This is a genomic window from Dietzia papillomatosis NBRC 105045 (assembly GCF_001570845.1).
Taxonomy (GTDB): domain Bacteria; phylum Actinomycetota; class Actinomycetes; order Mycobacteriales; family Mycobacteriaceae; genus Dietzia; species Dietzia cinnamea.
Genome location: NZ_BCSL01000007.1, coordinates 54,985 through 109,018, shown reverse-complemented (window position 1 = coordinate 109,018; position 54,034 = coordinate 54,985). Strand labels below are relative to the sequence as shown.

The window sequence follows — 54,034 nt, the reverse complement described above, 5'->3', positions numbered from 1 at the left end:
CCGGTTAACTTGGGGCCAAGCGTCGCACAGGAATGTGTGAAGCTTTGTGATTCTTTTGTGAAAGCCCTGGCAATTTCCATGGCCGACGAGTGGCAAATGAGCCAGGTTCCCAGCCCCGGCGCTTTCGACACGGCGCGACAGATCGGAACCGTCTACTCGCTCTTCGTTGAAGAGGACTTGCGGACGCTCTTGAACGGCTTCGTAGATCAGGCGCGGGCGATGTCGATGTTGTTCGCCGCTGCGGGAGGTCTGATCGAGGCGCAGGACGAGGCCGTCGCCGCCGCGCTGGGTAAGGCCGCCGAAGAGCCGGTCGGGCTTCAGAGCCTCGGGTTGATGGGATCGCTCGGGTCGACCACCGCGCTGCTCGACGCGGCCGACGGCACCACCACGCTCGGGGGCTACGGCCGCGTCGGCCCCGAGGACGTGTCGACCTCGCCGCTGGAGCGGATGGCCGAAGCCGCGCAAGCCCTGGAGCCCCAGCAGTTCGCGACCATCGCCGCGCGGATGACCCAGGCGGCGACCGTGCTCGACGACGCCGCGACCACCCTGCGGTCCGGACTCGGCAACCTCCTCGGCCACGCCTGGCAGGGCGAGTTCGCCGACCAGGCGACCTTCTCCACCCACCGACTGGCAGACTCCGCGGCGGCCCTCGCCGGCCAGCTCACCGCAGTCGCCGAAAAAGCCGACGGGGCACAGCGCGGGTTCGCCACCACCCGCCAGCGGATCGCGTCGGAGGCCGCCGACGTCGCCCTCGCCGAGAACCGCACCCCGGGATTCGGCCGGCTCGCGGGCCCGGTGGCGCCGTCGGTCAAGGCGGACGTCGAGGCCGCCCGGCACGCCGCCGAGGAGCAGGCGCGGGCGATCGTCAACACCGAATACAGCCCCGCGGTGATGGACGCCAACCTCGACGACCTGGACTTCACCGCGGCGTACCGAGTGGTGTCGACCTCCGCACTGGGCGGTCCCGGCGGGATCGACATGGCGCGGATCTGGAACACCGAGGGCATCACGCGCCCGGCGCAGCCGGCCGCGCCCGACCCGGCCACGCTCGCCGCCCTCACCGGCGCAACCGGCGCCGAGCCGAGCGGCCCGACGGGCGGGGCCGCCGATGGCGCGGGGGCGACGACGAGCCTGCCGGGCCCGGCGCGCGATGCCGCCACCGACCAGGCGTTGCTGGCCGCCCGCTCGGGCGCCGCGGACGGCGGTGGGCCAGCCGCCGCGGTCGCCGGACAGCCCGGCGCGGGTCAGGCAGGCACGGGCGGTGGGATCAACGCGGCCACGACCGCGGCGGCGGCGCCCATGGCCCCGGTGACCGGCACGGCCGGCCAGCCCGCCGGGGGCGCGGGGGCCGGCGGGATCCGGGGCCTGCGCGGCGGGACCGAGAACCGGGGCCGCGATCGCGGGTTCGGCTCCACCGCCGGGCTGGTGGGCGGCGGTGGCGCCGCAGCCGCGGGTGCGGGGGCCTCGCGGATGGGCGGCGCCGGCACGCTGGCGGGATACGCAGCCGGCGGGCCAGCCGGACCCGGGACGGGCGGCCCGACCGCCGGGGTGCCCGGCACCGGTTCCGCCCCCGGAGGGACGGCGGGAACGGGCCCGGGGACGATGGGCTCGTCGTCGTCGACCAGTACGGCCAACGGTCCGCGAGCAGGGGCGATGCCGATGGGCGCGATGATGGGCGCGGCCGGGGCCGGACAGAATTCGGACCGTCGCGGCCACACCCCCGCCGGCTACCTGACCAACGCCACCAACACCACCGCCATCATCGGCGACCCCGTCAAGGTCGCACCGGCGGTGCTGGGGCGGACCGTGGACGAGCCGGCACAGGAGGGTGGCCGGGACGGCGCCGCGCCGTACCGCGGCCGCACCCTCGGACGCGACTACACCGGCGGCGGCGCCAAAGGACCGTAGCGCAGGGACCGTGGCCGGGAGACCGATTCGGCTCAGCTCAGACCGCGCAACGTCGCCGGCGCCGGGAACGGCACCACGATCTCGCGGCCGACCTCCTCGATCGCGTCGGTGAGCGCGGTGGAGAGCACGATGCGGTCCTCGTAGACATGCGCGATGCGGACCACCGTCTCGCGGTCGCCCTCGTCGATGACATACCGGTCCATGAGGAACCGCAGGCCCACTCCCTCGAGGACCTGCTCGGCCTCGTGCCAGTCGTCGACCGGGTCCAGCGGCCGGCCCAGTCTGTCGATCGGCACGACCAGCGGCTCGGCGACCGCCATGTCGATCCAGCCGACCACCTCGCCGTCGTCACGCCGGTGCGGCACCCACGACGCGGGGATCACAACGACCCCACCGCACCCACCACCCCGGTCATGCGGTGACCACCGCCTCCATCGCCAGGAACGCCACCACTGACACGACCGGGGTCGCCCCTGTCGGCTCAGAACTTGCGGAACGTGTGCCCGAGCAGCTTCTTCCCGCCCTCGGCGAGCTTGCCTGCCTTCGCGGCGGTCGGCAGCAGCGACAGTGCGTTGAGCCGCGACGTGACGTGCAGCCGCGCCGCGCGCTCTGCACTCTTCCACCCGCGGGCGGCGAAGGCGTCGGCCTCGCCGCCGAAGAAGCGGGCCTCCTCGTCGAACCGGCGCCCGTCCAACGCGCGCACCGACGAGTCGGACGCGGAGTGACGCCGGTAGAGGAACGCCAGCGTCGGGTCGTAGATCATGTGGCCGCCGCCGGTGATGACGTCCACCAGCAGGGCGAGATCCTGCACCACGTCCAGTCCCTCGCGGAAACCGATCCGCTTGACCCACTCGGAGTTCCACGCCAGGGACGGGAAGTATGTCCAGTTCCCGTGCATGAGCGAGGTCATGAGCTTCTCGCCGTGCAGCACCGTGCGGCCCTGCGTCTTGGGCTGCGTGAACGCCTTGACCGAGTCGGACAGGCCGCGCACGGGCGCACCGTTCTCGTCGATCACGCTGACGCCGACCTCCATCACGGCGGCGTCGGGCACGGCGGCGAACCCGTCGGCCACCACCTGGAGGTAGTTGGGCAGCATGACGTCGTCGGCACCCATGATCACCACGATCGGCGCGGTGACCATCTCCACGCACTTGCGGTAGTTGCCGTTCGCGCCGAGGTTGACCTCGTTCTTCTCGTACGAGACCCGCTCGTCGCGCGCGGTGATCTCGCCCATGTAGCGGGCCGGCTCGGGATCCGGGTAGCCGTCGTCCACCACGACGAGGCGGAAATCCCGGTAGGTCTGGGCGAGGACACTGTCCACGGCCTTCTTGAAGTGGTCGACGTCCCCGTAGTACGGGAGCATCACGTCAATGGCCATCAGGGGAACCGCCGTCCTTCTCATCACCGGGTTGTCCGACTGATCGCATAGTATCGACCCGCGATGACGGGTGACAGAGTGCGGGACAGCGAGCCGGGAGCGGCGGACCGACCGGCGGGCGGCCACGGCCCCGTCGGCAACCGCGATGTGTGGCTCATCGTGCCCTGTTTCAACGAGGGCACCGTGATCGAGGACGTGCTGCGCAGTGCGCGCGAGACGTTCCCCAACATCGTGGCGGTGGACGACGGGTCGGCGGACGACTCGGCCTCGGCGATCCACCGCGCCGGCGCGCACCTGGTGCGGCACCCGGTCAACCTCGGCCAGGGGGCGGCCATCCAGACCGGTGTGGAGTACGCCCGCGCCCAGCCCGGCGCCCGCTACTTCGTCACGTTCGACGCCGACGGTCAGCACCAGGTCAAGGACGTGCAGGCGATGGTCGAGCGGCTGCGCAGCGAGCCGGTGGACATCATCGTGGGCACCCGCTTCGGCCGCCCGCGCGGTGAGGACGACCAGGTGCCGCTCATCAAACGCCTGGTCCTGCGCACGGTGGTGCTGCTCAGCCCCCGCACCCGACGGCTCGGCCTGACCGACGCCCACAACGGGCTGCGCGTGTTCAACCGCCGCGTCGCCGAGGACCTCAACCTGCGCATGAACGGCATGAGCCACGCCAGCGAGTTCGTGGAGCTCATGGACTCGCACGACTGGCGGGTCGCCGAGCAGCCGGTGGACATCCTCTACACCGAATACTCCATGTCCAAGGGGCAGTCGCTGCTCAACGGCATCAACATCCTCTCCGACGGCTTCGTGGGACGGAGGCTGCCCCGATGATCAAGGTCCTGCTCCTGCTGGCCGGCGCCGCACTGGTGCTGTTCTTCCTCGCCAACCGCCGGAAGGCGCGGGCCAAGGCGGGCGTGAAGATCGGGTTCGTCCTCTTCGTGGTGTTCATGGTGTACGCCGTGATCCGCCCCGACGACCTCACGGTGATCGCCAACGCCCTCGGCGTGCAGCGCGGCACCGACCTGGTGTTGTACGCGCTGGTCATGGGCTTCGCTTTTGTCACCGTCTCCACCTACGTGCGGTTCCGCGAGCAGGAGCTGCGCTACTCGCGCCTGGCGCGCACCCTCGCCCTGCAGAACGCCGTGCGTCCCGACGACACGGTCGACGTCCGCGCGATGAAGCCGGCGGCGGACGACGACCCGCTGCGGCCCTGACCCCGCCCGTGGACGACGCCGTGCGTGGCGAAGCCGCACGCCTGCTGCGGCGCCTCGAGGTGGCGGGCGCTCGCCTCGACCGCGCCCGAGGCGGGCACGCGTCCGACACGGCGGGGGCCGAGAGGGGCGACGACGACGAGGTCCGCGCCCTCCTGAGCCCCGCCGCCGACAGGATCGCGCGACTGACCGAAATCGCGGGCGCCCTGGCGGACGGCACGCTGTCCGAAGCGTCGGCCGGCGAGGCGGCCCGCGCGGTGGCCGCGTCCCAACCGCACCGAGGCATCCGATGACCGGGGCACTGCCCGAGAACCCGCCGCCGGCCCGGGTCGTCGCGCTGCTCGAGCTGGCCGCCGCCCTCCTGGCGACGCGAGACGCCCTCGCGACCGCCCGCGACGCCCTGCTCACCGCACCGACCCGATCCCCCGCGCTCGACGCCCTCGCCGACGCGATCGACGGCGAGGCCCGCGGCCTCGACGAACAGCTTGCCGGCGTCTACCGGCTGGTCGAACTCGCCGAGGACTCCGTCGACGACCTCGACGGCCCGGATCCCCTGCCCGCGCCGCAGCGCGCCCGGCAGCGCGAGCGGCTGGACCGGGCCCGGCACAACGCGCTCGCCGACCTGGCCAGGCTCGCGGGGCCCGCCGGGCCCGCGGAAGATGGGCGCGCCGACCCGAGCGCCGAGGGCAGCGGGGCCACCGGGATAGCGCCCGGCGGCATCGACACGGCCGCGACCGTGGCCGGGTGGGCGACGGCCGAGCCCGAGGAGGTCTACTCGCGGATCGAGCACCTGCCGGTCGCCGACAGGCGCGTGCTCGCCCTCGCCGAGCCCGAGGCCGTCGGCGGGACGTACGGCGTGCCCTGGCCGATGCGGGCCCGCGCCAACGCGGTGGCCGTGCGCAGGGCCCTCCACCGTGAGCAGCTGGCGGGCACCCCGTGGTCCCCGCGCATAGGGAGACTGGAGACCATGGCGCGGCGGGACGCTCGTCGTCGTCGTCGTTCCTTCCCCGCCTTCTCCCCGCGGCGCGGTGGCCGGATGATCGAGGTCGTGGGCGACCTCGGGCCGCGCACCGAGGCGGTCGCGGTGTACGTCCCCGGCACCGGCACCAACCTCGACATGTCGCACGTCAACACCGACGTCGCCGTGGACCTCGTCGACGCCGCCGACGGCCGACTGGCGGTGATCGCGTTCCTCGACGGCGAGTTCCCGCAGGACATCATGGCCGACGCCGGCAACCCGCGGTACGCCGAGACGATGGCGCCGCGGCTGGTCCGGTTCTGCCGCGAGGTCGACCGGGTGATCGAGATCGAGTGCCCCGGCGCCGCTCTGACCGTGGTGGGTCATTCCTACGGCGGGCGGATCGTCGGCACCGCCGAGCGCCTGGGCCTGCGCGCCGACCGGGTCATCTACGCCGAATCCCCCGACCTCGGCGTGGGGGTGACGGGGCCGTCGGACTGGCGCGCCCCCGGCCCGGTGCGCCGCTACACCCTCACCGCACCGGGCGATCCCGTCGAGCTGCTCCAGGTCCGCTTCGGGCTGCGGCGGCAGTGGTCGCACTCCGACCTCGGCGACGGCGGCGCGCGCCTCGACACCGGCTACTTCGCCGACGGCACGCCCGTCTACGGCACCCGCGGGCACGGCGGGGTGTTCGACCGCGACTGCGACGCGTTCCGCGCGATGCTCACCGTGATGCTCGGCGGTCCGGTACCCCTGTGGCGCGAACGCGAGATCCGCGCCCGCCACACCTCCGTCCGACGCGGCGACGACGGCCAACTGCTGCCCGTCCTCCGGCGGCATGTCGCCGGCCTCTGGCTGCACCGCGACCGCGAACCCTACGGCGACGCCGAGGTCACCTGGGAAGCGCCCGAACGACTGACGGTCGTCCCGCCGGCTACGCGCGCGGCGGGGGAAGGTGTTGGCGTTCGCACGGAGGCTGTCTGATACTGGGGCCTATGGCATCGCTCGACACCAGGTTCACCCGCCCGTCCCTCACCGCCGTGGGGATGAGCGCACTGGGGGTCCTGTCCGTCAGCCTCATCACGACCGGTCTCTGGTACGACTCCCACCGCAGCGCCCAGGCCGTCGAGCGCGCCCGCGCCCAGGTGGAGGCCGCCCAGACCGGCGGCCCCACCGCCGAGCCGATCGCGAGCACCACTTCCGAGACGACCACCGAGACCACCTCGGAGGAGACCGGCGAGCCGCCCACCGAGACGGCCTCGGAGGAGGCGACCTCCACGCCCGTCGCGACGCAGGCGCCCTCGACGACCGTGCCGACCGCGGCCCCCGCGCGGCAGGACGCCACCGTCCAGCCGGTCCGTCAGGCACCGGTCGCGCCCGTTGCGCCCGCCGTCCCCGTCGCGCCGGCGGCGCCCGCGCCGGACCCCGGCGGGGGCGCCGGGACCGAGGGCGCCCCGGGGGACGCCCCCGGCGCGGGCCCCGGCACCGGCGAGACAGGCGGCGGAGAGGCCGACCAGGGTGAGGGTGGCGCGCAGGGTGGTCAGGGCGGCCTCGAGGTGCGGCAGCCCGACGGTGCCCGGCCCGCGCCCGGTTTCCCGGACCTGCTGCGGCCGTTCCTCCCCCGCCCGAACGTACTCCCCCAGCCCAACACCGTCGGAGCCGCCGCGCTCGACGCTAACGCGGCCGAGGCTCGGACCACAGAGGAGGCGGGGGCGGCCGAGCCGGCCGACGAGGCCGACGGCGACGAGCGGGGCGAGTAAACCCGCTTGGATCAGTCGCGGAAGTAGTCGACCGTGCGGGCCACGCCCTCACGGATCGTCACCTGAGGGACCCAGCCCAGCACCTCGGCCGCGCGGCCGGCGTCCAGCGCCGAGCGGGCGACATCGCCCAGGCGGGCGGGCGCGTACTCGGGATCGTCGGCCGCGCCCGCGGCCTCGGCGACCAGCGAGTGCAGTCCACGGTCGGTGGTCTCCACCCCGGTGCCGACGTTGAACCGCAGACCGGCGGCGGCCGGCACCTCGGCGGCGCGCACGAAGGCGTCCACCACGTCGTCGACGAACACGTAGTCACGGGTGTTGCCACCGTCGCCGAACACCCGGGTGGGCTGCCCGGCGAGCAGACGCTGCGAGAAGATCGCCACGACGCCGGCCTCGCCGTGCGGGTCCTGACGCGGCCCGTACACGTTCGCCGGCGCCACGCCCGCCCACTCGATGCCGTACAGCCGCGAGAACATCTCCAGGTAGATCTCACCGGCGACCTTGCCCGCCGCGTAGGGGCTCAGCGGATCGACCGGGCGGGTCTCCGCGACCGGAAGCTCGGTGACGGGTCCGTAGATCGACCCGCCGGAGGACGTGAAGACGACCCGCCGCACACCGGCCTTGCGCGCGGCCTCCGCGAGGCGGACAGTGCCGACCACGTTGACCTCGGCGTCGTGCACCGGGTCCTCGACCGACAGGCGCACGTCGATCTGCGCGGCCAGGTGGAAGATCACCTCCGGCCGGGCCTCCGCGACGACGTCCTCGATCGCCGGGTCGGTGAGATCCAACTGGTGGAAGACGAAGCGGTCACCCGCCTCGCGCGCGGCCGCGAGGTTCTCCAACCGCCCCCGCGACAGGTTGTCCACCACCGTCACGTCGTGGCCCTCGCCCAACAGTCTGTCCACCAGGGTTGAGCCGATGAACCCGGCCCCGCCCGTCACCAGTGCACGCATACGTTCCCCTCCCTCGTGCGACGGGCCCCGCCGCCGCTCCCCCCTGTCGGAGGACAGTGTTCACGATACGACCGCGGGGTTCCCCGCGAGCTCACTCCGGCCCGTAGAGTTCCGTCGCCCTGGTGAGCGGGGTCCGCCGCTCCGGCGGGAACGGCGAGTCCTCCAGGATCTGCGCGAGCTCGGCGTCGGTGAACGCGGCGCGCACGGCGTGGATGCGTACCTGAGAATCCGCGTACACGGTGACCAGGCCGGGCGTGGTCGTCAGGTCGAGCAGGTGCTTGTTGGGCCCCTGGAACCCCCAGTAGTTCGGCGGGCTGACGTACACGTAGGTGACGCCCAGGTCGGCGAGCGCCTGATCGACCCGCGGGTCCTCGCCGGCCCGGTCCATCCGGGAGAACAGGTAGGTCGTCAGCGGGGCTGTGGAACCGGGCTGCAGGTAGTGCCGCGCCGTCGAGGGCAGGCCATGGGTGGCGTACATCCACCCGGAGCCCTCGTCGGGGTTCGTGTAGATCAGTCCTGAGTAGGCCTGCGGTTGCTCGGACAACCACTGGAAAGCACGCAGGTCGTGCTGGTCGACCATGCGGCCCCAGCGCTGGCTGGTGCCGGCCGCGGAGGCGTACTCGGGCGAGGCCTGGACGACCCACGAGCCCACGCCGACCAGGGCGGCCAGCGCCACGGCCACCCGCGCCAGCTCCACGCCGCGGCCCTCGGGATCGGTGACGGGGTCCATGAGCCGGCCCAGCCAACCCGCCAGGCCCTGTACGGTGGCGGCCACGCCCACGCCGACGGCGGCGGCCACCACCACGGCGAGCACCACCCCGATCCGGCGGGGGTCGTTGTAGTAGATGCTGCCGATCCCTCGGAGCACGCCGCCGGTCCAGTTGCCGAAGACGCTCATGGCGTTCACGCACACCACGAGCAGACCGCCCCACAGCAGGAGCGGCCACACCACGCGGCGGCGCAGCATGACGAGCAGCCCCAGCACCGCGAGAGACAGGAGCACCCAGCGCACGCCCCAGTCCTCGACGTGCCGGACCTGCAGGGCGACCGCCTTGCCCCACGTCGCGGCGCGATCGGCGCCGATCTCGAACTCGAACGCCGAGATGTCGTCGGCCTCCTCCGAGACGGTGAGGACCTGCGGCAGCAGCGTCAGCACCCCCGCCAGGCCGATGCCGGCCAGCACCACGAAGTCGCGCACCCGCCCGCGCACCGGCCGCCACAGCCCGTCGAAGAGCCACCAGAACAGCACGAACGCCCCGGCGGTGACCATCGCCGAGGGGTGGACGCCGCCGATGCCGACCAGGCCGAGTGCCGCGGCGGGGATGAGCCGCCGGTCCGCCAGCGCCGCCACCACGACCGCGGCGCCGAGACCGGCCATCCCGTTGGCCACGGCGGACGGGGTAGCGGCCACCATCACCTCGACGAACGGCAATCCGGGGAACAGCGGGGTGGCCATCGCGGCGACGGCCGCAGACGTGGCCACGACCGGCCGAGAGAAAGACCGGTGCGTGATGAGCCACGCCAGCGCCGCCACGCCGAGCGGGAAGACCAGCGCGACGCTGCCGATCTGGACGAGGTTGTACGTCTCGACCGCCCCGATGCCGCACAACCCCATTACGAGCGCGGCGATCGCGTGCCACGTGCTCGGGTAGTACAGCGTCGCGCCGTTCTCCGGGTACCGCAGCGCACCGGCCTGATCAGGCGAGGCCAGGCCCACGTCGTGGATGAAGCGGATGTAGTTGACGTGCCAGTGGGCGTCCCACCCCTGGAAGATGTTCGCGGTGCCGCCCGGCATCGCCGACAGCTCCGTGATGATCATCTGCCCGATCAGCCAGGCGCTGACCAGCACCGCCGCACCCGGCAGCAGCCACCACCGCGCGCGCCGACGACCGCCACGCCCCTCCGCCGGCCGGGATCGGCGCGCTCGTCGTCGTCTCGCCATCCACAACACCCCGGTGATGGCCAACCCCACCGCACCCACGACGGCGGCGGTGGCGGCCGTGGCGACCACATATCCACCCAACGACCACGGCACGCCGATCCGGCCGTAGACGTAACCGGCGATCGCGGCGATACCGAAGGAGACGGGGATCGACGTGGCCACCGACAGCCGCAGGGGCAGCTGCGCGGCGGTGCCGACGATCACGCCGGGCACCACCAGGAGCGCGGTGAGGGTCATCATGACCATCGCGATGTCGATGACCTGCCTCCGTTCCCCGCCCTGTCAGCGTCTCGTCCCGGCCCGCGGGCTCGTCTCGTGTCCCGCCTTGCCGACCCGCCCATTATGGGCCACCGCGTCGGGAGACCTCAGCGCGGCACGAGCACCCCGACCGGTCCGCTGCCCAGACACAGCCCCGACAGCCCCGCGAGCGGGGAGACGGTGAGTCCGCTCCCCCCGCCGACGAGACGCACGTAGACCGTGCCCAGGCCCGCCTCGACGGGCACGACCGCGGGCTCGCCGTCGTCTAGGCGCACGGACACGTGACCGTCGGCCTCCGCGAACACGTGCAACCGCACCACCCAGTCGCGCCCGATCAGCGGCCCGTCCAGCTCGATCCGGGCGCCGTCCGCGTCGATCCGGTGGCCGCAGCCCGGGTCGGGGCCCTGTGGGAGCGAGCGGCCGGGCACCACGTCGGCCGGCCGGAGGATACCGCCCGTATCGATCACCACCGGCTCACGGGTCCACGCCCCCACCTCCGGCACACCGGACACACCGACGAGCAGCCAGGACAGCCGGTGCGCGGGGGCCGCGACGGGCAGTAGCACCTCGGGCGGGACGTCCTTGTCCAGCAGCGGTTCGGTGCGGTCGTGCAGCGCGGCGAGCAGCGGCTGGAGGTAGTCGCGGGCGGGCTGCTCGGCCCAGGTCTGCCGGTAGGTGACGGTCGAGACCGCGGTCGAGGCGAGCAGCGCCACGAGGCCGAGCGCGCCCGCGACCGGCCACCCGCCGCGCGTCGGTGCGATGTGCGTGCGGTGCGGCCCGCCTCGGGTCGCCGGCCCGGTTCCACGCCGCGGGGCCGCCAGGGCGAGGGCTGCCGCCGCGGCCAGTACGACGGGATATTCGGAGTGGTAGCGCAGCGTCTGGACGATCTCCGCGGCGGTGTCCGGACCGGCGCGGCCGACCGCCACGAGGACCACCGGGACCAGCGGGTACAGCGCCGCGCCCGCCCAGATCGCGCCGGTGCGGCGTCGGGTGGTCAGCGACCACGCCAGCACGGCCACGCACGCGGCCGCTCCGGCGATCACCGCGGCGAGGGGCGGGTCGGCCATCGGCGGACCGGGGTGCCAGCGATCCCACCGCCACGGCCCTCCGCCGAGCGTCGGCGCGACTGCCAGCCGGTAGGCGTGGTCGACCAGAGCCGCGAACCGCAGTGGTGCGCCGTCGCCTCCCGCCCCGTCTGCCGGGCCTACAGAGCCGGTCGCGCCACTCGCCGCGCCACTCGCCGCCCCGTTCGGGTCCGGGTCGAGCGTGCCCCCGCCGAGACGGCCGACGACGACGAGGAAGACCGCCGCCCACACCGCCACGATCACGGCCTGAGCGAGCCAGGCGGCGCGGGTCCGCCGCCACAGTGCGAGCAGGTCGGCGCGCGTTCCGCTCGTCGTCCACCACCCGCCCAGCAGCACGACGGCCGCGACCGCCGGGACGATGAGGGCCTTCTCCACGAACAGCAGCCCCAGCGCGGTGGCCATCGCCGCACCCACCGCGTGCCGCGTCCTGCCCGTGCGCGCGAGGAGGGCCATCGACGCGACGGCCAACGCCATCGCGGCGGTGAGCGGGAGCGCGTTGAGCGCCGCCGCCCACCATGTCGCGGCGGGCAGGCCCAGCGGGATCGCCAATGCCGCCGTCAGCGGGACGAGCAGGGCCGTCCGCCCCGACAGCAGCACCCACAGCATGCGGGCCAGCGCCGCGCCGGAGACCAGCTGGAGCAGTGCGATCTGCAGCAGCGGCATCCGGAAGTCCAGCGGCGCCAGATGGGCGGACAGCCAGACCAGGGCCATCCCGCCGGGCATGAGGTGACCGTCGTGGTCGGTGAACAGCAGGTCCGGATCCGGCCACGCGTGCCGGGCGGCCAGGCCGTGGAGGATGAGGTCGTCCCAGTAAAACCAGCCCGCCGCCGCGACCCACAGCCGCACCCCCGTGGCCGCCAGCACCACGAACGCGCAGGACACGAGCAATGCGCGGCGGCCGAGCACGGGGCGGGAGGGCGCGGGCGCGGACTCGGTGCACGGACCGGTCTCGGCGGCAGGATCCGTCTCGGCGGGTGCGGGGCTGCGGTCGGGGGTCGCGGGCGGCATCGCGGGCAAGGCTAGCCGGATCCCGGGCCCCGGAGTCTTCGGTGTCCGCGCGCGTCGGCCGGGAAAGTCCGCACACGCCGCCTCGGCCACAGCCGCGCGCGGCCATGGCGTCTCGCCCGTCCCCCTGCGCAGGCCAGACGCCATGGCGAGGAGCGACGATGGATATCCCGCGCATCCACGGGAGCGAGACGCCAGCGCCGGGAGCGAGACGCCAGGGAGGAGAGCGGCTGTGGGCCGGGCCGCGTGCATGCGCTCCCGCTGATGCGCAGCCGCGTCTGCTGATGCCCTGCCGCGGGCGGGGATGTCCGAGGCCGTCGCTAGGGTGCCCCGCATGAGTTCCGGAACCCCTCGTGCAGTCGGTGCAGTCGTTCTCGGTGTGGCCATGCTGGCGGGGATCGGGTGGTGCGCGGAAGCCGAGGACGGCGCTCCCGGCACGACCGGAACTCCCCAGAGCTCGCAGGTCGATCCGGGCGGGCCCGTCTCGTCGTCGTCGCCGATCCCACCGGCCTCGCCCGCGCCGGACGCGGGCAAAACGGCCGACCCCGCGCCGCCGGCCGACCCCGCGCCGCCAGCGGACCTGTCGGGCGACCCGCAGGTCATCGCCGCGAAGGTGGCGCTACCGCAACTCGAGGTTAAGGGCCGTGCGCCCAGGACGGGCTACGACCGCGACCTGTTCGGCCAGTCCTGGACCGACGACGTGTCCGTCGAATTCGGGCGCAACGGCTGCGACACCCGCAACGACATCCTCAAGCGGGACCTCACGGACCTCACCTTCCGGCCGGGAACCCGCGACTGCGTGGTCCTCACCGGCGTCCTCGAGGGCCCGTACACCGGGGAGCGCATCGAGTTCACGCGCGGACAGGACACCTCCTCGGAGGTGCAGATCGACCACGTGGTGGCGCTGTCGGACGCGTGGCAGAAGGGCGCCCAGCAGCTCACCGAGGAACAGCGGCGCGATTTCGCCAACGACCCACTGAACCTCATGGCCGTGGCGGGGTGGGCCAATCAGCAGAAGGGCGACGGCGACACCGCCACATGGCTACCGCCGCGTCGCGAGTTCCGCTGCTCTTACGTGTCACGGCAGGTGCTGGTCAAGGAGCGCTACGGGCTGTGGGTGACGGCCGCCGAGCGCGACGCGATGGACCGGATCCTGGCGAGCTGCTGACGCCCGGGGGCCCGGCGGGCCGGGCGGGCCGGGCGGGCCGGGCGGACTGTTGAGCGGCGCACCCGGGCTGGTCGACCTGCCCGGGCTGATCGATCCGGCCGCTCAGAAGTCGAAGAAGCCGCCGCCGTCGCCGCCGAACAGACCCCCGTCGAAGAACCCGCCGCCGCCGTCTCCCCCTCCGCCATCGCCGCCGAAGAGCCCGCCGTCGAAGAAACCACCGCCGTCACCACCGGCGTCTCCGCCCTCGCCACCGTCGCCGCCGAACAGGCCGCCGTCGAAGAAGCCCTCGCCGTCGCCGCCGTCAGCGCCGCCCATGTCACCGACGTCGGCGCCGCCCTCGCCGACCCCGGCCGCGAAATCCTCACCGGAGTAGCCGACGCCCGCCATTCCGGCGAACAGCATGTTGAACATCATCATCGAGCCCATCGTCCAGACGCCGGTGGCCAGCGCGGACGCCCACCAGGGCTCCGAGTACCAGCCCGCGGGCACCGGGCGGCCCGCCACGACACCACCCGGGTAGTAGTGCGGGGTTTCGTCGCTCGGGTCGGTGGCGGCCTTCAACTTGCGGCCCTCGACCTCGACCTCGCGGTCCTCGGTCACCCGGCCGGCGCGATCCTGGCCGGGGGTCGGCGGCAGCTCAGGGCCGGGGTCGAGGCCCATCGCCGAACGGGCGGCGCGCACGTAGTACAGGCCCTCCAGCGCGGTGTCCTTGGCCAGCTGGGCCTGCACGGGCGTGCGCGCCTTCTCCAGCTCCGCCACGGCGGCGGTGTAGCGCTCGGAGGCGTCGGCCATCGCCTGCTTCGACGCCTCGTCCGTGCCGTCGAGATTGAAGACCTGCCCGCCGAGCCGCTCGATCCAGCGGGACGCCTCGGCGCGGTAGTCCTCGAGATGACGGTTGTGGTGCGCCTCCAGCTGCGTCTGGCCCTTGTTCTGGCTGCGGGAGATCACAGCGACGGCCACCGCGATCACTGCGGCGATGAGGAGGAATTCCACGACACGACCTTTCTCGGTACTGGTTCCGAGGGTACCGAGAACGCTGGTTCAGGTGCGCCGTCCGCCGGGGTCAGGGGCGCCGTCAGGGGCGGCCGTCCCCGCCGCTCACCACGCCCGCCTCGCGCAGGCGGGCCACCTCCGCCCGGCCGATCCCGAACCCGGTGAGCACCTCGTCGGTATCCGCCCCGCGAGGGCGTGGGCCGAAACGGACGGACCCGGGCGTCTCGGACATCTTCACCGGAATCCCGACGCTGCGGTACCCCTCCCGCTCGACCACCATCTCGCGGTGCAGGACGTGCGGCATCTCGAGTGCCTCGCCGACCTGGTTGACCGCCCCGGAGGGCACTCCCGCGGCGCGGAGCCGAGCCGCGAGGTCTTCACGGCCGATCGAGCCGACGAGATCCCCGAGGATCACCCGGAGCTCCTCCGCGTGCGCGAGCCGGTCGGAGTTGGTGCGGAAACGGGGGTCGTCGGCGAGGTCGGGCGCGCCCAGCGCAGCCGCGAGGGAACGGAACTGGCGGTCGTTGCCGGCCCCGATGAAGAAGTGACCGTCCACGCACGTGAAGGTCTCGTAGGGGCAGATCGTCGGGTGGGCGACCCCGGTCCTGACAGGCTGTTCGCCGCTCGCGAACCACTTCCCGGCGTGCGGGTGCAGGATCGACACGGCATTGTCGAGCAGCGCGAGATCGATCAACTGCCCGCGCCCGGTCGACTCGCGGGCGTGCAGCGCCAGCAGGATCCCGTTCATCGCGTTGAGGCTGGTGACGATGTCGACCAGCGGGATGCCGATCCGCATCGCCGGGCCCTCGGGTTCTCCGTTGATGCTCATCAGGCCGGACAGCGCCTGCAGGACCGCGTCGTAGCCCGGCGCCCCGCCCAGGGGGCCGTCGACGCCGTACCCGGTGATGCGGCAGTGGATCAGTCGCGGGAACCGCTCGGCGATCACCTCGTCCGCCAGCCCCCACCGTTCGAGGGTCCCGGCCTTGAAGTTCTCGATCACCACGTCCGCGCCCTCGAGCATCCGCCGCAGCAGAGCCTGCCCGTCCTCGGTGCGCAGGTCGATGCTCACGTTGCGCTTGTTGCGGTTGAGCCCGTCGAAGTAGGCACTGTGGTCGGCCCGCACGAACGGCGGCCCCCACCCGCGGGTCTCGTCCCCGTCCGGGGGCTCGACCTTGATGACGTCGGCACCGTGGTCGGCGAGCATCTGCCCGCACAGGGGACCGGCGAGGACGCGGGACAGGTCCACCACCCGGATGTCGGTGAGCGCGCCGGTGCGCGGCATGTCGGTCACGGCTCAGGCTCCCGTCACGCGGTCGAGCCACGCGGCGGCGGGGCTCTCCACCGGGGCGCCCTCGACGATCAGGGGCCACGCACCGTCCATGCCGTCGCGGACCGCCGCGTCGGCGAGCAGCGACTCCCAGTAGGCGGCCGAGCCGAACTCCCCACGCCACTGCAGGGCGGGCAGGGTCACGCGGTGCAGGGTGTGCTCGTGGGTCGTCCCGATCGCGCCGTGGACCTGGTGTGCGTTGCGGACGGCCACGGCGAGCGCCTGCGAGACGACGCTTCGCGCTACGGCCACCCGGAATCCGGACAGCGGACCGGCGAGGTCGGTGGCCAGTGCATCGGCGACGGCCTGATCGGCCGCCGCCCGGGCGAGGACGGTTTCCGCGGCGATGTCGACGACGAGGTTCTGCACCGACTGGAATCGGGCCAGTGGCCGGCCGAACTGGGTCCGCTCGGTGGTGTGCGCGACGGCCGAGTCGAGCATCCCCTCGGCGGCGCCCAGGCACTGCACCGCTCGCGCCAACGCTCCCCGCAGGACTGCGACCTCGACCGGGCCCGGCTCGACGGCGGTCCACTCGACGTCCTCGGGCGGCGTCACGTCGGCCAGCGGGACCGCGGAGACCCCTCGGGCCGCCGCGACGCCGGTCCGGCCGGTCCGCACTTCGGCCACCTCGTACCCGCCGGCCGGGCGGCCGCCCACCTCGTCGTCGTCCCCTCCTGCCGGTCGCACGAACAGGACGGTGTCGGTCGCACCCGCCCAGGGGACCCTCCGTGCGTGTCCGTCGGGGCCGAGCACCGCGAGGGTCGCCGTTCCGGCGGAGGTGTCGTCGAGCGCGGCGGCGCGGCGGAGGGGCCCGACGACGAGGTCGGTCTCGGCGTAGGGAACGGCCACTCCCGCGGCCGCGGACAGGCGGAGAAGGGCAGCCGCCTCGGCCCAACCGGCACCGCTGCCACCTGAGGTCTCGGGGGCGGTGAGCCGGGCGAGGCCGACCTCTGCCAGGGTCCGCCACACGGCCGCGGGGTCCGGCTCGATGCCCGGGCCGGAGTGCTCGGCCAGGACGTCGCCCATCATGGCCAGAAGGTCCTCGTCGACGGCGAGGTCGGCGGTCGCGGCCTGCTGGTCGGATGTGGCGGCCTGCTGGTCGGTGGTGGTCTGCAGATCAGTGGTGGCGTGGCTCATCGCATCCCCAGTCCCCGCGCGATCACGCCGCGCAGAATCTCGTTGGTCCCGCCGCGCAGCGTGAAGCCGGGGCGTTGATGGAGTCCGGCGCGGAGCAGGTCGGCCAGCTCGGACGCCGCCGCGTCGCCGTCGCCCGGCCGGAACTCGTCGCCGAGGCCGGTGGAGACCGCGTCGACGAGGTCCCCCTCCGTGGTGGTGCCGAGCAGCTTGACCAGCGCGGCGGCGGTGTCGGCGGGTTCACCTCGTTGGAGCGCGCCGGCGATGTTCTGGCTCAGCGAGTGCAGGCCGGCCATCCGCGCCACCGACCGACCCAGGTCCGCGCGGGCGGGCAGCGCTCCCTCCGCGACCGCCCCGATCTCGGCGGCGAAGAGGCGGAACGAGGACAGGAACCGCTCGGGGCCGCTGCGTTCGAAGGCGAGCTCGGAATTGACCTGCTCCCACCCGTTACCGAGGGCCCCGAACACCATGGCGTCGGGGACGAACACCTCGTCGAGGATCACCTCGTTGAAGTGGTGGTCGCCCGACAGCGACACGATCGGCCGGATGGTCACCCCCTCGCTGCGCAGATCGACGATGAACTGGCTCAGGCCCGCGTGGCGGATCGTGGTGTCGAGGGGCTCGGTCCGGCAGAGGGCGATGAACGCCTCGGCGTGCTGGGCGCCGGACGTCCACACCTTGGTTCCGGTGATCGACCAGCCGCCGTCGACCTTCACGCCCTTCGTGCGGACGCTGGCGAGGTCGGAGCCCGAGTCCGGCTCGCTCATCCCGATGCCGAAGCAGCACTCGCCCGCCGCGATCCTGGGCAGGTACTCGCGCTTCTGCTCCTCGGTGCCGTAGCGCAGCAGCGATGGGGCGATCTGCCGGTCGGCGACCCACTGCGCTGCCACCGGTGCGCCCACGGAGAGCAGTTCCTCGGTGACGACGAAGCGCTCGAGGAACGTGCGTCCCCGACCGCCGTACTCGGTGGGGATCGTCATCCCGACCCACCCACGCTCGGCCAGTCGGCGCGTGAAGTCCTCGTCCCACCTGGTCAGCCAGGTGTCGATCCACGGGGTCAGTCGCCCCGCCGCGATCTCGTCCGCGAGGAAGGTACGGACCTCCGCCCGCAGGGCGGTCATCTCCGCCGATTCCAGGGTCGTGGGTGGGGCGAGCGCGGACCTCATCGGTGCTCCTCGGGTCGGGGTGCGGTGACCGGGGTTCGCCGGTCCGGGGATTCCCGGCGCCGGTAGTGACCGGCAGCACGGGACCAGCATCGCACGGCTGCGCGTTTTACGCACTGGCGGAATGAGGTACGTGTCTAGGAATCGAAGCGCCGACTTCCAATTGGCCGGATACTGTTACCTCATGACGGAGAGCGAGACGACGGGCGGCGACTCCGCGCGCGACGCCGGCCGGACCGGCGAACGACCACGCCACCGGATGGTCGACCGGGTCGCCGCGATCATGGAACTCGTCGCGCGTTCCGGCTCGGGGATGACGCTGACCGCGGTGGCCAAGGCCCTCGACGCGCCCATCAGCTCGACCCAGGGGCTCCTCAACGGCCTGGTCGCCGTGGGGTATCTCGACGAGCGGAACCGGGTCTACACGCTCGGCACCGCTCCGTACCTGCTCAACGTCATCGCCGGACGGCCACCTGTCACCTCGGTGAGCCACGAGCAGCTGGAGGCGCTGCACTCACAGACCGGACTCACGACGACTCTGTCGACTGATGTCGGCGACGACCTGTTCTACGTGGACTTCGTCTCCTCCGACCCGCACTACGCCTACCTCGCGGAGAACAAACTGCGTCGCTCTCTGCTGCGGACCTCGTCCGGGTGGCTACTCCTCGCGGACCGCGAGCGGCGGGACGTATGGGCCTACCTCAACTCGCGGCCCGGAGAGGACGCCGAGTACGTCGACCGGTTCCTCGCCGCTCTCGACGACCTGATCGATACCGGGGTCTGCCTCGCGCCCGGCGTGGCCGTCGACGGCGGGGACGGTGTCTCCGTCGCACTGCGCGAGCGCGGCCGCACCATCGCGACGGTCGGCGTGATCGGCAGTCGGGCCGAGATCCTCGCCCGCAAGGACGAGCTCGCGGGCGTGTGCCTCGAGCACGCGGCCTCGTGGGGCCTCCGGTAGCCGGAAGGGCCCGCAGCCGCCGCCGGCTACCGCCCCTCGTACCGACCGGCGCGCTTGTCCCCGAACGCCGCGAGCGCTTCGTGGTGATCCTCGGTGTGGTGGGCCAGGGCCTGCATCGCCGCGGACAGCTCGAGCAGCGACTCCAGCGACTGGTGCTGGGATTCGCGCAGCAGTCGCTTGGCCATCCGGACCGAGTGCGGCGGGTTCTTGGCCACCCGGGCGGCGAGACCGCGGGCCGAGTCCATCAGGTCGTCGGGGTCGACCACCTGGTTGACCAGGCCCCACTCGGCGGCCTGCTCCGCCTGCACCCGGTCGCCGGTGAGAGCCATCTCCGCCGCACGCGCCGGACCGATCGCCTTGGTGAGCAGCCAGGCCCCGCCGTCGCCGGGGATGATGCCCAGTTGCACGAAACTCTCCGCGAACCACGCGCTGGTGGACGCCACCCGCAGGTCGCACATCACCGCGAGATCGCACCCCGCCCCGACGGCCGGCCCGTTGACCGCGGCCACCACAGGGACCTCGCAGTGGTACAGGGCGCGGGGGATCCGCTGGATCCCGTGGCGGTAGCCGTCGCGGAGCTGATACGGCGAACCCCCGAACATGCCGGCCCGGTCGGCCATGTCCTTCACGTTGCCGCCCGCCGAGAACGCCGAACCCGCGCCGGTGAGCACCACGGCGCGCACATCATGGTCGGCATTGACCACCGCAACCTGCCCACAGAGGGCGTCGACGATGGCCGGATCCGAGATGGGGTTGCGGGTGTCCGGGAGGTTCAGGGTCCACGTCTCGATGTGGTCGGCTCGCTCGACGAGCAGGGGCGCTGAGGCCATGAGGGGACTTCTTTCGTGGTCGCGGAAACCGGCTCGCTATCTAACTACGTAAACCGTTACCCGACAGTATCGACCCGGCGCGTCACCGTCAACGATCACCGCCGTCTCGGGTCCGCCCGTACGCACGGTTGCGGAACGACAGAACCCCCGGCCGTGAGGACCGGGGGTCTGAGGAACTCTCTGCGGAGCCGCGTGTCGGAATCGAACCGACGACCTTTTCATTACGAGTGAAATGCTCTACCGACTGAGCTAACGCGGCGAGCCCTTGTGGGGCGACGCAACTATATCCGACGGACCCCCTGAGCCGAAAAACGGCCCGCGCCGGGACGCCTCCGCCGTCACTCCCCCGGCGCTCACGCCGGCCCACTCCAGCCTGGCGGGTCAGGAGCCGAGCGCCGCGCGAATCGCACCGACCATCGCCGACACCGCGAACTTCGGCTTGACGTTGACCTTGATCGCGGCCCGGCACTCCTGCACCGCCTCGATCGCCTTGAGGATCGAGGCAGCCGAATAGTGCCCGCCGAGGCGCGCAGCCTCCTCGGCCTTGTCGGGGTGGACCGCGGCGACGTCGCGGGCACCGAGCGCGACGATGAGTGCATCCCGGTAGAAGCCGGCCAGGTCGACCAGGGCGAGGTCCAGCGAGTCACGGGTGGAGCGGGTTCGCCGGGACTTCTGTGCACGTTCGAGTTCCTTGACCGCGCCCGTCGCCCCGCGGCCGGCGGACGCGGTGCCCTTACCTGTGCCGCCGGCGCCGAGGGCGGTACGTAATTCCTCGACCTCTCGCTCGTCCGACTCGGTGTTGCGCGCGAGCGCTTCCTGCTCGGCGGAACTGACGAGCCGGCTCGCGAGCGGGAAGGCCCGCCCGGGGTTGTGCATGACCATCGGCAGTTGGAGGACGACGTCCCGACGTTCGCGGGTCGCCTCATCGGTGGCCAACCACCGCGCCCGCCCCACGTGCCCGGAGGAAACCGAGGCGGCCCACCGCGCGAGATCCGGCTCGATCGCGTCGCCGTCGGCGAGAAGGACCCGCTCGACCGCCTCGGCGTTCGGCTGGCGCAGCGCGACGTTCCTCGACCGCGAGCGGAGTGTGACCATGATGTCCATCGGATCGGTGGTCGGCGAGCACAGCAGGAACACGGTCCGGCTCGGCGGCTCCTCCACCACCTTGAGCAGCGCGTTGCAGGACTGCTCCGTGAGCCGGTCCGCCTCCTCCACCACGACTATCTGCCACCGACCGGTCCCTGGACGGCTGGCCGCGCGGTGGATGGTCTCCTTGACGTCCTTGAGGAGGATGTTCACGCCCTGCGGGGCGAGCAGGTGGACGTCGGCATGAGTTCCCGCCAGGACGGTATGGCACGCGCGGCACCGACCGCACCCCACCACGTCGGGGTCCTCGCACTGCAGGGACGCCGCGAATGCCATTGCCGCCACACTGCGTCCGCTGCCCGGCGGCCCGGTGAACAACCACGCGTGGACCATGCGCGGGTCGGACTCGTCCCACCCCTGGCCCGGGACGCGGGCACGGGCGGCCGTCGCGGCAGCGGTCAGCTCCGCCACGACGTCGGCCTGTCCGGCCAATCGTTCGAACACCCCGGGCATGGCCCCACCTTATCCCCGCGGACCGACACACCTGAGCCCCCACCGGCACCGGCGCGAACTAGGCTGGGACCGATGGAGCGCTGGGTCAGGTTGTTCAGGTGGCTGTGGGCCACCCCCTGGCCCGTGTATGCGCTCACGATGGTGCAGGCCAACATCATCGGCGCGGTCTTCGTGTTCTCGTTCCTGCGCTTCGTGTTGCCGGTGGACCGGTTCCTGGACCTCGACGAGTTCCGGTTCCTCAACCAGTACCTCTTCATCGGCTACCTGGTGCTGGCCTTCATCGGCGGAGTCATCGCCTCCACACTGCTCCTGTTACCCGTGCTCAGAGTGGACCGGGCGGGCGCGGAGTTCGACGGCGCCATCCGCCGCCGCACCCTGCGTCTGCCGTTCCACCAGGCGATCATCTCGGGCACGATGTGGCTCATCGGGACCCTGCTGTTCGCCGCCGTCAACGTCGGGCACTCCCCCAGGCTCGCCCTCATCGTGTCGGTGACGAGCCTCCTGGGCGGGAGCACGACCGTCCTCATCTCCTATCTCCAGGCCGAGCGGATCATGCGGCCGATCACCGTGCGCGCGCTGGCCAGCGGCGTGCCGGCCAACCGGCACGTCCCCGGCGTCCGGCGCCGGATCTTCCTGGGCTGGGCGCTGACGACGGTCATCCCGATCGCGGGCATCCTGCTCATCCTCACCGGCCACTGGTTCGGACTGTTCGGTGACGACCCCGGGACCATCCTCGTCGCGCTGGCGGTCCTGGCGAGCGTCGCCGTCATCGCCGGCGCCATCGGCATGGGGCTGGTCTCGGACTCGATCGCCGACCCCGTCCGCGAGATGCAAGCGGGTGTCAGCCGCGTCAAGCAGGGCGACCTCGAGACGCGCGTGACGATCTACGACAGCTCGGAGATCGGCCGCCTGGCGCAGGGCTTCAACGAGATGGTGACCGGCTTGCAGGAGCGCGAGGCGATCCAGGACCTGTTCGGCCGCTACGTCGGCGAGGACGTTGCCCGCAACGCCCTCGAGCGCGGCACCGAACTCGGTGGGCAGGAGCGGGAGGTCGCGGTGCTGTTCGTGGACCTCACCGGGTCGACCGAGTTCGCGGCAGCACACGAGCCCGCCGAGGTCGTGTCGGTGCTCAACGAGTTCTTCCGGATCGCGGTCGAGGCCGTCGACTCCAACGGCGGGTACATCAACAAGTTTCAGGGAGACGCACTCCTCGCGGTCTTCGGCGCGCCCCTGGAGGTGGACAACGAGGCCGGCCGCGCCCTGCGCGCCGCCCGCGCACTGCAGAGCCGCCTCGCCGAGCTGTCGCCGCTCTCCGCGGGCATCGGCGTCTCCTACGGGACGGTCATCGCCGGGCACATCGGTCACGCCAAGCGGTTCGAGTACACGGTGATCGGCGACCCGGTCAACGAGGCCGCGCGCCTGACGACGTTGGCCAAGATGGAGCAGGGGCACGTGCTGGCCTCGGCGGCGACGATCCACCACGCGGACGGCCCGGAAGCCGCGCGGTGGGTGCTGGGCCAGAGCGTCGAGTTGCGCGGCCGCGGGATCATGACCCAGCTCGCTCGGCCCCTTCGCCCCACCCTGGCGGATCGGTGGCAGGCGGGCGACGCCGTACGGCGGTCCGCGACCGACGCCGGGTCCGTCGCATCCGCGGCGTCGGACGCACGCCCCGCCGCCGCTCCGGCAGCCGACGCGGTCGTCGACGACGCGACGCTCTGACCGACCCGCAGTCCGTCAGCGACGGGAGGAGGCCGCCTTCTTCGCCGGGGCTCTACGGGCGCCCGACTTCGTGGCGGGGGCCCTCTTGGCCGGCGGCGACTTGGCCCGACGCTCCGAGAGCAACTCGGCGGCCCGCGCATCGGTGAGACTCTCCACGGTGTCACCCTTGCGCAGAGACGCGTTGGTCTCGCCGTCGGTCACATAGGGGCCGAACCGGCCGTCCTTGACCAGCATCTGCTTGCCGGAGACCTCGTCGATCCCCATCTCGCGCAGTGCCTTGGGCGCAGCGGCCTGGCGGCCCCGACGCTTGGGCTCGGAGTAGATCTTCAGCGCCTCCTCGAGCGTCACCGTGAACACCGCGTCCTCGGACTCGAGGGTGCGCGAGTCGGTGCCCTTCTTCAGGTACGGCCCGTACCGGCCGAGCTGTGCGGTGATCTCCTCGCCGCTGGCGGGGTCGACGCCGACGACGCGGGGCAGTGACAGGAGCTTGAGCGCGTCCTCCAGCGTGACCGTCGCCGGGTCCATGGACTGCATGAGCGACCCGGTCCGCGGCTTGGGCCCGGTCGGGTTCTCGGAGTCCTTCTTCGCCTTGCGCGTGACCGCGGCCTTGGCCTTCGTGGCGGCCTTCTTGGCCTCCGCCTTGGCCTCGTCGTCCTTCGCCGCGGCGATCGCGGCGTCGCGCTCGGCGTCGATCCGCTTCTTCTCCGCCTCGGCGTCGGCGAGCACCTTCTTCGCCCACGCGGCCTTCTCGGCGTCGCTCGGCTCGGGCAGCTTCTCTGTGACGTAGGGCCCGTAGCGTCCGTCCTTGACGACGATCTCGTGCCCGGTCTCGGGGTCCACGCCCAGCGGACGCCCGTCCTGCGGGGTGGCGAAGAGCTTCTCGGCCACCTCCAGGGTGAGCTCGTCGGGGCTCATACCCTCGGGCAGGTTGGCGCGCTGCGACTCCTCTTCTCCGGACTCGCCCGTCACCATCCGCTCGAGGTACGGACCGTAGCGACCGACGCGCACGTAGACGGGGCGCCCCTCGGCGTCGTCGAACACGCGGATCGAGTTGATGCTGCGGGCGTCGATGGCCTCGAGGTTCACGTCGACGAGGTTCTTCAGCCCCACCGCGTAGTTCGAGTCCGCGTCGCCCTCACCCCCCTCGCCGTGGCCCCCCGGGCCACCGACGCCGAAGTAGAAGCGGCGCAGCCAGTCGCTCCGGTTCTCCCGACCCTCGGCGATCGCGTCGAGCTCGTCCTCCATGAGGGACGTGAAGTCGTAGTCGACGAGCCGGCCGAAGTTCTGCTCGAGCAACCCGACCACCGCGAACGCCACCCAGCTGGGCACGAGCGCGTTGCCGCGCGAGTAGACGTAGCCGCGGTCCTGGATGGTGCGGATGATGCTGGCGTAGGTCGACGGGCGTCCGATGCCCATCTCCTCCATCGCCTTGACGAGGCTGGCCTCGGTGTAGCGGGCCGGCGGGCTGGTGGTGTGGCCCTCGGGCAGGAGGTCCGAGCCGGTGAGGTGCTGTCCCTCGGACAGCTGCGGCAGGCGCCGTTCGGCGTCGTCGGCCATGGGCTTGTCGGCGGACTCGGCGGCATCGTCGGCGGCCTCGACGTAGGCCTTGAGGAAGCCGGGGAACGTGATGGTGCGGCCGGAGGCGGAGAAGGTGGCGCGGGAGTATCCGGAGGCGTTGGCCCCGGCCTCGCCGCTGATGCGGATGCTCACCGAGGTGCCGCGGGCGTCGGCCATCTGGGAGGCGACGGTGCGCTGCCAGATCAGCTCGTAGAGGCGGTACTCCTCCGCGTCCAGCACGCTGTGCAGCTGGCCGGGGGTGGCGAAGGTCTCGCCGGCGGGGCGGATGGCCTCGTGTGCCTCCTGCGAGTTCTTGACCTTGCGCGTGTACTGCCGCGGTGTGGGCGAGACGTACTCGCTGCCGTAGAGCTCCGTCGCCTGCGCGCGGGCGGCGGCGATGCCACCCTCGGACAGGGTGGTGGAGTCGGTTCGCATGTAGGTGATGTAGCCGTTCTCGTACAGCCGCTGCGCGATGCGCATGGTGCGCTCGGAGGTGTACCGGAGCTTGCGGCCGGCCTCCTGTTGGAGGGTCGAGGTCATGAACGGCGCGTAGGGGCGCCGTGTGTAGGGCTTGGACTCGACGGTGTCGACGACGAAGTCGGCACCGTCGAGAGCCCCGGCCAGCGCGCGGGCCGCGGGCTCGTCGAGCACGACGGAGTCCTTGGCTGCGCCGGTGGTCTTCAGCCTGCCGTCCGGGCCGAAGTCACGGCCCTGCGCCACCCGGGCGCCATCGACGGCGGAGAGCTTGGCCGTGAAGCTGCGTGGCTCACCGGCGTCACCTCCGGCCGAGCGCTGCGTCGCCAGGGTTGCGGTGATGTCCCAGTAGTCGGCGGCGACGAACGCCATTCGCTCGCGTTCACGCTCGACGATGACGCGGGTGGCCACCGACTGCACACGCCCGGCGGACAGCCGCGGCATGACCTTCTTCCACAGCACGGGCGAGACCTCGTATCCGTAGAGACGGTCGAGGATGCGGCGGGTCTCCTGGGCGTCGACGAGGTCGGTGTCCAGCTCGCGGGTGTTCTCGGCGGCGGCGAGGATGGCGGGCTTGGTGATCTCGTGGAACACCATGCGCTTGACGGGGACCTTGGGCTTGAGCACCTCGAGGAGATGCCAGGCGATCGCCTCACCCTCGCGGTCGGGGTCCGTCGCGAGCAGGAGCTGATCCACCCCCGCGAGCTCCTTCTTGAGCTCGGAGACCTTCTTCTTCTTGTCGGCGCTGACCACGTAGATGGGCTCGAAGTCGTCCTCCGGGTTCACGCCCAGCCGCGCCCACGGCTCCTTCTTGTACTTGGCCGGGATGTCCGCGGCGCCCTTGGGCAGGTCGCGGATGTGACCGACGGAAGCCTCGACCACATAGTCGGACCCCAGATAGGGCTGGATCTTGCGCGCCTTGGTGGCGGACTCGACGATCACCAGGCTCCGCTTGCCGCCCGATGCTGTCTTCTTGCTCGCCACTGGAGTGCTCCCAACCTGCGCTGATCCGTCGGCGACGCCCGCCGTCGACTCCGGTCCCGGTTACGGTACGCGTGCCGGAGCCTTTCCATACAGATTCATACCAGGCCGGTCCGTCACGGGAAGAAACGCGATCCAGCCCTGCGCGGGCACCGTGAGCACGCCCACCCGGACGCCACCACCCCCCGGGACGGTCCGGCCTATCCCTCTATATGCATCGCGCACTCGAGCGCCCCCTCGTCGTCGTTCCCCCCAGCGCACACCGTCGCGAGTGGCGGAGATAGACAGATCGGTCTACGATGAAGAGGAACATCCACGGCCGCGGATTGGAACCTGTTACATTTCCGGCAATTCGGCCGTGGCCGCGGGCTGCGCCCTAAAGGGCGTACCGTCGATGGCCGTACGGGAGCCACGACGAGTCCCGATCATCACGACTTTCTGGAGGTCAGCAGCGGTGGGCAATGCGTCCAAGACCAAGCTGGACAAGGTGGTCATCCGCATCGCGGGTGACTCGGGTGACGGCATGCAGCTCGCCGGTGACCAGTTCACGTCCGAGGCGGCCGCGTTCGGTAACGACCTGGCGACCCAGCCCAACTATCCGGCCGAGATCCGGGCTCCCCAGGGCACCATCCACGGCGTCTCAAGCTTCCAGATCCAGATCGCGGACTACGACATCCTCACCGCCGGTGACCGTCCCGACGTCCTGGTGGCGATGAACCCGGCCGCGCTGAAGGCCAACATCGGCGACCTGCCCTCGGGCGGGATCCTCATCGTCAACTCCGACGAGTTCACCAAGCGGAACCTGACGAAGGTGGGCTACGAGTCCAACCCGCTGGGCTCACCGGCGTTCGAGGCGTTCCAGGTGCACGAGGTCGCGATGAGCACGCTGACCATCGGCGCCGTGGAGTCGGTCGACATCGGCAAGAAGGACGCCGAGCGCTGCAAGAACATGTTCGCGCTCGGTCTGCTGATGTGGATGTACGGGCGCACGGTCGACTCGATCGAGAAGTTCCTGGCCGACAAGTTCGGCAAGAAGCCGACCATCCTCGAGGCCAACACCCTGGCGCTGCGGGCGGGCTGGAACTACGGCGAGACCACCGAGGCGTTCGCGTCGGAGTACGAGATCGCCCCCGCCAAGCTCCCCGCGGGCCGCTACCGTCAGGTCACCGGCAACACCGCCCTGGCCTACGGCCTGGTCACCGCCGGCATCTCGGCCGACATGCCGGTCTTCCTGGGCACCTACCCCATCACCCCGGCCTCGGACATCCTGCACGAGCTCAGCAAGCTCAAGCAGTTCGACGTGACCACCTTCCAGGCCGAGGACGAGATCGCCGGAATCGCCTCCGCGCTCGGCGCCTCCTATGGTGGCGCGCTGGGCGTGACCTCGACCTCCGGGCCGGGTCTGGCCCTGAAGTCCGAGGCGATCGGCCTGGCCGTCATGACCGAGTTGCCGTTGGTCATCATCGACGTCCAGCGCGGCGGTCCCTCGACCGGCCTGCCCACCAAGACCGAGCAGTCCGACCTGCTGCAGGCGCTGTTCGGCCGCAACGGTGAGTCGCCGGTGGCCGTGGTGGCCCCCCAGTCCCCCGCGGACTGCTTCGACGCCGCCCGCGAGGCCGCCCGCATCGCGGTCACCTACCGCACGCCGGTCATCCTGCTCTCGGACGGCGCGATCGCCAACGGCTCCGAGCCGTGGCTGCTGCCCGAGGTCGACGCGCTGCCGAAGATCGACAGGAACCTTGCCACCGCACCCGAGGCGGGCGAGGAGGGCGCGACGGTCCCCGACTACCTGCCCTACGCCCGTGACCCGGAGACCCTCGCCCGCGACTGGGCCGTGCCCGGTACCGCGGGCCTCGAGCACCGCATCGGTGGCCTGGAGAAGGCCAACGGCACCGGCAACATCTCCTACACGCCGGACAACCATGACCTGATGACCCGCACGCGCGCCCTGCGCATCGCGCGCATCGACGTGCCGGACCTCGAGGTCGACGACCCGTCGGGAGAGGCCGACGTCCTCGTCGTGGGATGGGGCTCGTCCTACGGCCCCATCGGCGAGGCCGTGCGCCGCGCCCGCGCCAACGGCCACCGCGTGGCCCGCGCACACGTGCGTCACCTCAACCCGCTGCCCCACAACATCGGCGAGGTGCTGGGGTGCTACCGCCGCGTGCTGGTGCCGGAGATGAACCTCGGTCAGCTGTCGATGCTGCTCAAGGCCCGCTTCCCCGCCAACATCCAGCCCATCACCAAGGTGCACGGCATGGCGTTCTCCGCCGAGGAGCTGCAGAACGCCATCGAAGCCGAGTTCGCCGGCCGCCTCTCCCACGCCGAGCACGACAAGTACCGTGTCGCGCTCGACGGGGTCGTCACCACCACCGGTGAGCCCGCGGCCCGCGCCCGGCAGATCGGTCACACCGCCACCGGCACCACCACCGCCAACCGAACCCGCTGAAACAGACGAGCGAGGAGAGGACCCCCATGACAACAACCGAACCCGGACTCGTCGGCACCAAGCTGCCGCTCGACGCGCTGTCCTCGGTCCCCAAGACCGACGCGCCGCAGAAGCCCAAGGACTACACCTCCGACCAGGAGGTGCGCTGGTGCCCGGGCTGTGGCGATTACGTCATCCTGGCCACCATCCGCGCGCTGCTGCCCAAGCTCGGCCTCAAGCGCGAGAACATCACCTTCATCTCCGGCATCGGTTGCTCGAGCCGCTTCCCGTACTACCTCGAGACGTACGGCATGCATTCGATCCACGGCCGCGCCCCGGCCATCGCCACCGGCCTGGCCACCACCCGCCCCGACCAGTCGGTGTGGGTCGTCACCGGCGACGGCGACGCCATGTCCATCGGCGGCAACCACCTGATCCACACCCTGCGCCGCAACGTGAACATGAACATCCTCATGTTCAACAACCGGATCTACGGCCTGACCAAGGGCCAGTACTCCCCCACCTCCGAAACCGGCAAGGTCACCAAGTCCAGCCCCATGGGCTCATTGGACCACCCGTTCAACACCCTGTCACTGGCACTGGGCGCCCAGGGCACCTTCGTGGCCCGCGCCCTGGACTCGGACCGCAAGGGCCTGACCGAGGTCCTCGAGGCCGCCGCCCGCCACCGCGGCACCAGCTTCGTGGAGATCATGCAGGACTGCCCGATCTTCAACGACGGCTCCTTCGACCTGCTGCGCAAGGAGGACGCCGCCGACCACCTCATCCCGGTGCGCCACGGCGAGAAGATCATCTTCGGCGACTCCGGCCAGCACTGCGTGGTCCGCCGCGGCTTCTCACTGGCCGTGGCCGCCACCGCGGACGTCGACGAGGCCGACATCGTGGTCCACGACGCCCACACCGACGACCCGACCTACGCCCACGCCCTGGCCAACCTGTCCAGCCAGGACCTGGAGTACACGGTCACCGGCATCATCCGCCAGGTCGCCCGCGACACCTACGACGACCTCGCCCGCGGGCAGGTCGAGCACGCCAAGCAGATCGCCACCAGCGATCTGCAGGCCCTCCTCGACGGCTCCAGCACCTGGACCGTCGAGTAGGACGCCGCACCGCCCGCGCCGCGTCCCGCGAGGCCGACGGCGCACGCGCCACCGCTCACGGTGGGCGGTCACCGGCTCACACGCGCCTGGTGACCGTCCCCGTGACGCGTCCGCGGGTGTCCCACGTGCGCTCGACCACGTCGGCGGAGCCGTGCTGGTCGACGCGCACGGCGGTGGTCGACCGGGTGCCGTACCGCCGACCGATGCGGACGAACCGCGCCGACAGGCGCCATTCGTGCGCCAGCGGTACGCCCGTGCGCGGCATCTTCCACGGTGCCGCGGGGCGGCGGTCGGCCAGCACGTCCATCAGTGCCCCGGACCAGTCCGGGTCCTCCATGACGTCGGTGCCCACGAGCGTCCTCACGTCGCGGACCGCACCCACCACCTTGGGCCAGGGAGTGTCCAGCGAGGCGTTCGACAACCCGTGGACACCGGTGCCGAGGGCAACCGGGCCGCGGGTCGACCGGTTGGACGCCCACCACATCCGGTCGAGGTCCCCGGCGAGGAGGTTGACGCCTCCGTAGCGATCGAGATCGGCGACGACGTGGTGGGCGAACTCCGTGACCGGCACCGGCCCGGTGAGCGCACCGACCGGCAGCTCGCCACGCGACGCCGGCGCGGGGATCGCCGGCCCGGGCTCGCGGACATTGGTGACCGCGGCGAACCGCCCGCCCGTCGCCAGTGCCATCCAGGTTCCACCGGCGGTGGCGTCCCGGCCGGCGACGACGTCCGCGACACCGTCGTGCTCCACCGTCCACTCGTGTAGCGGCTCGGTGGGCCGGGCGAGGTCCTCGTCCCGGTTGGCCACCACGATGAGCGGATAACGGGGGTGGACCCGTCGCGCGACCACGAGCATGCACATACCCCCACGGTACGTCGACCTGCGACGAGGCAGCGCGCGGCGGGGACGCGCCCTGCGTCAGCCGGGCCAGTGCTCCGCGGGCACCCCGGCGGGTGGCGCGCCGATGTTCTGCGCCAGCCGCGCCCGCGCCCTGGCCGTGCCCAGTCGCAGCAGCGGGCCGCCGCCCTTCGACCCGACGTACGTCGTCCGGATGCCGACCCGCTCCAGCGCCGCACGCAGCGCGTCCCGGCGGGGGGCGTGGTGCTCCAGTCCGGCGTCGATGCCCAGCTCGACCACACCGGTATCGGCGACGTGTCCGGCGGTGAGGACCCAGATGCGCAGCGCCCCGGCCGAGGGGGTCCACCCCTCCGGGACCGCGGTGACGGCACCCCGCCGCCAGCGGCGGACCACCGGCGTCAGCACCGACGTCCGAGCCGTGGAAACCGTGCACCGGCCGTCGGGATCCGGTTCGGAGCGCACGGGATCCAGCCCCGCCTGCGTCAGGATCGCCTCGAACGCGTCCGCCCGCCACGCGGCGTCGAGCGCCACCGACACCTGCGCCACCTCCCCGGCCAGGGTGGACTGCCCGCGGGCGGCCAGGACGCCCTCGAGGTCCGAGGGGTCGGGGACATGGTCGTCCGCGGCGAAGAACGACAGCTGCGTCACGGATCAGAGCCTACGGTCGGCCTCCGCCACCGCCGCCCCCGACACGGGCGCGAGGCCCCCACCGCGAGCGCGGTGGGGGCCTCGTCGTGCTGGACCTGATCGGTCAGAGGGCGCGGACCTCCTGTGCCTGCGGGCCCTTCTGACCCTCGCCCACCTCGAACTCGACGCGCTGGTTCTCCTCGAGCGACTTGAAGCCGGTGCCCTCGATGGAGGAGTAGTGGACGAAGAGGTCGGCGGAACCGTCCTCGGGGGCGATGAACCCGTAGCCCTTCTCCGCGTTGAACCACTTGACGGTGCCCTGTGCCATGTTTACTGCGTTCCTTTTCCGTACTGCCAGGTGCGACTCGCGGGATGGCCGCGCGTGTCGGGCCGACGCCCCCGTTCACCGGCTGCCCGGTGGGCGGTTGTGACGACCGGCTCCAGTAGACCACGACAACAGCGGGAGGAGTACAGATCTTGGGGACGTCGGTCCTCCGCCGGTGGCGAATCGACCGGCGGAGCGGATCCCTCTACGGTCGAAGGGTGACGACTTACGGACGCGAACTCCTGGGCCACCTGCTGGACCAGCTCCCGGCCGGTCCGTCGCCACTGACCCACGCCGCCGACCTGCCCGCCCGCGAGGCGCGGTACGCCGACTGGCCCACCTGGGCCCACCCGGGCCTGGTCGACGAACTGCGCGCCCGGGGCGTCGACCGGCCCTGGGCCCACCAGGTCGCCACCGCCGAACACGCGCACGCCGGTCGACACGTCGTGGTGGCGACGGGAACCGCGTCCGGGAAGTCGCTCGGCTACCAGCTGCCCGCGCTGAGCGCCCTCGCCGAGGACCCCAACGCCTGCGTGCTCTACCTGGCCCCGACCAAGGCCCTCGGGCAGGACCAGCTCTCGTCGGTGATCTCGCTGGTGGACTCCGTGCCCGGGCTCTCCCACGTCGCACCCGCCTCCTACGACGGAGACACCCCGTCCGACGCCCGACCCTTCATCCGGGAGAACTCGCGGTGGATCGTCACCAACCCGGACATGCTCCACCTGTCAATGCTCGGCAGGGCCCGCCAATGGACACGGATCCTGCGGGGGCTCCGCTTTGTCGTCGTCGACGAATGTCACTCCTACCGCGGTGTGTTCGGGTCCAACGTCGCCCTGGTCCTACGACGGCTCGACAGGTTGGCCCGCGCCCTGGGCGCGGCGCCGACCTTCATCCTGGCGTCCGCCACCACCTCCGACGCCGGGGCCGCCGCCACCACGCTGGTCGGCCGCGAGTGCGTGGAGGTCACCGACGACGCCTCGCCCCAGGGTGGCCGCACCGTCGCGCTGTGGGAACCGCCGCTGATGGAGGGGGTGGCCGGCGAGCACGGCGCGCCCGTCCGCCGACCCGCGCCCGTCGAGGCGTCGGCGCTCATGGCCTCCCTCGTCGCCGAGGGCGCGCGCACCCTGACGTTCGTGCGATCCCGCGCCGGTGCCGAGTCCACCGCGCTGCGCGCCCGCGAGCGCCTGGCCTCGGAATACGGGGCGCGCGGTATCGAACTCGCCGGCCGCGTCGCCGCCTACCGCGCGGGCTACCTCGCCGACGACCGCCGCGAACTCGAACGCGGCCTCGCCGAGGGCGAACTGGTGGGCGTGGCCTCGACCTCCGCGCTCGAGCTGGGCGTGGACATCTCCGGCCTCGACGCCGTGGTCAGCGCGGGGTTCCCCGGCACCATCGCCTCGTTCTGGCAGCAGGCCGGCCGCGCCGGGCGCCGCGGCCAGGGCGCGCTGGTCATGCTGGTCGCACGCGACGACCCGCTCGACACCTACCTCGTCCACCACCCCGAGGCCCTGCTGGGCCGGCCCGTCGAGGCCACCGTCACCGACCCCCGCAACCCCGTCCTGCTGGCCGGGCAGCTGCGGTGCGCGTTGAGCGAGCGGCCGATGTCGCACGACGAGGCGCGGGCCTGGGGCGCGACCGAGGTGCTCGAGGACCTCGCCGCGCGCCTCCTCGTGCGCCGCCGGCCCGCCGGCTGGTACCCGGCCGCCGACGACCACACCCCGCACGCCGAGGTCGACATCCGCGGCACGGGCGGCGCGGAGGTGGTGATCGTGGACGCGGTGGACGGCCGGATGCTCGGCACTATCGACTCCGTCCGCGCCCGCTCGCAGGTCCACCCCGGCGCGCTGTACCTGCACCAGGGCGAGTCGTTCATCGTCGACGAACTCGACCTCGACGAGGGACTGGCGTTGTGTCACCCCGAGGTGCCGGAGTGGACGACCTCCGCGCGAGAGCAGGTGTCGATCGACCTCATGGAGACGCTGGAGACGGTGCCGGCCGGGCCCGTGACCCTGTCGCTGGCGGACGTGGAGGTGACCACTCGGGTCACCGGCTATCAGCGGCGGTTGCGCGGCGGGGAGATCCTCGACGTGCCCCCACTGGACCTGCCGGAGACGACCCTGGCCACGCGTGCGGTGGTCTACACGCTCACCCCGCAGCTCCTGCGCGTGGCCGGGCTCGAGGAGGCGGACTGGCCGGGGGCGCTGCACGCGGCCGAACACGCCGCGATCGGGCTGCTGCCCCTGGTCGCCACATGCGACCGCTGGGACATCGGCGGGGTGTCCACCGCCCTGCACCCCGACACCGGCCTGCCCACGGTCTTTGTCTACGACGGCTACGCCGGCGGGGCGGGCTTCGCCGAGCGGGGCTTCCGGCGCGCGACCCCGTGGCTGCGGGCGACCCTGGACGCGATCCGCGCCTGCGAGTGCGAGTCCGGCTGCCCTTCCTGCATCCAGTCCCCCAAGTGCGGAAACGGTAACGACCCGCTCTCCAAGCCGGGTGCGATCGCGCTGCTCACGGAGGTGGTGGGACAGCTCGCCGTGGTCGCCGGGTAGAGGACCACCGCCAGACCTGTCCGCCCCCCGGCCCGGAACTCGCACCGGCCCGGCCCCACGGCGGCCCCGGGTCTCATTTCGGGCCGGGTCTCACACCGGCCCGGCCCGCGCGATCGCCGACGCCGCTCGCGAGCCGAACACCCCGAGATCCACGTGCACCTCGGCCCGGGCCACCAGGTCGTGGCCGTCGACCGTGCACACCGGCAAGTCCGCGCCGTTCGCGGCAGCGATCCCGGACGCCGCCGTGCACGGGTCGAGGCCCTCGCGGAGCGCGTGCGCGCCGGCCAGTGCGGCCAGGTCCGCGGCGGATCGGGCGGCATGCGTGGCCACTGCCGCCCGTCCCACCAACAGAACGGCCACGGCCAGCGCCAGGACGGCCGCCACCGCGAAGGCGGTCGCCACGGTCATGGCCCCCTCGTCGTCGTCACCCACCCGGCGCCACCCCGTGCGCACGGCTACGACGGCGCGTCGGCAGGCTGCCGCACTACGCCCCGTCACAGCACGACGCCCGGCCACGGCGCCACGCCCGGTCATGGCGCAGCGCCCGGCTCGGCGCGCGCCACGGCCCGACCGCGTAACTCCACGCCGGGCAGGCCCCGCGCCGGCGCCACGACCTCGGCCGTGACGGCTCCCCCGCCGCCGACGACCGAGACGTCGGCACCGGGCGCGGCAACCCGGCCGGCCGCCGTGCCCTCCTCCACCCCGGACATCGCGGCCACCCGCGCCGCCTCGCGGGCGGCGTCGACCATCCTGATCTGCGTCAACGCGGCGCCGGCACCGGCGGCGGCGAGCGCGACCACCACCACGAGGGAGGCGATCCCGAGGGCGGCCTCGACGGTCACCGACCCGTCGTCGCGGGCCGCCGCCGCGCGGAGCCGTCGCGGCACCGTCACACCGAGGTGTTGAGAGCCTGCTCGATGATGCCGCCGAGCGCGTCCGGGATCGAGTCGCCGCTGACGACCGTGTACAGCACGGCCCCGAACGCCGCCGCGGCGATGGTCCCGACGGCATATTCGACGGTGGACATCCCCGCGTCCGCGCTGGTCGTCGCGTGGAATCGGCGATGCAGGGCGGAACGGGCGCGCGCCACCGCCGCCGTCGGGGTGGCGAGAGTCCGGGTGGCGAGGGTGGCGGTCTGATGGGTGTGGTGAGTGGACATGCGGTTTCTCCTTCTTCACTGACCGGGGCGGCGTCTCCGCCCCGGAATCCGAGTGGCCGGCGGCGCTGCTCACGGCATGACCCCCGGCAGCATCCCGTCGGCCAGACCCACCACGACGGGGAGCACGCCAAGGCAGACGAACGCGGGCAGGAAGCACAGGCCGAGGGGCCCGGCCACGAGGACGGAGGCGCGCTCGGCGCGGGCGGTCGCGGCGGCGTCGGCCTCGGAGCGCATCCGTGCGGCGGCGTGCTCCAGCGCGGAGCGGACCGACCCGCCGCCGTCGCCCGCGCGGATCAGCACAGGAGCGACGGGGGCCAGCCGGGCGGCGCCCGGGACGTCCCGCCAGGCCTCGGCCGACGTCGCGCCTAGCCGCATGCGGGCGGCCGCCGCGCGCAGGGGTTCCGCGGCGTCGGGGTCGGAGTGCTCGACGGCGTCGGCGACCGCGGACAGTGCGTCCGGCGTGGGCAGGCCCGCGAGCAGGGCGACCGCGAGCAAGTCCAGCAGGTGGGCGAGCACCTCGGTGTCGGCTGGGGCGTGGCGGCGCCGGGTGAGCGGGGCCACCAGGCGCACCACTGGACCGGCGATGCGGCCCGTCAACGCCGCGGCCGCGGACGTCGCCACGCCGTGCGGGCGCCCCGGCGCCGCGTGCTGCCGAGCAGGCCCCGCGGGATCGGGGAGGACCGCGTCGAGTCTCTCGGCGGCCCGCGGGCGCCACGGCGCGATGCACACCGCGGCGGCGAGTAGGAGAACTGCCGGGCTCACCTGCCCGCCCCGCCCGCGATCCGGTCGGTCCACACCAGACCGGCCGCGAGGAGAACCGCCCCTGCCAGGCACAGGGCGCCGCCGAGTGTCCCGCCCAGCAGGACGCCCAGGGGGTCGGCTCCGAAACCCGCGCCGAGCAGCACGCCCAGGCCGGGCAGGGCGGTGAGGATGACGGCGGTGGCTCGGGGTCCGGCGAGGGTGGCGTGCGTCCGGACGGCGCGCTCGCGGCGGGAGGCCACGTCGGCGCGGAGACCGTCCACGACGTCGGCGAGCTCGACCCCGTGCCGGGTCGCGAGCAGCCAGGCCCCGGCGAGCTCGCCGGGGACACGGTCGCCCCCGAGGTCACGCTTCGAACCATCGGCGGTGGCCGCGGCGGCCGGACCGGTCGTGGTGGTCGCGGCGGGTCGCAGCGCCGCGGTGACGTCGCCGCCCAGGCGGGCGTGCGATCCGGCGGCGGCGAGGATGTTCCCGACCTGCGGGTCGTGGGCAGCGGCCGCGTCAGCGGCCCGGCCGAGGGCGGCCCCCGGCCCGGCGCCCGCCCGGAGGGCGGAGGCGGCGTCGTCCAGCGCGCGCTCCCACGCGCCCAACCGCGTGAGGCGGCCGCGGCGTTCGGTGGCGCGGCCGTGCAGGTCGGCGGCGACACCGCCGAGCACCGCGGCCGCGCAGGCGTGCAGTGGTCCGGCGCCGACCAGGCCGACCAGCCCCGCCGCGACCGGCCACGAGAGGCTCGCCGGAACCTGCAGGACGAGGCCGCCCAGCGCGCCGATGCGCTGGGCGGCGCCGGTCGCGGCTCCGCCAGCCGCGGCTCCGGCACCCGCGGAACCGGTCGCCCCGCCCGCGGCACCGTCGCCCGCGGCCCGGTCGAACCCACCGGACTCGAGCGCCGCCAGCCGGTCAGCCGCGCGCCCGCCCGGCCACACCAGCAGCGCGACGGCCACCAGCACCAGCGCGGCCGTCATCGGACGCGCTCCGCGAGCATCGCGTCGAGGGCCGCACGACCGGGCACGTCTCCCCCGTCGGCACGCCAGGCCGGGTCCACCACGATCCCCTGTGCCTCGCGGCGCACCACCCCGATCGAGTCGACGCCGCGCATCCCGTCGGGCAGGCGGCGCATGCCCACCACGACCCGCAGCGACGCGGCAACCTGGGCGGACAGCGCGGCGCGATCCAGACCGCCGAGGGCACCGAGCGCCTCCAGTCGCGCGGGCAGCTCGGTCGGCGAGTTGGCGTGGACCGTGCCCGCGCTCCCGTCGTGGCCGGTGTTGAGGGCGGCGAGCAGGTCGGCGACCTCGCCGCCGCGGACCTCGCCCACGGCGATGCGGTCGGGCCGCATGCGCAGCGCCTGCCGGACGAGGTCGGCCATCGTCACCTCGCCGGCGCCCTCGACGTTGCCGTGCCGCACCACGAGCCTGACGACGTGCGGGTGCGCGGGTCGCAGCTCGGGCGAGTCCTCGACACACAGCAGCCGCTCCGAGTCCGGGACCAGCCCCAGCAGCGCGGCGAGCAGTGTGGTCTTGCCGGAACCGGTGCCGCCCACGACGAGGAAGCCGACCCGGGCCGCGACGAGCGCGCGGAGCAGCGGCTCGGCGTCGTCGGGGACGGTGCCCGCGGCCACGAGCCGGTCGAACGTCGACTGCGCCGGCCTCGACACCCGTAGCGACAGGCACGTCCCGTCGACGGCGACCGGAGGAAGGACCGCGTGCAGCCGCCACGCCATACCGTCGCGCGACCGCACCACGCCGTCGGCCCAGGGGCGAGCGTCGTCGAGCCGCTGGCCCGCCCGCCCGGCCAGTCGCACCGCGAGCGCGCGCAGCTCGGCCTCGGTCGGCACCACGACGTCGGTCTCCTCGAGCCCCCGACCGCGATCGACCAGCGCGGGGCCCGGTCCGTCGACCACCACGTCGGTCACCCCGGGACTGGCGAGCAGCGCCTCGAGCGGCCCGGCGCCGGCGAGGTGCTCGCGGACGAGCCGGGCGGTGCGCAGCAGGTCGAGGTGCCCGTGCAGGACCCCGGATTCGGCCCGCACCGCGCGGACCACCTCGTCGGGCTCGGGATCCACGCCCAGGCCGGCGAGGCGCGCGCGGACGCGGTCGACCAGGTCGGCGGGCGGGGCGCCGGGGTCCTCAGCGCTCACCGGCGCCCACCTCCCCGAGCAGGGTGTCGGCGAGTGCGCACAGCCGCCGCATCCCGCCCGCGCGACCGCGACGCAGCGCATCGGCCAGCTCGCCGGCGCCGGCCGCGCGCCGCACGGAGCCGATCTCGGGCAGCACGTGCCACCGCTGAGCCCCCACCGATCCGGCGACGTCGGCCGCATGCAGGGGGTCACCGCGCCCGGTCCGGATCACCAACGCCGCGCCGGGTGACCGCCGAACCGCCCGTCGGGCCGCGACCGCGCCCTGGAGGTCGGCCCTGGTGACGACGACGACGAGGTCAGCCTCGTCGCGCACCGGCCCGCAGTCCTCGGCGCCGCCGGAATCGCTCACCGCGAGTCCGCTGCCCGCCCGGTGGGCCCGCACGGCACCCGGTCCGCCATCGGGGGCGGGGGCGGGGTCGGCGTCCGCCGGACGGCTTCTGGACCTGGCCAGTACCCGCAGTCCCGGCAGCACCTCGGGTGCCGCGCCCCACAGGGCGTCGGGGTCGGGCCCGCCCAGGTCGGCCCGGACATCCTCAACGCGCAGGCCGGAGTGGTCCTCCGTCCCCAGCAGCAGGTCGACGCCGGTGCCGTGCGGGTCCGTCTCCACCAGAAGGGTCCGGTGAGACGGCGCGGCACGGACCGCCATCGCTGCCGCGAGCGTGCTGGCCCCGCAACCGCCCACCGCGCCGACGACCACCACCACCGCTCCCGCCCGGGTCGGCACCGGCGCGAGCAGCACCCCCACGAGATCGCCGGTCCCGGACGGCAGGCGGATCACCTCGTCGTCGTCACCCGGATCGCGGTCCGAGCCGACCCGCACGACCCGTGACCCGCCGGTTCCCACCCTCCCCGCGGCGGCGTCCGACACGGCACCGCCGGCACCGCTGGCACGGTCGCCGTCGCGGTCCACGCGCTCGGCGGCGCGGTCGGTCACCAGGACGTCGGCGGGCCCCGTCCCCGGTTCCATCGCCAGGGCGGCCAGCACCGCGCGCACGTCGGCGTCCAGGTCGGGATCGGTGATCTCCACCGCGACGGTCAGCGCTCTCGTAGTCGTGTCCACGGCGCCCACCCTCGCCCATGCCGGCGACCGTCGACCCCGCGGCGACGCGGGACGGCGGTCGGCCTGTGGAGGGGGACGGGGCTGTGGAGAACGCGCGGGGCGTGGCGCTCGTGGCGCACTCACCCGTGGTGTCGACGCGGTCTTCGGCCCGCTCAGCCGCAGCCGCCCGGCCTTCCCAATCGCAGCCGCACGCGAACATGGCGTCTCGCGCAGCCCGCGGCGGGTGCGAGACGCCATCCCGGGGAGCGGCTGCGAATGCCCGTGGCGCCTTCGGATACCCACAAATGCGAGAAACCGCGGCAGGGGGTGCCGCGGTTTCTCAAAGCCTCAGTTCTCGGGGGGATGAACTGAGCACCTGTAGGGGGATGCCCCGTTAAGGGCACATCCAGTATCACCCATCTGCGTGGGCAACACAAGGACCGTATCGTGGGTGTCGTGTCCGCCCCCCGCCCACCGGGCCCCAGGATCTCGCACCGGCCGCGCCGCGTGGCCGCGTTCTTCGACCTCGACAAGACGATCATCGCGACCTCGTCGGTGTTCGCGTTCAACAAGTCGTTTCTCGACGAGGGCCTGCTCTCCCGCCGGTCGGTCATCGACCTGGCCTACACGCAGCTGGCGTTCAGCCTCTCCGACGCCGACGACGAGCAGATGCAGAAGGTACGCCAGGCCATGGCGACCGCCACCAGGGGCTGGGCGCCCGAGCAGGTCGAGCGGATCGTCACCGAGGCGCTCACCGAGAAAGTCTCGCCCACCGTGTACGCCGAGGCGCAGGAACTGCTCGCCGAACACCGCGCGCTGGGCCACGACCTGGTGATCGTGTCCGCGTCGGGCGAGGAACTGGTCGCGCCGATCGCCCGCATGCTCGGGGTGGACCACTACGCCGGCACCCGCATGAACCGCGACGAGAACGGCCGGTACGGCGGGGAGATCGAGTTCTACTGCCAGGGCCCCGGCAAGGCGGAGGCCATCCGCGGGTTCGCCGACCGGTACGGTTACGACCTCGACGCGAGCTACGCCTACTCCGACTCCTCGACCGACCTGCCGATGCTCGAGCTGGTGGGCCATCCGACGGTGATCAATCCCGACCGCGCGCTGCGCCGCGAAGCGCTCGAGCGGGGTTGGCCGATCCTGACGTTCTCCAACCCCACCCCGCTGCTGCCGACGCTCGAGAGGGCGACGGGGCCGATCGTGAGTGTCGGAGCCATCGTCGTGGCGATGAGCGCGGCGGCCGCCGCGTTCGCGCGTGGTGCGAGGCGGGCGGCGCCGTAGCTGCACGGCCCGGTGCGGTAGATCCGCCGACGCCCCAATCACTCATCGTGGGCCGCGGACGGAGTCAGAAGCGATAGCCGGATCGACCGAGGAGTCGGCGGGTTCTTTGGGGGTTCCCACCATCGCCCCGGCAGGGTGCTCGACGGCATGCTCAAGGCACGGTGGTGAGGACGCCAGGACCGCGACGGAAGAGAAGTCACGGCCCCCCGCCTGATCTACCGTCATCGACGTTCGGAAACCCACGCGACGGATAACGCCCGAGAGGCAACACCAGCCGTGGGTCCGCGCCAGCCGTCACCGACGGTTGTCCCGGGCCGGCGACACGGCGGACCACAGGACGCTTGGTACCCGGATCTCTCGATGAACCGCAGTGAGTTGGCGGGTCGGCTTCGGCCGACCCGCCGTTCGCGTGTCAAGCCAGTGCGCCGTGCGCGCGCCAGACCCGACCCGCCGTTCGCGTGTCAGGCCCCGGCGGCATCGGCGATCGAGGTGGCCTCACGAGCCCCCGCCTCCAGCGCCTTACAGCAGTAGAGGATCCAGGCGGCGACGCCTTCCTCGGTCCCCGCCATGAAGCCGGCGACGGCGGCGCGGTAGGCCTCCGGGTCGCGGTAGAAGGTCACCTCGGGCACGCCCAGGCAGTGCGGGTCGAGGCCGGTGGACACCGCGACCAGCCGGAACGCGGCGCGGGCGACGATCCCGTCGGCCGAACCGAACGGCGCGAGCCCGGAGAGTTCCCCCAGCACGACCGCGGCGAGCACCGGTGCCGGCACGCGCGTGCCGCCGGTGACGAGCCCGGCCAGGCCCTGGAGTCGCTCGGCCACGCCATCTCCGGCGCGGGGGCGGCCCAGCGTCTGCGGGTCGACGTCGGGCCGGGCCGCGGCGAGGAGATGCAGGTGGGCGAGCTCCTGCAGCGGCGAGCGGGTCCACACGGCGACGGCACGATCCAGGGACTCGCCGGTGAGTTCACCGGCGACCCGCAGGGCGCCGGACAGGATCTCGTCGGGCTCGCCGTCGCTGTCCAGACGGACGGACGCGCCCTCGACTCCGGCGGAGGCGCGGGCCCCGCGCAGGACCGATTCGGCGGCGGTGGTGGGCCATCCGCGGCGGTTGGCGGGGTGCCGGTGCACCGCGGCGAGGGCGTCGCGGGCGGTGTCCGCGGCCTCGGCCACGCCCGGCAGGGCGGTCAGCGGGGCGAGCGGGTCGGGAGCTGCGGAGGTCACGGGTCGAGGTTACCCATCGGGTCACAATCGGCCGACACAGGCAATTTTCAGCTGCCTCAACCGGTGTGGAGCTGGTGTAATCACCTCCACCCGGTCGGGGCCCGCGCCGGCACCGCCCGCCCACCCTCGACACCCCGGAGATCCGCGTGAACCTCAAGGACCAGCTCGACGCACTGCTCGACGCGACCGCCTTCGACTCGACGGGGGCCAAGATCGGCGCGGTGCGCCAGGTCTACGTGGACGACGCCAGCGGCAAGATCACATTCGCGGCCGTCTCGACCGGCATCTTCTCCGCCGACGCGATCGTCCCCCTCCACGGGGCGCGGCTCCTCGACGACGAACTCCACGTCGACCACACCCGCGCCGTCATCCGCGACTCCCCGCGCCCCGACAACACCGAGGACGCCCTCACCCCCGAGCAGGAGGCCAAGCTGCTCGAGTACTACGGCATCGAGACGCCCACGCGCCTCCGCGGCACGGCCGCGCAGTCGTCCGGCCCGTCGGCGGGCGCGGCCGGAAAGCCGGCGGAGGACGACGGGAAGACCACGTCGAGGGGCGCCGCGAAGGAGACCGCGGGGGCCGGAGCGGGAAACCCCACCAAGACCGTCGGCGCGGGCGAGGACGCCGCGGCGGACCCGGCGTCGGCGGGCCGGAACGGCAAGGGGGCGACGACGACGAGAACGTCGGACAGCGAGGAGACCACCGACTCCCCCGCGCCCGCGAAGGCCACCGGCCCGGGCCCCGCGACCCCGGGCACGGGCACGGGCCGGTCCGAGGACGCCGGCCCGAAGGGCCCGGAACCGCGTCGCGACTGATGGTGGCGGGCAGGACTCCCCCGTCATACCCCCTCGGGTGGGTTGCCCGACACGACCGGTCGCATGTGACTACGCTCACAGACATCGGTCTGGTCACGTCCGCCGCGGCGACCCCGGCCGTCCGTGAAACCTCATCCCCGAGAGAGAGCCGCTGATGACCGCTCCCGAACACACCCCGTCCTTCGCGCCCGATCCCGACTTCGCCGCGCAGGCCAACGCGCAGGCAGATCTGTACGACAGTGCCGCGGACGACCGTCTGGCGTTCTGGGAGGAGCAGGCCCGTCGTCTCGACTGGGACACCGAATGGTCCGAGGTGCTGGACTGGTCCGACGCCCCCGTCGCCAAATGGTTCGTCGGCGGCAAGCTCAACGTCGCCTACAACTGCGTCGACCGGCACGTCGAGGCCGGCAATGGTGACCGCGTCGCCATCCACTGGATCGGCGAGCCCACGGATGACGCCCGCGACATCACGTACGCCGAGCTCAAGGACGAGGTCAGCCGGACCGCCAACTACCTCAGCTCGCTCGGCCTGGTGGCCGGCGACCGGGTGGCCATCTACATGCCGCTGCTGCCCGAGGTCTACATCGCGATGCTCGCGTGCGCGCGCCTGGGCCTGACCCACTCCGTCGTCTTCGCCGGCTTCTCGCCCGCGGCCCTGCGCTCGCGCGTCGACGACGCCGAGGCCAAGCTCGTCATCACCGCCGACGGCCAGTTCCGCCGCGGCAGGCCCGCCCCGCTCAAGGCCGGCGTCGACGACGCCCTTGCCGGGAATCTCGAGGGCGTGGACGGCCCCGCCCGGTCCGTGGAGAACGTTCTCGTCGTGCGCCGCACCGGCCTCGACGTCGAGTGGACCGAGGGCCGCGACGTCTGGTGGGACGAGGTGATCCCCGAGCAGTCCACCGAGCACACCCCGGAGGCCTTCGACTCCGAGCACCCCCTGTTCCTGCTCTACACCTCCGGCACGACCGGCAAGCCCAAGGGCATCGTCCATACCTCCGGCGGCTACCTCACGCAGGCCGCCTACACGCACCACAACGTCTTCGACCACAAGCCCGGCGAGGACGTCTACTGGTGCACGGCGGACGTCGGATGGGTCACCGGCCACACCTACGGCGTGTACGCCCCCCTGGCCAACGGCGCCGAGTGCATCGTCTACGAGGGCACGCCCAACTCCCCCGACGAGCACCGGCACTTCCAGATCATCGAGAAGTACGGCGTCACCATCTACTATGCGGCTCCGACCCTGATCCGCACGTTCATGAAGTGGGGCAAGGAGATCCCGGCAGCCCACGACCTGTCCTCGATCCGCCTCCTCGGCTCGGTCGGCGAGCCGATCAACCCGGAGGCGTGGCGCTGGTACCGCGAGAACATCGGCGGCGGTAAGGCCCCCATCGTCGACACGTGGTGGCAGACCGAGACCGGTGCGATCATGATCTCGCCGCTGCCGGGCATCACCGAGACCAAGCCGGGTTCGGCCATGCGGCCGCTGCCCGGGATCTCGGCGGCGATCGTCGACGGGGACGCCAAAGAGGTCCCCGCGGACGAGCAGGGCTTCCTGGTCCTCACCGAGCCGTGGCCCGCGATGCTCCGCGGCATCTGGGGCGACATGGAGCGCTACCGCGACACCTACTGGTCTCGCTTCGCCGAGGAGGGGTACTACTTCGCCGGTGACGGCGCCAAGTTGGACTCGGACGGCGCCCTGTGGGTGCTCGGCCGTGTCGACGACGTCATGAACATCTCGGGCCACCGCATCTCGACCTCCGAGGTCGAGTCGGCGCTCGTCGGTCACCGAGCGGTCGCGGAGGCGGCCGTGGTCGGCGCGAACGACGAGACCACCGGCCAGGCGATCGTCGCCTACGTGATCCTGCGCGGGAACGTGGACGCCGAGGAGGACCGGCAGAAGCTCATCGACGAACTGCGCGCCGAGGTGTCGCGGGAGATCTCACCGATCGCCAAGCCCCGCGACATCACGATCGTGCCGGAACTGCCCAAGACCCGTTCCGGCAAGATCATGCGTCGACTGCTCAAGGACATGGCCGAGGGCCGCGAGGGCGGCGACACCTCGACCCTGGCGGATCCGACGATCATGGACCAGATCCGCGAGAAGGGCACGCGCGGATGACCGGGTAGCGGGTGAAGGTCGCCACGTGACGTGGCACGATGGATGACGGTGCAGCCGTCGCCGGACAATGGAGGAGCAACCGTGAGCCACGCCCAGGGAACGCACAAGCCGACCGAGGCCTCGATCCCCCTGCATGACGCGGACTCGATCGGCCGGGGCGACGCCAGCATCGGCACCCTGGTCAAGAACGCGTCGACCCACGTGTCCACTCTCATGCGGGCCGAGATCGAGTTGGCCAAGACCGAGATCACCGAGCAGGTGAAGAAGGCCGCGACCGGGTCCGGGTTCTTCGTGGCCGCTCTCGTATTCCTCCTGATGTCCTTCTTCCCGTTCGTGTTCATGTGGGCGAAGCTCATCTCGCTGTGGTTCGGAACCAAGAGCTGGGACTGGATGGGTTTCCTCATCGTGTTCGTGGTGCTGGTCCTTCTGGCCGCGGTGTGCGGACTGCTCGGGTACCGCAAGGTCAAGAAGATCCGTAAGCCGCAGCGCACCATCGACTCGGTGTCGGACCTCAAGCTGGCCATGCCCAAGGGGTCCGAGCCGCAGCGGCCCCACACGGTGCGGGTCACCAGCACGCCCGAACCCCCCGTGCGCAACTGAAAACGCCCGCTCACAGGCCGCCCGACCCGTCGATCGTCAGGATCGACGGGTCGTGGCGGCATCGTGACGTCTCGGCCAACGGCATCCGCCTGCACGTGGCCGAGGCGCTCCCCGCAGACGCCGTCGCCGGGGAGTTTCCGCCGCTGGTCCTGCTCGTCCACGGCCTCGGCGGAATCTGGTGGACGATGCGCACGCCCATGCTCGCGCTGGCGGAGGCGGGCTTCCACGCCGTCGCCGTCGACCTGCGCGGCCACGGCGACTCCGACAAACCGCCGCGCGGATACGACGCCTGGACCCTCGCGTCCGACATCACGAATCTCGTGCGGGCGCTCGGCCATTCCTCGGCCGTGATCGTCGGACAGGGCGAGGGCGGCTTCTACGCGTGGACCGCCGCGTACCGCCGGCCCCGCGCGGTGCGGGGCCTAGTCGTCGTCGGGTCCCCCCACCCGCTCGCCACGCGTCGCGCCGCACTGTTCGACCGACACCAACGGCGGGCGCTCGTGCCCCGCCTACTCGCGGACCAGTTTCCGCGCCTGCCCGAGAGGCGCCTCACCCGCGACGGGGCCGCGGACGTCGAGGAGATGCTGCGCAGCCGCTCGGGCCCCGCGTGGCCGGGCACCGACGACTTCCGCGAGACCGTCGACCTGCTCCGGCGGGCGATGCTCATCCCCAAGGTGGCCCACCTGTCGCTGGAGAGCCGCCGCTGGATGGTGCGCAGCCAGCTCCGGCCGGACGGGCGCGATTTCCGCCGCGCGGTCTCCGGCGTTCTGCCGCAGCCCGTGCTCGGCATCAGCGGTGCCGAGGACCGCTTCATCCTGCCGGCGACCGTCCGCGCGTCCTCGGCCTGGGCCGGCGACTTCACCACCGCGCTCGTCCCTGGCGCTGGTCAGTTCCCGGCCATGGAGGCCCCGGCGGAGACGTCCCGCCTCATCGTCGACTTCGCGCGCCGCGTCACCCCGGCCTGACCGGGGCCGCCCCGCGCCGCCCGCGCACAGCAGGCACCGGCCCCCACCGACGGCGGGTACCGGACCCCCGGCGCTGCGGGGCCCCGGTCCGGTCAGCGGACGCCGACGCAGGGGCCGGTCGGCACCGCGCCCGGCGCGTCGACCGCCGCCTGCAGCTGCGGCAGGACCTGCTCGACGGTGAGCGCGTAACCCGTGTCGGCGGCGTCCATCGCGGCACCGAACACCACGCCCACGACCTTCCCGTCGGGTGTGATCAGCGGGCCGCCGGAGTTCCCCTCGCGGACGCTGCCCCGCAGGATGTAGACCTCGCGCTCCACGGTCTGCTGACGGTAGATGTCGGGTCCGCGCAGGGTCACCCGCTCGCGGATCCGGGCCGCGTCCGGCCGGTAGGGACCGTTGCCGGGATAGCCCACGACGATCGCGTCGTCGCCGGTACGGGCGCGGTTCTCGGCGAAGGGCAGGACCGGCGCCTGCAGCCCGGGCACGCGCAGCACTGCCACGTCCACCGAGGAGTCGTAGACCACGACCTCGCCGTCGAGTTCGCCGTCGCCGGCGACCACGGTGACCGAGCCGGTGCCGGCCACCACGTGCGCGTTGGTCATGACCAGGCCCGGGGCGGCCACGAAGCCGGAGCCCTCCAGGGCCCGACTACACGACTCGGCGCGGCCGCGGATCTTCAGCACCGACGGCTTCACCCGCGCCACGACCTCCGATCCCGCCAGCACCGGGTCGGGCGGCGGGACCTCCTGGAGCGGGGTGGTGCCGAACGGGCCGAGGATGTCCGGGAACCCGGTCGTGCCGAGGACCTGGGTGAACGCCGCCGGGATGCGCTGCAGCTGCTCGGGTGCGACGTCGTCGATCTTGGCCAGCACCGTCGAGCCCCGCACCGCCTTGCCGGGCCCGGGGCCCTCCTGGGCGGCGATGGGCACGGCGACCAGCCATGCCACCAGCAGCATGGCGGCGGACTGGAACACCGCGCCCAGGGTGCTGTCGAGAAGCCTCGCGCCGGTGCCGGAGATGTAGCGCCGGGCGGCCCGACCGATCGTCACCCCGGCGACCTGCCCGATGATGACCATCACGGCGATGATCGCCAGTCCGGCCACCAGGCGGCCCAGGGGCTCGTCGACCTCGCGCACCAGGTGTGGAGCCACCAGCAACCCGGAGGTCGCGCCGATCCCCACGCCGAGGAGGGCGAACCCGGAGGCGGCGGCGCCGTTGATCCAGCCGGAGATCGCAGCGGCGGCGGCCAGGGCGAACAGGGCGAGGTCGAGCCACTGCGACCCCGTCACCGAAGCCCCCTCCGCGGATTGTCGGCGGGCAGGTCGAGGGGCTCCTCGCCGTCGGGTGCCGCGTCACCGGCGTCACGGGTGTCCGCGGGCTCGGCGGTGTCGGCTCCGGCGCTCAGTCCGGGCACGCCGGCGACGGTGTGGTCGGCCAGCGGATCAGCGGACTCGCGGCGGGCCTCCTCGGCCGACATGCGGTGCTGTTCGCCGTTGCCGGACGCGGCGAGGGTCTTCTCGAGATCGCGGATGTCGTCGGTGTCCCACTCCAGATCCCAGCCGGCGGAGTGGAACATCGCGGCGAGGATTCCGGCGGTGAAGCCCCACACCACCAGATCGTCGTGCTGGAACGCGGGACCGGTCCAGCCGGTGGTGTGCCGCAGCAGGAAGCGGTTGGCCGGGTCGAGCAGCTCGCCCACCGGGACGGTCATCACGCGCGCGGTCTCGCCCGGGTCCACCACTCCGACCTCCATCGGCTCACGCCAGTACCCCAGCACGGGCGCGACCGAGTAGTTGGACACGGGGATGTACAGCTCGGGCAGCACCGCCAGGACGTCGACGCCGGCCGGGTCCAGGCCGGTCTCCTCCCACGCCTCGCGCAGGGCGGCCTCGACGGGACCGCTGTCCGTGTCGTCGACCCCGCCGCCCGGGAAGGAGATCTGTCCGGAGTGGTTGCGCAGGGTCGGCGCGCGATGGGTGAGCAGGACCCGCGCGTCCTCGGGCGGTAGGGGTCCCGGCGCGTCGGGCGAGCCGGACAGCAGCACCAACACGGCGGCGTCGCGGTGCGGGCGGCCGACCTCGTTGGGCCCGCGATGGGCGGGCGGCTTGCGCTGGGGCAGCAGCCCGTCGAAGCTGCCGTCGGTGCACGCCGACATCAGCGGGTCCATCCACCCCGGATGCGGGACGCCGGTGATGTCACCGGGACGGGGCACGCGACGGCTCGCCGGGTCGTTCGCGGTCTCGCTCACGCGGTCACCCCCAGGTGCTCGGCGACGGCGTCCAGCACGTCCTGTTCGCTGTCCATGGGCTGCACCAGCACGTGGGCGACCGTCCCGTCGGCCCGTACGAAGAGGGTGAGCGGCAGGACGGGCGGCGCGCCGAGCACGGTGGGGAGCTCCTCGTCGTGGTCGGAGACCGACACGAGTTCGTCGATACCGAGCGCGCCGAGGGTGTCGAAGCCCTTGGTCTCGGACGGGTCGGTGTGCGAGATGACCACCCGGACGTCGTCACCGAGCGTGGCGGCCGCGTCCTGGATCGCGGGCAGCTCGCGTCGGCACGGCTCGCACCAGTAGGCCCACATGTTGACGACCATGGGCTTGCCGGCCTGGATCTTGCCGAGCGTGGTGGTGGAGCCGTCGTCCATACACCGCACCATGAGGCCGGCGACGGGGCCGGTCGTGGTGGCGGGCGCGGCGCTGTCGCGGCAGGCCGGCAGGTCGGCGGTGGCGCGGGTCCCGGCGTCCACGACCGTGTGTGGCTCGTCCGCGGGCGGGCCTCCGATCGGCGGCGCCCCGGGGGCACCGGCGGGGGGAACGGTGGGGGCGGCGGTGGGGTCACCGGAACCGTCGCCGGAGTCACCGAAGGTGGTGAGGAGGGCGACGACGACGCCGACCAGCGCCACGAGCGCGACCAGCGACCACCGGGTGGAGGCACTCACGCGTATTCCCCCAGTCCCACCAGCTCGAGGAGGTGATCACGCTCGGGTCCCGCCACGAGGCGGGCGGCCGCGGCCGGATCGAGCGGGCCGGCCTCGCCCGCGGACGGGCAGTCGTCGGCCAGGACACACGCCCCGCAGGCCGCGGTCCGCGCGTGGCACACCCGGCGGCCGTGGAAGATGATCCGGTGACTGGCGTCGGTCCAGGAGGCCCGGGGCAGCATCTGCGACACCTCGCGCTCGATGCGGACCGCGTCGGTGGCATCGGTCCACTTCCAGCGGTTCACAAGCCGGATGAAGTGAGTGTCGACGGGCAGCCCCGGGATGCCGAAAGCGTTGCCCAGCACCACGTTCGCGGTTTTACGCCCGAATCCCGGGAGGGTGACCAGGTCCTCGAGCCGCTGCGGCACCTCGCCGTCGTACCTCTCCACCAGGGCCGCGCCGAGGCCCTGGATGCTGCGCGCCTTGTTGCGGTAGAAGCCCGTCGGGCGGATGAACTCCTCCAGCTCCTCGCGATCCGATCCCGCGTAGTCCGCGGCCGTCTTGTAGCGGGCGAACAGCGCCGGGGTGACCTCGTTGACGCGCTTGTCCGTGCACTGGGCCGACAGGATGGTGGCGACGGAGAGTTCGAGGGGGGTGGTGAAGTCGAGCTCGCAGTAGACGTGCGGGAACGCCTTCTCGAGAGTGCGCAGCATGCGCCTGGCGCGCCGGGTGCGCCCGAGGTCGGTTTCCACCCCCCTCGCGGCCACCCCTCGTCTGCGGCGCTTCACGGCTGGAGCGGGGTCGGGCATGAGTCCACATTACGGCTCCGCGCGCACACGGCGCCGCGCCGCTCCGGACGGGCACGTGTGCACCCACGCGGTCGGCGGTGGATAATCATGGGCATGCAGGGAATCCTCGTCGTCCTCGTGCCGGTGCTCCTCGCCGGGTTCGCGCTTCTCATGGACCGATTCGAGAACGCGATCCTCGACGAACCCGAGCAGATCGACGCCTGAACCATCCCGCTGACCGCGCGTCGACCACATCTCGACGCGTGAACGACTACAGTGGCTTTCGCCACACGCACGCCATGGCGCGGACGAGCATGTCCCCGCCCGAACGGAGGGTCACAGACTGTGACGATTGATCGCCGCACGGACCAGTCTGCCGACGACGTCCTCACCAGTGCCGGAATCTTCCAGGGTGTGGAGCCCGCGGCGGTCTCCGCTCTGCGTGACGATCTGACCCGCGAGGAGTACTCGAAGGGTGACGTGATCATCCGCGAGGGCGAGCAGGGCGACAGCCTGTACATCGTCACCTCCGGGAAGGTGAAGCTGTCCCGCAAGGCGCCCGACGGCCGCGAGAACCTGCTGTCCATCCTCGGCCCGTCGGACATGTTCGGTGAGCTGTCGATCTTCGACCCGGGTCCGCGGACCTCGTCGGCCGTGTGCGTCACCGACGTCACCGTCCAGGCCATGGACCGCTCCGCCCTCAAGCGGTGGATCGCCGAGCGGCCCGAGATCTCCGACCAGCTGCTGCGCGTGTTGGCCCGCCGCCTGCGCCGCACCAACAACAACCTGGCCGACCTCATCTTCACCGACGTCCCCGGTCGCGTGGCCAAGGCCCTGCTCCAGCTGGCGCAGCGCTTCGGCACGCAGGAGGGCGGCAACATCCGCGTGACGCACGACCTCACGCAGGAGGAGATCGCCCAGCTCGTCGGCGCCTCCCGCGAGACGGTGAACAAGGCGCTGGCCGAGTTCGCGCACCGCGGCTGGCTGCGGCTCGAGGGCAAGAGCGTCATCATCTCGGACACCGAGCGCCTGGCCCGCCGCGCCCGCTGACGCTGGTCGGGCCGGCTCAGCCCCACCCGTCGCGGCCCACCCCGGACCCCATCCGAAATCCGCTACCCGGACTCCGGATCCGCTACCCCGACATGGGTAGCGGATCCCGGGTCGGAGTAGCGGATTTTCTCGATCAAGCAGAGTTCGGGCCGAGCCCGAGTCGTTCCTGCCGCCACATCTCCTCACGGACTCGACGGACGATCGCCCGGGGATCCTGCAGGTCCGCCCACGTCCACCGGATCACCACGTATCCGGCGTCCTCCAACTGGGCCTGCCTGCGCCGCTCGGCAGCCCAGTTCCGGCGGATCTCCTCCGGTTCCGTCCCGTACTTGCCGAAGCCGTCCGCCTCGCCGATCAGGCGCCACTGCGGCCAGAAGAAGTCCACCCGGAACCTCTTGCCTCCGCGCACCGCCAGCCGCACCTGCAGCTCGGGCTCCGGCAGCCCCGCCATCACCAGGATGAGCCGGATCAGCGTCTCCAGCACCGACTCGGCCAGCCCGGAGGTCCGCTCGGGCAGGGCCCGCGCCCGGGAGACGCCCGTTCTCCCCTTCGCCGCCTCGGCCTCCACCTGCAGGTCGAACCGGGTGCAGAGGCCTCGGCGGATGGCCTGGTCCGCCGCGCACACCCCGCTCTCCAACCCGGACGTCCGGGCCACGTCGACGATCGTCCGGGCCGGCGAGGTCACCGGTATGCCGTCGAGCATTTGCACCACCCCGTCGAGCGGCAGGTTCGCGACGATGAGCGCGGAGCTGCGACGACTCCCGCCGCCCGCGCGGTGACGAGTGGCGGTGGGACGATCGAGCACCATCCCGTGGAGCGGTAGCCCGTGCAGGGCCAGCGCCGAGGCGTGGGAGAAGACCGTCCCCGGTTCCACCGCTCGCGCTGCGGCCGCCGTGCGTTCGACGAACACCCGGCGACGCCGCTCATAGGCGGGTTCACCGGGCGATCGGCCGTCCGGGCCGGCGTCGTCCGCGGCGTGAGCGTAGACCCCGGTGCGGACACGTCTGAGCTCGCCGTTCGCGATCAGCCGTGCGATGTCGGCGTGGGTCAGGCCGCCCCTCGCCAGATCGGCGTACGTCGACAGGCGGGTGGGGCGGTTCCGGGCGGGTGTCGAGGTGTTCATGCGGACATCGTCCCGCCGGTGTCGCCACGTCCCGGCGGTTCAGGACCTCGCGGGCCGGCCTCCTGTGGAGACGCCCGGCCCTGTGGACAACGCGGGTCGACACCCCGGCCCATCACCCCGCCCTCCCCGAGATCCGCTACTCCCACTGGGGATCCGCTACTCCTGTGCGGGTAGCGGATCCGGAGGGCGGGTAGCGGATCCGGGAGGGGGTGGGGCAGGCCGGGCCGGCGCCCCGGGCAGGCCGGCCCGGCTCAGGCCTCCGCGTCAGGGCGGTCGAGGCGGTCGAGGTAGCGCAGCGCCACCGTGGTCGACTGCTCGGCCACCTTGAGCAGGAACGGCGACACGTCGCGGTAGATGTGCTGCGTGATCGCCCCGGCGGAGGCGTCGCGGCCCAGCTCGGCCCGCGCGGCGACGATCTGCTCGAGTCGATCGCGCCGGTGCTGCCCGAGAACCTGGGCGGCACGGCCGGTGTTCTCGACGTCGGGCCCGTGGCCGGGGATGCCGATCACACCGTCGGCCCGCGCGGCGAGCAGATCCATGCTGCCCAGGTAGTCGCCGAGATCGCCGTCGGTCGAGTCGAGCACGGTCGAATCCCTGCCGAGGATCGTGTCACCGAGGACCACGCAGTCCGGCCGGGCGGTGAACCCGGCGCCCGCGGGCCGCACCTCGAGGCTGACCGAATCGGCCGTGTGCCCCGGCGTGCCCACCACGGTGATGTCCAGTCCGGCGGCGTGGATCACCTCGTCGTCGTCGCCGTCCGTCACCAACGGTGCGGCGTCGCGACAGAACCGTTCATCGACGGCCCGGACGGGGGCGGTGGTGAAGGCGCGCAGGTGATCGATGCCGTCGGTGTGGTCACCGTGGCGATGGGTGACGACGACGAGCTCGATCTCCCCCACGATCGCCGCGATCCGCTCGGCGTGCGCGCGGTCGTCGGGCCCGGGATCCACCACCACGCAGGTGGGCGACCCGGGGGCCCGCAGGACGACCGTGTTGGTCCCCTCGAAGGTCATCTCGGAGGGGTTGTCGCAGAGGATGACCCCGGACAGGTCCGTGACGGGCCGGAGCGTCTCGTACGCCGGGAAACTGATCGGGGTCAGTCCTGCGGACATGGCTAGACCTCGACCTCGACGACCAGCTCGACCTCGACGGGCGCGTCGAGCGGCAGCTCGGAGACGCCGACGGCCGAGCGGGCGTGGACGCCGGCGTCGCCGAAGAGCTCACCGAGAACGTCGGACGCACCGTTGACCACCGCGGGCTGCCCGTTGAAGCCGGGCGCCGAGGCGACGAAGCCGACGACCTTGACGATCTTCACCACGGCGTCGATGCCGACGAGCGCGTCGACGGCGGCCAGCGCGTTGAGTGCGCACGTGCGCGCCAGGTCGGCGGCCTGCTCGGGGCCGACCTCGGCCCCCACCTTGCCGGTGGCGGCCAGCGTGCCGTCGACCATGGGCAGCTGGCCCGAGGTGTAGACGAACGTGCCCGCCCGGACGGCGGGGACGTAGTTGGCGACCGGCGGGACGACCGTCGGCAGTTCCACGCCGAGCTGCTCGAGCTTGCGGCTCCAGTAGCCCCCGGACTCGGACTCGGACATCAGAGCCGTCGCTTCATGTAGGCGACATGCTGCTCACCCGTCGGGCCGGGCAGCACGGAGACCAGTTCCCAGCCGTCGCTCCCCCACTGGTCGAGGATCTGCTTGGTGGCGTGCGTCAGCAGCGGCACGGTGACGTATTCGAACCGGTCTGTTCCGGTGGATTCGCTCATGGGCCCCACTCTAGGTAAGTGAC

At 72.7% G+C, this 54,034-nt stretch carries 48 protein-coding genes, 1 tRNA gene and 1 pseudogene; 18 read left to right on the top strand and 32 right to left on the bottom strand.

Features of this window, described 5'->3' with window-relative positions:
* Window positions 1-96: 96 nt before the first annotated feature.
* Window positions 97-1,908, top strand: a complete 1,812-nt coding sequence (locus tag DPA01S_RS04035; protein ID WP_061227498.1) for a WXG100 family type VII secretion target — start codon at window positions 97-99, stop codon at window positions 1,906-1,908.
* A gap of 32 nt (window positions 1,909-1,940) precedes the next feature.
* Here DPA01S_RS04035 and DPA01S_RS04030 read toward each other — a convergent pair whose 3' ends face one another.
* Together DPA01S_RS04030 and DPA01S_RS04025 are read right to left on the bottom strand one after the other, a co-directional pair.
* Window positions 1,941-2,291 (bottom strand): hypothetical protein, encoded by a 351-nt coding sequence (locus DPA01S_RS04030; protein ID WP_061227499.1) that lies wholly within the window; start codon window positions 2,289-2,291, stop codon window positions 1,941-1,943.
* Between the two features lie 98 nt (window positions 2,292-2,389).
* A complete protein-coding gene (locus DPA01S_RS04025; RefSeq protein ID WP_061227500.1) occupies window positions 2,390-3,286 on the bottom strand; it encodes a glycosyltransferase family 2 protein in 897 nt (298 codons plus the stop codon).
* A 63-nt stretch (window positions 3,287-3,349) separates the two neighbouring features.
* Between DPA01S_RS04025 and ppgS the strand changes: the two genes are divergently transcribed.
* Genes ppgS through DPA01S_RS04000 form a run of 5 tightly spaced genes read left to right on the top strand, consistent with a single transcriptional unit; the run spans window position 3,350 to window position 7,212 of the window.
* Window positions 3,350-4,114 carry a polyprenyl-phospho-N-acetylgalactosaminyl synthase PpgS gene (gene ppgS / locus DPA01S_RS04020; RefSeq protein ID WP_232302994.1) on the top strand — a complete coding sequence of 255 codons (765 nt, stop codon included), beginning with the start codon at window positions 3,350-3,352 and terminating at the stop codon, window positions 4,112-4,114.
* On the top strand, window positions 4,111-4,497 hold the full coding sequence (locus tag DPA01S_RS04015; RefSeq protein WP_061227501.1) for a DUF2304 domain-containing protein: 387 nt from the start codon (window positions 4,111-4,113) through the stop codon (window positions 4,495-4,497). Before ppgS ends, DPA01S_RS04015 begins: the two co-directional genes overlap by 4 nt.
* 20 nt (window positions 4,498-4,517) lie before the next feature.
* The gene (locus tag DPA01S_RS04010; RefSeq protein WP_146193791.1) at window positions 4,518-4,787 is read left to right on the top strand and encodes a hypothetical protein; all 270 of its coding nucleotides are present in this window, start codon (window positions 4,518-4,520) and stop codon (window positions 4,785-4,787) included.
* On the top strand, window positions 4,784-6,436 hold the full coding sequence (locus tag DPA01S_RS04005; protein WP_061227503.1) for an alpha/beta hydrolase: 1,653 nt from the start codon (window positions 4,784-4,786) through the stop codon (window positions 6,434-6,436). Before DPA01S_RS04010 ends, DPA01S_RS04005 begins: the two co-directional genes overlap by 4 nt.
* Before the next feature lie 11 nt (window positions 6,437-6,447).
* Window positions 6,448-7,212, top strand: coding sequence for a superantigen-like protein SSL4 (locus DPA01S_RS04000; RefSeq protein ID WP_061914179.1), 765 nt, complete (start codon window positions 6,448-6,450; stop codon window positions 7,210-7,212).
* An 11-nt stretch (window positions 7,213-7,223) separates the two neighbouring features.
* On the opposite strand, the gene DPA01S_RS03995 is transcribed toward DPA01S_RS04000, so the two are convergent.
* From DPA01S_RS03995 to DPA01S_RS03985, 3 genes are all read right to left on the bottom strand, one after another.
* Complete coding sequence (locus DPA01S_RS03995; protein WP_061227505.1) at window positions 7,224-8,162, bottom strand: SDR family NAD(P)-dependent oxidoreductase; 939 nt, start codon at window positions 8,160-8,162, stop codon at window positions 7,224-7,226.
* Between the two features lie 91 nt (window positions 8,163-8,253).
* Entirely contained in the window at window positions 8,254-10,350 is a 2,097-nt protein-coding gene (locus DPA01S_RS03990) for a DUF6541 family protein (RefSeq protein WP_061914177.1), read from the bottom strand.
* 119 nt (window positions 10,351-10,469) lie between these two features.
* On the bottom strand, window positions 10,470-12,455 hold the full coding sequence (locus DPA01S_RS03985) for a glycosyltransferase family protein (RefSeq protein WP_061914175.1): 1,986 nt from the start codon (window positions 12,453-12,455) through the stop codon (window positions 10,470-10,472).
* A gap of 331 nt (window positions 12,456-12,786) precedes the next feature.
* Here DPA01S_RS03985 and DPA01S_RS03980 point away from each other — a divergent pair, with 331 nt between their 5' ends.
* Window positions 12,787-13,620 carry an HNH endonuclease family protein gene (locus tag DPA01S_RS03980; RefSeq protein ID WP_061914173.1) on the top strand — a complete coding sequence of 278 codons (834 nt, stop codon included), beginning with the start codon at window positions 12,787-12,789 and terminating at the stop codon, window positions 13,618-13,620.
* A gap of 102 nt (window positions 13,621-13,722) precedes the next feature.
* Here DPA01S_RS03980 and DPA01S_RS03975 read toward each other — a convergent pair whose 3' ends face one another.
* The 4 genes from DPA01S_RS03975 to DPA01S_RS03960 form a co-directional block, all read right to left on the bottom strand.
* Window positions 13,723-14,613: a hypothetical protein gene (locus DPA01S_RS03975; protein WP_061227509.1), complete on the bottom strand. Its 891-nt coding sequence runs from the start codon at window positions 14,611-14,613 to the stop codon at window positions 13,723-13,725.
* A gap of 82 nt (window positions 14,614-14,695) precedes the next feature.
* The gene (locus DPA01S_RS03970; protein WP_061914193.1) at window positions 14,696-15,895 is read right to left on the bottom strand and encodes a CaiB/BaiF CoA transferase family protein; all 1,200 of its coding nucleotides are present in this window, start codon (window positions 15,893-15,895) and stop codon (window positions 14,696-14,698) included.
* A gap of 12 nt (window positions 15,896-15,907) precedes the next feature.
* On the bottom strand, window positions 15,908-16,969 hold the full coding sequence (locus DPA01S_RS03965) for an acyl-CoA dehydrogenase family protein (RefSeq protein ID WP_061227573.1): 1,062 nt from the start codon (window positions 16,967-16,969) through the stop codon (window positions 15,908-15,910).
* A gap of 104 nt (window positions 16,970-17,073) precedes the next feature.
* Complete coding sequence (locus tag DPA01S_RS03960; protein WP_061914171.1) at window positions 17,074-18,240, bottom strand: acyl-CoA dehydrogenase family protein; 1,167 nt, start codon at window positions 18,238-18,240, stop codon at window positions 17,074-17,076.
* Between the two features lie 256 nt (window positions 18,241-18,496).
* Between DPA01S_RS03960 and DPA01S_RS03955 the strand changes: the two genes are divergently transcribed.
* Entirely contained in the window at window positions 18,497-19,195 is a 699-nt protein-coding gene (locus DPA01S_RS03955) for an IclR family transcriptional regulator (RefSeq protein ID WP_157076955.1), read from the top strand.
* Between the two features lie 26 nt (window positions 19,196-19,221).
* Here DPA01S_RS03955 and DPA01S_RS03950 read toward each other — a convergent pair whose 3' ends face one another.
* The 3 genes from DPA01S_RS03950 to DPA01S_RS03940 form a co-directional block, all read right to left on the bottom strand.
* Complete coding sequence (locus tag DPA01S_RS03950; protein ID WP_061914167.1) at window positions 19,222-20,025, bottom strand: crotonase/enoyl-CoA hydratase family protein; 804 nt, start codon at window positions 20,023-20,025, stop codon at window positions 19,222-19,224.
* A 186-nt stretch (window positions 20,026-20,211) separates the two neighbouring features.
* Window positions 20,212-20,284: transfer RNA gene (locus DPA01S_RS03945), tRNA-Thr, on the bottom strand.
* 122 nt (window positions 20,285-20,406) lie between these two features.
* Entirely contained in the window at window positions 20,407-21,624 is a 1,218-nt protein-coding gene (locus DPA01S_RS03940) for a DNA polymerase III subunit delta' (protein WP_061914165.1), read from the bottom strand.
* 72 nt (window positions 21,625-21,696) lie between these two features.
* On the opposite strand from DPA01S_RS03940, the gene DPA01S_RS03935 reads away from it, so the two are divergent.
* Window positions 21,697-23,343, top strand: a complete 1,647-nt coding sequence (locus tag DPA01S_RS03935) for an adenylate/guanylate cyclase domain-containing protein (protein WP_061227514.1) — start codon at window positions 21,697-21,699, stop codon at window positions 23,341-23,343.
* A gap of 15 nt (window positions 23,344-23,358) precedes the next feature.
* Here the strand turns inward: DPA01S_RS03935 and topA are convergent, their stop codons facing one another.
* A complete protein-coding gene (gene topA, locus DPA01S_RS03930) occupies window positions 23,359-26,358 on the bottom strand; it encodes a type I DNA topoisomerase (RefSeq protein ID WP_061914163.1) in 3,000 nt (999 codons plus the stop codon).
* 451 nt (window positions 26,359-26,809) lie between these two features.
* Between topA and DPA01S_RS03925 the strand changes: the two genes are divergently transcribed.
* Both DPA01S_RS03925 and DPA01S_RS03920 read left to right on the top strand, forming a co-directional pair.
* Window positions 26,810-28,804, top strand: a complete 1,995-nt coding sequence (locus DPA01S_RS03925; RefSeq protein ID WP_061914161.1) for a 2-oxoacid:acceptor oxidoreductase subunit alpha — start codon at window positions 26,810-26,812, stop codon at window positions 28,802-28,804.
* A 26-nt stretch (window positions 28,805-28,830) separates the two neighbouring features.
* The gene (locus tag DPA01S_RS03920; protein WP_061914159.1) at window positions 28,831-29,901 is read left to right on the top strand and encodes a 2-oxoacid:ferredoxin oxidoreductase subunit beta; all 1,071 of its coding nucleotides are present in this window, start codon (window positions 28,831-28,833) and stop codon (window positions 29,899-29,901) included.
* A 76-nt stretch (window positions 29,902-29,977) separates the two neighbouring features.
* On the opposite strand, the gene DPA01S_RS03915 is transcribed toward DPA01S_RS03920, so the two are convergent.
* The 3 genes from DPA01S_RS03915 to DPA01S_RS03905 all read right to left on the bottom strand — a co-directional run bounded on the left by DPA01S_RS03915 (window position 29,978) and on the right by DPA01S_RS03905 (window position 31,715).
* On the bottom strand, window positions 29,978-30,763 hold the full coding sequence (locus DPA01S_RS03915) for an NRDE family protein (protein WP_061914157.1): 786 nt from the start codon (window positions 30,761-30,763) through the stop codon (window positions 29,978-29,980).
* Window positions 30,764-30,820: 57 nt separating this feature from the next.
* Window positions 30,821-31,408: a hypothetical protein gene (locus tag DPA01S_RS03910; protein ID WP_061914154.1), complete on the bottom strand. Its 588-nt coding sequence runs from the start codon at window positions 31,406-31,408 to the stop codon at window positions 30,821-30,823.
* Between the two features lie 103 nt (window positions 31,409-31,511).
* Window positions 31,512-31,715: a cold-shock protein gene (locus DPA01S_RS03905; RefSeq protein WP_007628711.1), complete on the bottom strand. Its 204-nt coding sequence runs from the start codon at window positions 31,713-31,715 to the stop codon at window positions 31,512-31,514.
* 215 nt (window positions 31,716-31,930) lie between these two features.
* Between DPA01S_RS03905 and DPA01S_RS03900 the strand changes: the two genes are divergently transcribed.
* Window positions 31,931-34,264 (top strand): DEAD/DEAH box helicase, encoded by a 2,334-nt coding sequence (locus DPA01S_RS03900; RefSeq protein ID WP_061914152.1) that lies wholly within the window; start codon window positions 31,931-31,933, stop codon window positions 34,262-34,264.
* Window positions 34,265-34,354: 90 nt separating this feature from the next.
* Here DPA01S_RS03900 and DPA01S_RS03895 read toward each other — a convergent pair whose 3' ends face one another.
* The 7 genes from DPA01S_RS03895 to DPA01S_RS03865 all read right to left on the bottom strand — a co-directional run bounded on the left by DPA01S_RS03895 (window position 34,355) and on the right by DPA01S_RS03865 (window position 39,379).
* Window positions 34,355-34,672: an Rv3654c family TadE-like protein gene (locus DPA01S_RS03895; RefSeq protein ID WP_061227575.1), complete on the bottom strand. Its 318-nt coding sequence runs from the start codon at window positions 34,670-34,672 to the stop codon at window positions 34,355-34,357.
* 122 nt (window positions 34,673-34,794) lie between these two features.
* Window positions 34,795-35,157, bottom strand: a complete 363-nt coding sequence (locus tag DPA01S_RS03890; RefSeq protein ID WP_061227521.1) for a TadE family type IV pilus minor pilin — start codon at window positions 35,155-35,157, stop codon at window positions 34,795-34,797.
* Entirely contained in the window at window positions 35,154-35,354 is a 201-nt protein-coding gene (locus tag DPA01S_RS03885; RefSeq protein ID WP_082767577.1) for a DUF4244 domain-containing protein, read from the bottom strand. Before DPA01S_RS03885 ends, DPA01S_RS03890 begins: the two co-directional genes overlap by 4 nt.
* 138 nt (window positions 35,355-35,492) lie before the next feature.
* Entirely contained in the window at window positions 35,493-36,185 is a 693-nt protein-coding gene (locus DPA01S_RS03880) for a type II secretion system F family protein (protein WP_165001089.1), read from the bottom strand.
* Complete coding sequence (locus DPA01S_RS03875; RefSeq protein WP_061914150.1) at window positions 36,182-37,144, bottom strand: type II secretion system F family protein; 963 nt, start codon at window positions 37,142-37,144, stop codon at window positions 36,182-36,184. The genes DPA01S_RS03880 and DPA01S_RS03875 overlap by 4 nt, the downstream gene beginning before the upstream one ends.
* A complete protein-coding gene (locus DPA01S_RS03870; protein ID WP_061914148.1) occupies window positions 37,141-38,319 on the bottom strand; it encodes a TadA family conjugal transfer-associated ATPase in 1,179 nt (392 codons plus the stop codon). Before DPA01S_RS03870 ends, DPA01S_RS03875 begins: the two co-directional genes overlap by 4 nt.
* On the bottom strand, window positions 38,309-39,379 hold the full coding sequence (locus DPA01S_RS03865; RefSeq protein WP_129591179.1) for a CpaE-like family protein: 1,071 nt from the start codon (window positions 39,377-39,379) through the stop codon (window positions 38,309-38,311). The genes DPA01S_RS03870 and DPA01S_RS03865 overlap by 11 nt, the downstream gene beginning before the upstream one ends.
* Before the next feature lie 435 nt (window positions 39,380-39,814).
* Between DPA01S_RS03865 and DPA01S_RS03860 the strand changes: the two genes are divergently transcribed.
* On the top strand, window positions 39,815-40,648 hold the full coding sequence (locus DPA01S_RS03860) for an HAD family hydrolase (RefSeq protein ID WP_084374663.1): 834 nt from the start codon (window positions 39,815-39,817) through the stop codon (window positions 40,646-40,648).
* 461 nt (window positions 40,649-41,109) lie between these two features.
* Here the strand turns inward: DPA01S_RS03860 and DPA01S_RS03855 are convergent, their stop codons facing one another.
* Window positions 41,110-41,868 carry a Fic family protein gene (locus DPA01S_RS03855; protein WP_061227526.1) on the bottom strand — a complete coding sequence of 253 codons (759 nt, stop codon included), beginning with the start codon at window positions 41,866-41,868 and terminating at the stop codon, window positions 41,110-41,112.
* Window positions 41,869-42,014: 146 nt separating this feature from the next.
* Here DPA01S_RS03855 and DPA01S_RS03850 point away from each other — a divergent pair, with 146 nt between their 5' ends.
* The 4 genes from DPA01S_RS03850 (at window position 42,015) to DPA01S_RS03835 (ending at window position 46,370) form a co-directional block, all read left to right on the top strand.
* On the top strand, window positions 42,015-42,683 hold the full coding sequence (locus tag DPA01S_RS03850; RefSeq protein ID WP_061227527.1) for a PRC-barrel domain-containing protein: 669 nt from the start codon (window positions 42,015-42,017) through the stop codon (window positions 42,681-42,683).
* A 154-nt stretch (window positions 42,684-42,837) separates the two neighbouring features.
* The gene (gene acs / locus DPA01S_RS03845) at window positions 42,838-44,805 is read left to right on the top strand and encodes an acetate--CoA ligase (RefSeq protein ID WP_061227528.1); all 1,968 of its coding nucleotides are present in this window, start codon (window positions 42,838-42,840) and stop codon (window positions 44,803-44,805) included.
* Window positions 44,806-44,886: 81 nt separating this feature from the next.
* Window positions 44,887-45,405: a phage holin family protein gene (locus DPA01S_RS03840; protein WP_061227529.1), complete on the top strand. Its 519-nt coding sequence runs from the start codon at window positions 44,887-44,889 to the stop codon at window positions 45,403-45,405.
* Window positions 45,406-45,500: 95 nt separating this feature from the next.
* Entirely contained in the window at window positions 45,501-46,370 is an 870-nt protein-coding gene (locus tag DPA01S_RS03835) for an alpha/beta fold hydrolase (RefSeq protein WP_174521495.1), read from the top strand.
* Window positions 46,371-46,462: 92 nt separating this feature from the next.
* Here DPA01S_RS03835 and DPA01S_RS03830 read toward each other — a convergent pair whose 3' ends face one another.
* From DPA01S_RS03830 to nth, 4 genes and pseudogenes are all read right to left on the bottom strand, one after another.
* A complete protein-coding gene (locus DPA01S_RS03830; RefSeq protein ID WP_061227531.1) occupies window positions 46,463-47,659 on the bottom strand; it encodes a MarP family serine protease in 1,197 nt (398 codons plus the stop codon).
* Between the two features lie 200 nt (window positions 47,660-47,859).
* Window positions 47,860-48,525, bottom strand: a pseudogene (locus tag DPA01S_RS03825) (NUDIX hydrolase); the annotation flags it as partial.
* A gap of 89 nt (window positions 48,526-48,614) precedes the next feature.
* A complete protein-coding gene (locus DPA01S_RS03820) occupies window positions 48,615-49,307 on the bottom strand; it encodes a TlpA family protein disulfide reductase (protein ID WP_007629921.1) in 693 nt (230 codons plus the stop codon).
* Window positions 49,304-50,095: an endonuclease III gene (gene nth / locus DPA01S_RS03815; protein ID WP_061227532.1), complete on the bottom strand. Its 792-nt coding sequence runs from the start codon at window positions 50,093-50,095 to the stop codon at window positions 49,304-49,306. The genes DPA01S_RS03820 and nth overlap by 4 nt, the downstream gene beginning before the upstream one ends.
* Window positions 50,096-50,419: 324 nt before the next feature.
* On the opposite strand from nth, the gene DPA01S_RS03810 reads away from it, so the two are divergent.
* Window positions 50,420-51,124, top strand: coding sequence for a Crp/Fnr family transcriptional regulator (locus DPA01S_RS03810; RefSeq protein ID WP_007629917.1), 705 nt, complete (start codon window positions 50,420-50,422; stop codon window positions 51,122-51,124).
* 133 nt (window positions 51,125-51,257) lie between these two features.
* Here DPA01S_RS03810 and DPA01S_RS03805 read toward each other — a convergent pair whose 3' ends face one another.
* From DPA01S_RS03805 to DPA01S_RS16705, 4 genes are all read right to left on the bottom strand, one after another.
* Window positions 51,258-52,247, bottom strand: a complete 990-nt coding sequence (locus DPA01S_RS03805; protein ID WP_061227533.1) for a type IV toxin-antitoxin system AbiEi family antitoxin domain-containing protein — start codon at window positions 52,245-52,247, stop codon at window positions 51,258-51,260.
* A 251-nt stretch (window positions 52,248-52,498) separates the two neighbouring features.
* On the bottom strand, window positions 52,499-53,359 hold the full coding sequence (locus DPA01S_RS03800) for an MBL fold metallo-hydrolase (RefSeq protein WP_061914144.1): 861 nt from the start codon (window positions 53,357-53,359) through the stop codon (window positions 52,499-52,501).
* Between the two features lie 2 nt (window positions 53,360-53,361).
* Window positions 53,362-53,841, bottom strand: coding sequence for a RidA family protein (locus DPA01S_RS03795; RefSeq protein ID WP_061914142.1), 480 nt, complete (start codon window positions 53,839-53,841; stop codon window positions 53,362-53,364).
* Complete coding sequence (locus DPA01S_RS16705; protein WP_007629907.1) at window positions 53,841-54,011, bottom strand: DUF4177 domain-containing protein; 171 nt, start codon at window positions 54,009-54,011, stop codon at window positions 53,841-53,843. The genes DPA01S_RS03795 and DPA01S_RS16705 overlap by 1 nt, the downstream gene beginning before the upstream one ends.
* Window positions 54,012-54,034: the final 23 nt, after the last annotated feature.

Coding starts and splice junctions, on each gene's coding strand:
- DPA01S_RS04035 (WP_061227498.1), top strand. CDS start 97: ATGAGCCAGGTTCCCAGCCCCGGCGCTTTCGACACGGCGCGACAGATC.
- DPA01S_RS04025 (WP_061227500.1), bottom strand. CDS start 3,286: ATGGCCATTGACGTGATGCTCCCGTACTACGGGGACGTCGACCACTTC.
- ppgS (WP_232302994.1), top strand. CDS start 3,350: ATGACGGGTGACAGAGTGCGGGACAGCGAGCCGGGAGCGGCGGACCGA.
- DPA01S_RS04015 (WP_061227501.1), top strand. CDS start 4,111: ATGATCAAGGTCCTGCTCCTGCTGGCCGGCGCCGCACTGGTGCTGTTC.
- DPA01S_RS04005 (WP_061227503.1), top strand. CDS start 4,784: ATGACCGGGGCACTGCCCGAGAACCCGCCGCCGGCCCGGGTCGTCGCG.
- DPA01S_RS04000 (WP_061914179.1), top strand. CDS start 6,448: ATGGCATCGCTCGACACCAGGTTCACCCGCCCGTCCCTCACCGCCGTG.
- DPA01S_RS03995 (WP_061227505.1), bottom strand. CDS start 8,162: ATGCGTGCACTGGTGACGGGCGGGGCCGGGTTCATCGGCTCAACCCTG.
- DPA01S_RS03990 (WP_061914177.1), bottom strand. CDS start 10,350: ATGGTCATGATGACCCTCACCGCGCTCCTGGTGGTGCCCGGCGTGATC.
- DPA01S_RS03985 (WP_061914175.1), bottom strand. CDS start 12,455: ATGCCGCCCGCGACCCCCGACCGCAGCCCCGCACCCGCCGAGACGGAT.
- DPA01S_RS03980 (WP_061914173.1), top strand. CDS start 12,787: ATGAGTTCCGGAACCCCTCGTGCAGTCGGTGCAGTCGTTCTCGGTGTG.
- DPA01S_RS03970 (WP_061914193.1), bottom strand. CDS start 15,895: ATGCCGCGCACCGGCGCGCTCACCGACATCCGGGTGGTGGACCTGTCC.
- DPA01S_RS03965 (WP_061227573.1), bottom strand. CDS start 16,969: ATGATGGGCGACGTCCTGGCCGAGCACTCCGGCCCGGGCATCGAGCCG.
- DPA01S_RS03960 (WP_061914171.1), bottom strand. CDS start 18,240: ATGAGGTCCGCGCTCGCCCCACCCACGACCCTGGAATCGGCGGAGATG.
- DPA01S_RS03955 (WP_157076955.1), top strand. CDS start 18,497: ATGGTCGACCGGGTCGCCGCGATCATGGAACTCGTCGCGCGTTCCGGC.
- DPA01S_RS03950 (WP_061914167.1), bottom strand. CDS start 20,025: ATGGCCTCAGCGCCCCTGCTCGTCGAGCGAGCCGACCACATCGAGACG.
- DPA01S_RS03940 (WP_061914165.1), bottom strand. CDS start 21,624: ATGCCCGGGGTGTTCGAACGATTGGCCGGACAGGCCGACGTCGTGGCG.
- DPA01S_RS03935 (WP_061227514.1), top strand. CDS start 21,697: ATGGAGCGCTGGGTCAGGTTGTTCAGGTGGCTGTGGGCCACCCCCTGG.
- DPA01S_RS03920 (WP_061914159.1), top strand. CDS start 28,831: ATGACAACAACCGAACCCGGACTCGTCGGCACCAAGCTGCCGCTCGAC.
- DPA01S_RS03915 (WP_061914157.1), bottom strand. CDS start 30,763: ATGTGCATGCTCGTGGTCGCGCGACGGGTCCACCCCCGTTATCCGCTC.
- DPA01S_RS03905 (WP_007628711.1), bottom strand. CDS start 31,715: ATGGCACAGGGCACCGTCAAGTGGTTCAACGCGGAGAAGGGCTACGGG.
- DPA01S_RS03895 (WP_061227575.1), bottom strand. CDS start 34,672: ATGACCGTGGCGACCGCCTTCGCGGTGGCGGCCGTCCTGGCGCTGGCC.
- DPA01S_RS03875 (WP_061914150.1), bottom strand. CDS start 37,144: ATGACGGCCGCGCTGGTGCTGGTGGCCGTCGCGCTGCTGGTGTGGCCG.
- acs (WP_061227528.1), top strand. CDS start 42,838: ATGACCGCTCCCGAACACACCCCGTCCTTCGCGCCCGATCCCGACTTC.
- nth (WP_061227532.1), bottom strand. CDS start 50,095: ATGCCCGACCCCGCTCCAGCCGTGAAGCGCCGCAGACGAGGGGTGGCC.
- DPA01S_RS03805 (WP_061227533.1), bottom strand. CDS start 52,247: ATGAACACCTCGACACCCGCCCGGAACCGCCCCACCCGCCTGTCGACG.
- DPA01S_RS03800 (WP_061914144.1), bottom strand. CDS start 53,359: ATGTCCGCAGGACTGACCCCGATCAGTTTCCCGGCGTACGAGACGCTC.
- DPA01S_RS03795 (WP_061914142.1), bottom strand. CDS start 53,841: ATGTCCGAGTCCGAGTCCGGGGGCTACTGGAGCCGCAAGCTCGAGCAG.
- DPA01S_RS16705 (WP_007629907.1), bottom strand. CDS start 54,011: ATGAGCGAATCCACCGGAACAGACCGGTTCGAATACGTCACCGTGCCG.